The sequence below is a fragment of the Paenibacillus sp. T2-29 genome, from assembly GCF_052921365.1.
On record NZ_JBREVE010000016.1, the window covers coordinates 57,672 to 99,372 of the forward strand.

Annotated in this window: 14 protein-coding genes and 1 pseudogene (1 of these 15 running past the window's edge); 13 read left to right on the plus strand and 2 right to left on the minus strand. The window is 47.5% G+C overall.

The features are described from left to right. The 10 genes and pseudogenes from ACU1JV_RS26450 to ACU1JV_RS26495 form a co-directional block, all read left to right on the plus strand. Positions 1-827: the final stretch of an RICIN domain-containing protein gene (locus ACU1JV_RS26450; RefSeq protein WP_413986148.1), read on the plus strand. Its footprint begins 847 nt before the window's first position; only the last 827 of its 1,674 coding nucleotides appear in the window; its start codon lies beyond the left edge, outside the window; the stop codon is at positions 825-827. A 355-nt stretch (positions 828-1,182) separates the two neighbouring features. After that, positions 1,183-2,262 carry an NAD(P)H-dependent flavin oxidoreductase gene (locus tag ACU1JV_RS26455; protein WP_413986149.1) on the plus strand — a complete coding sequence of 360 codons (1,080 nt, stop codon included), beginning with the start codon at positions 1,183-1,185 and terminating at the stop codon, positions 2,260-2,262. Between the two features lie 284 nt (positions 2,263-2,546). Beyond that, positions 2,547-3,350, plus strand: coding sequence for an AAA family ATPase (locus ACU1JV_RS26460; RefSeq protein ID WP_413986150.1), 804 nt, complete (start codon positions 2,547-2,549; stop codon positions 3,348-3,350). Positions 3,351-3,837: 487 nt separating this feature from the next. After that, positions 3,838-3,960: a hypothetical protein gene (locus tag ACU1JV_RS26465; protein WP_413987567.1), complete on the plus strand. Its 123-nt coding sequence runs from the start codon at positions 3,838-3,840 to the stop codon at positions 3,958-3,960. Positions 3,961-3,990: 30 nt separating this feature from the next. Continuing rightward, a complete protein-coding gene (gene rpsN / locus ACU1JV_RS26470) occupies positions 3,991-4,260 on the plus strand; it encodes a 30S ribosomal protein S14 (protein WP_025678316.1) in 270 nt (89 codons plus the stop codon). A gap of 441 nt (positions 4,261-4,701) precedes the next feature. After that, positions 4,702-5,718, plus strand: coding sequence for a CobW family GTP-binding protein (locus ACU1JV_RS26475; RefSeq protein WP_413986151.1), 1,017 nt, complete (start codon positions 4,702-4,704; stop codon positions 5,716-5,718). A 28-nt stretch (positions 5,719-5,746) separates the two neighbouring features. Next, positions 5,747-6,540, plus strand: a pseudogene (locus ACU1JV_RS26480) (GTP cyclohydrolase, FolE2/MptA family). Positions 6,541-6,770: 230 nt separating this feature from the next. Next, entirely contained in the window at positions 6,771-7,178 is a 408-nt protein-coding gene (locus tag ACU1JV_RS26485) for a MarR family winged helix-turn-helix transcriptional regulator (protein ID WP_013371190.1), read from the plus strand. A 79-nt stretch (positions 7,179-7,257) separates the two neighbouring features. Continuing rightward, positions 7,258-9,027 carry an ABC transporter ATP-binding protein gene (locus tag ACU1JV_RS26490; protein WP_413986152.1) on the plus strand — a complete coding sequence of 590 codons (1,770 nt, stop codon included), beginning with the start codon at positions 7,258-7,260 and terminating at the stop codon, positions 9,025-9,027. Then, positions 9,014-10,864, plus strand: coding sequence for an ABC transporter ATP-binding protein (locus ACU1JV_RS26495; protein ID WP_446724707.1), 1,851 nt, complete (start codon positions 9,014-9,016; stop codon positions 10,862-10,864). The genes ACU1JV_RS26490 and ACU1JV_RS26495 overlap by 14 nt, the downstream gene beginning before the upstream one ends. Before the next feature lie 382 nt (positions 10,865-11,246). On the opposite strand, the gene ACU1JV_RS26500 is transcribed toward ACU1JV_RS26495, so the two are convergent. Then, positions 11,247-11,705: a MarR family winged helix-turn-helix transcriptional regulator gene (locus ACU1JV_RS26500; RefSeq protein ID WP_413986154.1), complete on the minus strand. Its 459-nt coding sequence runs from the start codon at positions 11,703-11,705 to the stop codon at positions 11,247-11,249. An 805-nt stretch (positions 11,706-12,510) separates the two neighbouring features. On the opposite strand from ACU1JV_RS26500, the gene ACU1JV_RS26505 reads away from it, so the two are divergent. Both ACU1JV_RS26505 and ACU1JV_RS26510 read left to right on the plus strand, forming a co-directional pair. Continuing rightward, positions 12,511-13,038: a sigma-70 family RNA polymerase sigma factor gene (locus ACU1JV_RS26505; RefSeq protein ID WP_413986155.1), complete on the plus strand. Its 528-nt coding sequence runs from the start codon at positions 12,511-12,513 to the stop codon at positions 13,036-13,038. Continuing rightward, positions 13,025-14,500, plus strand: coding sequence for a DUF4179 domain-containing protein (locus ACU1JV_RS26510; RefSeq protein ID WP_413986156.1), 1,476 nt, complete (start codon positions 13,025-13,027; stop codon positions 14,498-14,500). Before ACU1JV_RS26505 ends, ACU1JV_RS26510 begins: the two co-directional genes overlap by 14 nt. 362 nt (positions 14,501-14,862) lie before the next feature. On the opposite strand, the gene ACU1JV_RS26515 is transcribed toward ACU1JV_RS26510, so the two are convergent. Then, positions 14,863-15,625 (minus strand): IS5 family transposase gene (locus ACU1JV_RS26515; protein WP_413986157.1). Its coding sequence is split into 2 segments (ribosomal slippage): positions 14,863-15,283 and positions 15,282-15,625, totalling 765 coding nucleotides; the frame shifts between segments, so codons are not numbered across the junction. A gap of 1,866 nt (positions 15,626-17,491) precedes the next feature. On the opposite strand from ACU1JV_RS26515, the gene ACU1JV_RS26520 reads away from it, so the two are divergent. Continuing rightward, positions 17,492-41,701, plus strand: a 24,210-nt coding sequence (locus ACU1JV_RS26520) for a non-ribosomal peptide synthase/polyketide synthase (protein ID WP_446724708.1), incomplete at its 3' end; no start/stop codon positions are given.

The following is a 41,701-nucleotide window of genomic DNA, read 5'->3' on the forward strand; positions in this document are numbered from 1 at the left end:
TTGCTGAAATGGCGTGGAATCAGGGAGATGACCTTTATGGATGGGCGGACAATCGTTTCCTGCGTGCTGCTGAATATGTTGCCAAGTACAACAATGGCGAGGATGTGCCATTTACAACTTATGAATGGGGATCAGGTAGAAACGGCGCGATAAATAGTCAATCCGGAATATCGCCTGCCAGTCGTAATGAAATGCGGCCCATCTGGGCAATGATTTATAATCACTATGTCAATCGAAAAGGTCTGTCTGCACCCAATATTGCTGCCCGAATGGCTCTGGAAGGTACCGAAGGTGGTCCGAATTTGAAATATCCATCAACGTTTGACCAACTTGGTTTCGGAACTCTTCTCTATACCCGGCCAGCTGGCAGCGGAGATAAAGCAAGCATTCCTGATGGAAATGTTTCTAATGGTATTTATCGTTTCATCGTGCGTTTGGACGGCAAGGTCATGGAAGCCGATCATACGATAGAAGGTGCAAATGTAATTAAATCAACCTATGCAGGTGAAGAAAATCAGCAATGGAGTGTTACGCATCTAGGTGGCGGTCAATACAATATCAAGAATGTGCAGAGTGGACGTTCACTCGAGGTAACAAATGGCTCTCTGGATCATGGCGCTAAATTCCAACTGGCTGCTAGTACTGACCAAGATCAACAAAAATTTGCTTTTATCTCTACAGGAGATGGTTACTATCGCATCACTCCTGTAATTTCCAATAAGCCAGCTGATGTCACAGGCCTATCAACTGCAGAGGGAGTTCCTATCCAGCAATGGCGGTATACATCCAATTATAATCAACAATGGAAGCTTGAATCTATTGAATAGCACTGATCAGTAATTTGCCTAAAAGCATCAATCTAACATCGTTTATTCAATCGGTTGAATCTCATTCAGCATTTCCTTAGTCAAGCCACTATATTGGGAAAAGCTGTGCGGTAAAAACTGGTGTCGATATTCCGTCGGCGCCAGTTTTTTATTTTGGTACTTGAAAGATATATTACGCCAAGACAATAGTCCGTCTGGTCATAAGCGCCTCCATAGTGCTTCATTTTTGCCTAGACAACATGTATAAAAAATTGTTGAAAATAAGGAGAGCAGCCTATCGCGTCTTCTTGCCACTTTGTTGCTTGTTGAACTACCAATAGATCTTCAAATTTTCAACTAAAAGGAGGATTTAAAAGTGTTTGAGACTGAATTGACGCGTACTCTAAAAATTCGATACCCGCTTTTTCAAGCGCCGATGGCAGGTGGCGTTTCGACGTCTGAATTAGTAGCGGCTGTTTCAAACGCTGGTGGGCTAGGCAACCTAGGAGGCGGATACTTAACGCCGGAACAACTCCGCAGCGAGATCCAAAAAATCAAGCAACAAACGGATCAGCCATTCGGAGTAAACTTGTTTGTGCCTGAGCAATTTGAAGAGTCGGAAGAAGCTATCTACCGGATGACAGATTATCTCAATAAATATCGTATCGAACTTGGCACTGCTCAAAATCCATTGATTTTGAAGTCTGCAGAATCGTTTGAGGAACAGGTACAGGTATTATTGGAGGAACGTGTGCCCATATTTAGTTTCACGTTTGGCATACCATCTCCAAACGTGATTCAAACCATGAAACAGCATGGAATATTCGTCATTGGAACTGCAACAACCGTTGATGAAGCCAAGCAATTGGAAGCAGGGGGTGTAGATGCTATTGTGGCTCAGGGGAGCGAAGCAGGCGGGCATAGAGGGACCTTTCTGAAAGACGCCTCCCATGATGCTTTGATAGGCACCATGGCTATTGTTCCGCAGATCGTTGACCATGTGTCGATTCCGGTCATCGCAGCGGGGGGAATCATGGATGGGCGGGGACTTGCAGCAAGCCTTTTATTAGGAGCTTCTGCAGTACAGATGGGCACTGCGTTTTTAGCCTGTCCTGAGAGCGGTGCCCACGAAAAGTACAAGCAGAAAATCCTCTCGACAAATGAAGACTCCACTCAAATTACACGTGCTTACTCCGGCAAAGCTGCAAGAGGCATTCAAACAAAATTTATGATTGACATGTATCAGTACTCCGGTACAATCCCTGCTTACCCTATTCAAAACGCGATGACCCGGGACATTCGTCAGGCGGCTTCAAAAGCAAACAACCCTGAGTATATGTCACTTTGGGCTGGCCAGGGGCTTCGGTTAGCCAACGACCAACCTGCTGCTTCAATTGTAAAACAAACCATTGATGAAGCCAGTATTCTTGTCCAAAGACTTTTGGTGTCGAGATAATTTTAGATACCAACATACTTGAGAAAATAAATGCGTGAAGACAAAGTCTATGGACTTCTGGAAAGAGAAGCAAAATAGAATTATTTACTCTCCCATGAGTACGAAATAGATGGTACCTAGTCACTTGGCTGGGTATTTTTTTATTGAATAATAGAAAAAACATTCTAGATAATGAAAGGATAAACATACCAGCAAACTATTTGAACTGTTTGGTGGAAATCATAACCTGATTTTGATACACTTCTAATCGTAAATATTACTATTTAAAGGGGCAGGTAAAAACCGTGAACAATAAAAACAAAAGCAATGCTGCTGTGCGGCTCCCGCGTGCCAAAGGCATTGATATGGCGACCATATATACACCAAAGGAGTGCGCCCGCAAGGTCAAACGAATCGTACTAGCCGAGAAAAACCAGACAATTGTGGATGAGTTTATTACGATTTTGGGAATGAAAGAAAAGTTTGAGGAGCAGGATGTGCCCATGCCTAACAAGATCGTAATGTTTGGTCCACCAGGAACTGGAAAAACACTAACGGCTTTTTATTTGGCGCAGCGCTTGGATCTGCCGCTTATATTAGTGAGGCTTGACGCGATTATCCATAGTCATTTGGGGGAAACAGCGAGCAATGTGCGCAAGATCTTTGACTATGCAAATGGGATGCCTTGTGTTCTGTTTCTTGATGAATTTGATGCTCTGGGGCGTATGAGGGATTCAAATGATGAAGTGAAAGAGATGGCACGAGTGGTGAACACGCTGCTACAATGTCTAGACGAGTTCGGCGGAGAGAGTGTTTTTGTCGCAGCCACCAACCTTGAGGACGAACTGGATACAGCGATATGGCGCCGTTTTGACACGAAAATGACGTATACATTGCCAACGCATGCGGATCGGATTCAATACATTGAACTGCTGATCGGGGAGAGCCTTGCTGGACAGGCTGCAGATTTGCTTGCCGGATGCAGCTTTGCTGATATTGAGCAGATTGTGTTAAAAGCAAAACGAAAAGCGATTATAGAGAACCGAGCACTTAATTTTGAAAACATAGAAAATGCACTGTCGGAGTATAATCCTCGCATGAAGGTATAGAAAGAGAAAAATTCAAAAATACCCAGACGCCTATTAGCTGATTTGGGTACTCACTGGGTATTGTCATTATGGAGCCAATTTTTGATTGGGTCTCATATGTATTTATGTATATGCTATGTAAATAATCTTGGGCGTCGATAATTGTTTAGTGTGAAACAAATGTGGGAAGTAGATTTATAAACGACATGTTGTATTGACATGTGGACAAAACAGGATTATAGTTTTTGTTAATCGTAATTATTACTATTTAAATAATTCATCCTACAATCATGCAGGGTGAATACAATGATGTAAAAAAGGTTCATGAGAAACGACACCCCATATCTTGATCTGTGAAACTAATTCTAGAAGGAGTGCATGAAGTGATTTTATCTGACCGCACGCTGCGAACGCAGATCAGGCAAAAAAGGATGACCGTATCTCCGCTGACAGAGGAACAGATTGCTTCCATGATAGTGAAGAGACCTTGATTCCACCGTTATCCTTTATGCTCGCAACCACGATTGAAACAATTCGGCTGCCGGGTTATATTACGGCTTTTGTCGAAGGGCGGATTTCAATTGGACGTATGAGCTTATTTATGAAGCGTTCCGATCCGACATGCATTTAATCTAATCACTAAAAGGAGCTAGAAAAATCAATGGCCAAAAAATCAAAAGTAGTACGTGAGAAGAAACGTCAGGAGACCGTAGCCAAATATGCAGAGCTGCGCCGTCAGCTGAAAGAAAGAGGGGACTATGAAGCATTGCAGAAGTTACCACGTAATGCATCCCCTACTAGACTGAAAAACCGTTGTGAACTGACGGGACGCCCGAGAGGATATTTGCGTAAGTTTAAAGTATCACGGATTGTTTTCCGTGAACTGGCTCATAAAGGACAAATTCCTGGTGTTACCAAGTCGAGTTGGTGAACAGAACAGAAGTCCAAGATGAAGCAATTGCTATTTTGACCGCATGTCTTGTTGCATTACCTACCGTGCATAAGGAAATGGGGAACATTCGCCGCACAGTTCACGAGCAGACAACTGCTAACCTCTGTGGGGGGGGGGTTCTCATGGCCTGCTTCATAGAAGATGTATAAAAATCTGCATTGAAGGGTTTTATCCAGTGAGGGGTATTTTTGCTTTTTATTAATCGTAATTGTTACGGAATGAAGAAGAACCGTTGGAGAAACGGCATCAATGGGACAAGGTGGATATTGCGCGATTTCACTGGAAGAGAATCTATGGAATATTTTATGCCAGAGACGAGCAGTGAAGGGGTTTGAGCATAGAATAAACATGTGAAAAGTCTGATTGGGAGTTTGCAAGGAATGTACAGTTTAGAATTAGGACCTTAAGGGGGGGACTTACATGGAAACGGAACAAGATCCACGCATTCCGGTAACGATAATTACGGGATTTTTAGGAGCTGGTAAAACAACGCTGCTTAATCATATATTGAAGGCAGATCATGGTTATAAAATCGCTGTTATTGTGAATGAATTTGGAGAAGTGGGCATCGATAATGAACTAATTGTGGAATCTGGCGAAGAAATTATTGAAATGAACAATGGCTGCATCTGCTGCACAGTACGAAGTGATCTGGTGGATATTATGAAAAGTTTGTTGCATCGCAAATTTGCAGAGACTCCTACACCTGTCGAATATGATCGGATTGTTGTTGAAACTACGGGTTTGGCTGATCCGGGACCGGTCATTCAGACTTTTCTTGCGGAGCCACTGATTTCAAACTTTTTCAAAATTGATGCTGTTATAACCGTAGTAGACGCTAAACATGCTGAACATCATCTAGATAACGGACATGAGGCAAAGGAACAAGTCGCTTTTGCCGATGTCATATTATTAAACAAAATAGATCTTGTCGAAAAGGATGATATTGCTCGCTTGGAATCCCGGTTGAAAAAGATGAACTCACATGCCCGATTGACGCATACACATCAATCCTTAATTAATTTGGATCAGATTCTTGGAGTTAATACATTTGATCTTGATCACAAACTCGAAGTCGATCCACATTTTCTGGAAGAACATCATCACCATCACCATCATCATGATGACGATGTTTTCTCCATTGTTCTCACTGAAACGAGACCTTTGGATCTGGATAAAGTGAATAAGTTTATAAACGATTGGTTGGTGGAGCATTCAGCTGATACGTATCGATACAAAGGAATTCTTAATGTACAGAAAACAAATAAAAGGGTCGTATTTCAGGGAGTTCACATGATATTTGGGGTGGATACTGATAGGGAATGGAATGTGGATGAAGACAGAACAAGCCGCATCGTTGTAATTGGAAAAGATTTGGATGAGGACTGGTTAAGAGCACGATTTAGCGAATGTGCGGTTGCCGACGGAGGCGTCTGACAAGGAGCAGGATAACGTGAGTAAGAGTGTGACACATTCATTTGTACTGCCTGACAAGGCTGAAAGGCTTCGGCTATTCGGTTCAGTTGATCCAATTCAGGGAGACAAACCTGTTCTCAAAGAAGAGATGCAAGATTTGCAAAATAGCAAAAATGATTTTCTGTTTGAGTTACAGCAAGTAGGCATCGAAAATTTGAAGTATCCTATCGATGTTATTTCGGTAAAAAGTCCTGTAAAGGTGTCCAGCATTGGCAATTTTCGACTGACTACCTCACTGGAGCGGGAATTTAAAGGCATTAATATGAGCCTATTGGCAGAACAGCTTCAGCATAGTCGCAATGAGGGACTGAGTGACCAAATTACAGATTTACTTAGACTGACGCAGCGAATTGCCGAACAGATGAATCAACAGAAATCACAACGTTATGTCCTTGTTCTAAAGAAATAAGTGAATATAGTGCACACAATCAGCGTGGTATGCTACGAATTCGGGTACAGGGCAACCCTGGAGAATTATTGCCAAGTGATTGGAAGGAAAATCTGTTGGATGCCGCTGAATCCAATGCAAGCAGTTGCCTTCATCCCGTATTAAAAAGGCCTGACGAGAAACAGGTTACAGAACATGCGTACGAGAATCCTCGATTTGTTGAAGACGTAGTGCGGTTGGTGGCTGCTGATTTGTATGAAAAGCATTGGGGAAGTAAATTCAAGGTGGATTGCAGTAATGAAGAGTCCATTCATCAGCATGATGCGATTGCACGCATTGTGTATGATAAGTCCAGAGGGCATGAATGTGCTGATGATTACTTTACTTTAATCTAGATCATCAGAAGATGATAAACATCAGAGTGAACTGCACCCCAATTTTTAGACGCGATCTAACTTTGGAGGTGCAGTTTTTTGTGTCAAGTTGCAATGAAGTATTCCTCTTCGCATTCAGGTCGTGAGTGGTCATGAAACTTCAACCATTACATATTTTCCCGAATTGACTTTATGTCCGGATATCATTATTATCTTACAGTATAAGATAAATGCAGAAGGTGGTACTGCCAATGGACTATAAAGCGTCAGCAACAGAACTATTCGAGTGTATCGTCAAATCGCGCAAACCGGTGTTAGAGGAACGAGCGCATTTCTCTCGTGGTGAAATGGGGATTCTCATCGCTTTGAGTCATCAGGATGGGGTTACTTCGGGCCATTTAAGCGAATACTTGTCCGTCAGTACGGGACGGATCGCAACGGCACTGAAAAGTTTGGAGAAGAAAGGGTTGGTTGTACGACGTACGGATGCCAACGACAAACGTAAGGTGATTGTATTCATTACGGATTCAGGCAAGCAATTTATGATGGACAGGTATAACGAAGGAGTCGCATGGAGCGAGAAAATTCTTCGAAAGCTGGACGAACAGGATGCCAAAGAGTTTATCCGACTCATCAAGCTTATTGTCTCTAAAAGCTGAATTCCTATGTAGAGAACGTATGCAGGATACGTTAATTGCACCAAACACCTAAGATTTTCAGATAAAGGAGAAGAATAGAATGCTGAAGATATTCAAATATCTCAAGAAAAATGAATGGATGTTCGTGCTTTGCAGCTTGGCCTTCATCGTTGTGCAGGTGTGGCTGGATTTGAAGCTGCCTGATTATATGGCCGAAATTACAACCAAGCTGCAAACCGCAGGAACGCCGATGTCGGAACTGCTAATTCCCGGTATTTATATGCTGTTATGTGCTGTCGGCAGTATGATTGCATCTATTATTGTCGGCTATTTTGCGGCAAAGGTCGCGGCAGGGCTGGCCATGCGTCTGCGTGCGATGGTCTTTGACAAGGCCTTATCTTTTTCCATGGAAGAGATGAACAGCTTTTCAACAGCCAGCCTTATCACCCGCTCCACGAACGATGTTACCCAAATTCAAACGGTGGTTGCGCTGGGGCTGCAGGTGATCATCAAGGCGCCGATTCTGGCCGTGTGGGCCATTGCAAAGATTGCGGATAAAAACTGGCAGTGGACCGCCTCTACAGGAGTGGCTGTGGCTGTCCTGATCCTGATGCTGAGTGTCATTGTTATTTTCGCTCTTCCGAGTTTCCAAAAAATCCAACGTCTCACCGATAATCTGAACAGGGTAACACGTGAGCATCTGACCGGGCTTCGGGTGGTGCGCGCTTATAATGCAGATCAGTATCTGGAGGAGAAGTTCGGACAGGCCAATGCAGAATTGACAAATACAAACCTGTTTGCGAACCGGTTAATGGCAATGGTTGGTCCGGGGATGACCTTTATTATGTCCGGTCTGAGTGTCTCGATCTATTGGATTGGCACATACCTGATTAACGGAGCGGCCGTGCCGGACCGCATTACGCTATTCTCTAATATGGTCGTATTCTCCTCATATGCGGTGCAGGTGGTCATGGCCTTTATGATGGTAAGTATGATATTCTTCCTGATGCCTCGAGCTTCGATTTCTGCCAAACGGATTATGGAGGTATTGAATACCGAATCTCGCATCATCGACGGACATGAGACCGCTGGAGAAGAGGGCGTTATGGGTCAGGTGGAATTTCGTAATGTCAGCTTCAAATATCCGGATGCCGAGGAGCCTGTGCTTCGCAACATTAGCTTTACGGCAAAACAGGGCGAGACGGTTGCCTTTATTGGTGCAACAGGCAGCGGCAAAACCAGTGTGATCAATCTGATTTCCCGTTTCTACGATGTGACTGAGGGTGAGGTACTTGTGGATGGCGTGAATGTCAGAAATTATAAGCAGCAGACACTCCATAACAAAATCGGGTATGTCCCACAGAGAGCCGTGCTTTTCAGCGGTACAGTGGCTTCCAACGTTTCGTATGGCGATAACGGCAGAGCAGAAGTTTCGGAGAAACTCGTCAAAGCCGCTGTGGAGATTGCCCAGGGTACGGAGTTTGTCGAAAAAATGGACGGTCAATATCAAGGACGGATTTCACAAGGTGGAGCGAACGTGTCAGGTGGTCAAAAGCAGCGTCTGTCCATTGCGCGTGCCATCTACCGTCAGCCAGAGATTTACATCTTCGATGATTCCTTCTCGGCACTCGACTACAGAACAGACCGGGTCCTGCGCTCTGCGCTTAAACAAGAAACCGGCCATGCTACGACACTCATTGTGGCTCAGCGCATAGGCACCATTAAGGACGCTGACCGGATTATTGTTCTCGACCAGGGCGAGATTGTAGGGAACGGCACACATGAAGAGCTGATGGCGAATTGCAGCACCTATCAGGAAATCGCTTATTCGCAGCTTTCGAAGGAGGAACTCGTACATGGACAAGAATGAACACACCGTCGGCAGTAAGCATATCAAAATGAAACAGCAAGGTCCCATGGGTAAAGGTCCTACGGAAGGGAGGGGGACTGGTAAAAAAGCGAATGATTTTAGAAAAAACTCACGCCAGCTCTTATCCTACATCAAGGCCTATGCGCCTATGATTATCCTCTCTATGGTGCTGGCACTGGCCGGTTCCGTCTTCAATGTGATTGTTCCGGATAAGCTCAGCGATATTGCCAACCTGATCCAGGAAGGAATTGTAACAGGGATTGATATAAATGCTATTCAGAAGATTGTTCTTGTACTGGTAGTTTTGTATGGTCTCGGCCTTATCTTTAATTATTTTCAAGGATTCATTACGGTAACTGTGTCACAGCGCCTTACAAAGAAGATGCGGACAGAACTGTCCCAAAAAATCAATCATATGCCTTTGAAGTATTTTGATGCTACGAGCTATGGTAATGTGCTCAGCCGTGTGACTAACGATGTCGATACCATCGGACAAACGTTAAACAACAGTCTCGGCACACTTGTCAGCGCACTGGCAACCTTTGTGGGTGCATTGATTATGATGCTGTATACGAACTGGATCATGACCATTTCCGGGATTGTAGCTACGCTGATTGGTTTTTCACTGATGACCGTAATTATGAAGCATTCACAAAAATATTTTGTAGCACAGCAAGCGGAGCTTGGCCAGATCAACGGTCATATTGAAGAAACCTATGCTGGTCATAACGTAGTCAAGGTATATAACGGAGAAAAAGCAGCCAAGGAAGTGTTCCATGGCATTAATGGCCGCTTGTATACAAATGCATGGAAATCCCAGTTCATGTCTGGCCTGATGATGCCGGTTATGATGTTCATCGGGAATTTTGGTTATGTAGCGGTCTGTATCGTGGGCGCTTTGCTGGTGAACCAACATGTTATAACGATCGGAACTATTGTGGCCTTTATGGTGTATATTCGTCTATTTACACAGCCCTTGTCACAGTTGGCGCAGGCTGCAACCAATTTGCAATCGGCGGCTGCTGCCAGTGAACGTGTATTCGAATTTCTGGATGAAGAAGAATTGAAAGATGAAAGTGACAAGACCATGAAGCTGGATAACGCCAAAGGGGATGTTGAATTCAAACATGTTCGTTTCGGTTATAACGAAGACCATATGATTATCAAAGACTTCTCTATGAAAGCTGAAGCTGGTCAGAAAGTCGCTATTGTTGGCCCGACAGGTGCTGGTAAGACGACGCTCGTGAATTTGCTCATGCGGTTCTATGAGCTGAACGGAGGGGAAATTTATATTGATGGAACTCCGATCAGCCAATTAACACGTGAGAATGTTCATAAATTATTCTGTATGGTACTGCAGGATACATGGCTGTTTGAAGGAACGATTCGTGAGAATATCGTCTTTTCCCAAGACCATGTTACCGATGAACAGGTAGAAGCCGCATGTAGAGCAGTGGGTCTGCACAGCTTCCTTAAAACTCTGCCGCAGGGCTATGATACAGTACTAGACGACAAAGCCAATCTCTCTGCTGGCCAAAAGCAATTGATTACCATTGCAAGAGCCATGATTGAAGATGCGCCTATGCTCATACTGGACGAAGCCACAAGTTCGGTCGATACGCGTACGGAGTTGCTGATTCAACAAGCGATGGACCGACTTACTGTAGGGAAAACCTCTTTTGTGATTGCCCACCGTCTCTCAACGATTAAGAACGCCGATCTGATTCTGGTCATGAAGGACGGTAACATTATCGAAACGGGTAATCATGGAGAATTGCTGGGTAAAGGCGGATTCTATGCCGATTTATATAACAGCCAGTTTGAAAATGCATCCTGAAGAATACAGTTGTAGGAAAACACAATAGCAACAACATGGAACTGGACAAGTGTTTAAGGCAAGAACACTGAACCAATAAAAAGTCGCTACATAGCGGCTTTTTTGTTTTATTGAACAAGTTCTTATGCATTAATGGTCTTACTGAACATGTCCTGAAAGGACAAAGGAAACTCGTTGATTATTCTATTTTTTTGTGGGTATTCGTAGTTTCAATTTTGAATAACTTTCCTCTCATCATGAAGAAAATACTTGCACTTGTTGGAAGCTTCAAAGGAACCAGAGGTGAGGATGGTTTATAAAGTTCATAAACAATCCATCTTCGATTAATATCGCTCCATCATGGCTGAATACCTTGTGTTCTATTTGTTTCGTGGAGAGAGCATCATTCAGTATACCGCTGCATTACGTTGTAAAAAGCCTTGATTTCTTTACTACTGAAACTTTCGTGTAACGTTTTGTTGGCCCACATGAGTTCTTTAATATCGTATAATTTGTGCGCTTTGCTCAGTGCCTCTCCTTTTTCTGTAGCGTAAAGGTTCAGGTTTTTAGCATTACCGTTTTCTTTTTTTCGAAGGATGAATCCGCGTTGCTCCAGCCTTTTTAGAATCTGAGAAGTCGCACTTTTTGTATGGTTCCACTCCAATGACAGCTTGGCAGCAGTGATCCCTCGATTCTCTTCAATCATCGTCAGGTTGTGCACTTCGACCATGTTGATCTCTTCGCCAGTACCGTAGTCCCGAATGGCTTTAATATAGTCGCTATATGTCATGACAAATTTAAATATGATACTGGCCTTATTATCTAATTCATGATATTTGTCGTCTTGTTCATGGAATTCCATCAATTGCACCTTGTCTTTCATTGAGTATTTAATTGTATCGCACCACATGCTTCAAGCAGGTACATAATCCATGGAGAAACATTACAGTTGACTTTCATCAACCTAGGTTCAGTATTTTCAACGGTACATATCCCATGAGGGAAAGCAGAACCGAGCTAATAAAACTGGCTGCAAAAGTCTTTAAGACCATTCGACGAAAGGTACATATATCCACCTTGAGATCAAGGTCTGCCATGGCCATAACAATGAGTAAAAAGTGATGTCCCGCTTACAAGGTACCTATAGTGATCCCATAGACGGCAAAGCAAAGGTTATCTTTGATTTGCACTAGCTATAAAACCTTTCTAAATCAGTTTGAAGGTGATGAGATGTTTCACATATTAGTCCATATAAAATGAGAAAAATCTCGGGATGTATACACTTAAATAGATGCATTTATCCATACTTGTCTAGATGATAATTCAACCAAGTATATTCAGAACCTCTTACATGCTAGATTGCTTCGATTTAGTTATATAAATAAAACTAATCTCAATGCAAAGGAGTATATAAGAAATCGTAGATACTCAGAAATACGGGGAGATGTATTTGAGTTATATCAAGCTTGGGAAGTCACCTTAATCGGCTGCGGCTTTGTGTAGTGGGAAAGGATAGTGGTATCTACCATATTAAACGGTTTCTATATAGGACCGTATTTTATACATTTTGTTTAAAAGAGAAATTTTTTTAATTTCTTGTGAACCAAATCAAATCCTTGATGATCTAATTTATAGATAAACTTTAAAAGGAAAGGGGGAACCATTGCATGGATTTAACAGAGAAAGCAGAGCTTGCAACACAAGGAGACAAGGAAGCTTTTGTGGATGTTATACGAGCTGTCCAACAAAGCCTATATGTAATAGCAAGATCAATCGTTAAAAACGAAGAAGATTGTGCAGATGCTATACAGGAGACCATTGCCAAAGCTTTTTCAAATGTACATAGACTGAAAGAGCCTGCTTATTTTAAAACATGGATCATTCGGATTTTGATCAACGAGTGTAATCGGATTATCAGGAAAAAGAAGAGAGTATCCCCTGTCCCTTATGATATAAGAAAGTCATCATATAAGGGTGATTATGAACAAATCGAGCTGTTTGAGGTAATTGATGGACTGGATGAACAACTTCAAACTACGGTGACGCTTTTTTATATTGAGGATTTATCGGTCAAAGAGATATCCAAAGTGCTTAATGTATCCGAAGGGACAGTAAAATCACGCTTATTTAGGGCCAGACAGCAATTATCCGAGTTAGCCCTTGGGGAGGGAGAAGCCAAGTATGAACTATCATGATCCGGTTGACCCTATGCTTAAACAATTTCTAAAGTCCAGAGCACAAGACCTGGTCATTCCTAATACAGTAGAGAACGCGTTGGGATACGCCCTTTCATCACTTTCTGATCAGAATATGAAAAAGAGATCCTTCCTTAAAAGATGGAGATGGGCAGCAGCGACCGTTGCTTTCTTTTTCGTTCTGGGTGCAGTTTCTATCCTTACCGTTCCTACATTTGCCGAAGTATTCAGGTCTTTATTTGCCAAGGACAACCCGGATATCGGACTTATGCGTGCACAGGAATTGGGATTGGTGATTAATCCTCATATTAAGGTGAAGGACAAAGGTTACACGTTGGTGATTAATGAAGCTGTTGCTGATCCTACCCGAGTGACCATTGCACTTCAACTTTTTGATGAAAATGGAAAGCATGATCGCCACAAACTGGCCATTGGCGAAGCGAATAAAATTACGATCAAAGATGATAAAGGAAACGTAGTGGGCAGTATGTACGATATGGGGTACACGAGTGATTTTTATTATATGGTTGATTTCTTTAGTGAACCGCTGAAAACAGACAAGATTACGATAGAAGGGAGTATTGGATCGCTTGGACAAAGGAGCGAAACCTTAATAAAAGGAAATTGGGACTTTAGCTTTGACATTGATATGAAAAAGGCAAACAAGCAGAACAAAATAGAGGAGCTGGAAGGTAGTTACACAACGTCGCACGGAATGACGGTTACATTAAAAAGAATAACGAGAATGGTGCAAGGAGTACGTTTCGAACTGGAGACCGAACTTGATGATGCGGCAATGACAAGATCCCCCGGTGATTTATGGAGAAAGCAGATGTTAAGCTTTCATTTCGAGACAACAGATGGGCAAGAGATTCACTCGGTGAATCCAAGAAAAAAGAATTACAGGGACAGCTTAATGACATCTGATCATAGAGTTATTGGAAACGGAAAAATGCATTGGAGTTATACCTTCAAGTACCTGCCTGAGGATAAACCATACCGCTTTGTTCTGGATGCATACTCGGTTGCAGAAATGGACGGAAATAAGATTTCCTTTAGACCATCGGAGCTGACTAAGCCCAAAACTTTTAAAATAATGAATGATAGACTGGAGTTGGTTAGGGCTTCACTTGAGAAATCGCAAGTCAACAAAGGCGCATATGAAACTGTCATCTCATTCTACGGGAAAATGGATAATGAAATAATGCATGAAGAGTGGAGAGCATTTGATTCAGCAGGTAAGCAGTATGACGTAAGTGCGGTGGGGGGATCATCGTTTGAAAATACGCTGACTGATCATTGGAGAGAGGGATATATCAGTATGGGGGATCGTAGGGCAAAGCAGCCTTACGAATTTCGGATTATGAAGCTAGATCCAACTCCAGAGGAGCTTACCCTGGTAAGGGAAGTAGTGGATAAACGATACAAAGACCCTAACTGGTCAGTATTGCTAGGAAAATAGAATAAACGAACTACTTAGATCTTCCATACCCAATGGATCCAAATCTTCCATATTTCTCATCATGGGTGTCTCCATTAATTCCTTCCCAGAGAGTGAATACAATTTATTTGCTAATCCCATATAGCGATTGTTCTGATCAATATAAGGGCTTTGGGGGTTGTGAACAAGACTGCTTTTTTATGAAAATCTGTCCACTTAACTTTAAGAAAAAAAGGACATTTGGATGTAGATGTAACTTTCTAAAATTTATCATGCACTAAAATCTTTATCAAAATGTCTTCTTCACCAATATAGTCAATCTTTTGGACCACATCCTTATCCATTATGATAATGTGGTCTTTTTTTAGGGCGTGTCTTCAAACTTAAGCAAGCCACACTAAAATGGATGCCAAGGTCAAAAACGCCTTGAACGTACACGCTAATTTATCATAGCGAGTCGCCAGACGACGGTAGTTTTTTACTTTATTAAAGAAACATTCTACTAAGTGACGTTCTTTGTAGATGTCCCGATCATATTTTGGGGGCACTCGGCGGTTTTTCTTACCCGGAATCACGGGGATGGCCCGCTGTTCTTCCAAAAAAGCCCGGATTGCATTCGTATCGTAAGCTCGGTCGGCCAAGACTTGCTTCATGGTCAGTTTCATGGCTTTAAGCATTTCGTATCCATGGACGGAATCATGCGCCTCGCCTCCGGTCAATTCAAAGCGAAGTGGGTTGCCTAACGCATCCACCACAGCATGAATTTTGGTGCTTAATCCGCCACGGGAACGTCCGATCGCTTGCTTGCTTTGCCCCTTTTGCGCCTGATCCATGCTGGTGAACTCGCACAATCGTGGCATCAATCATCACGCTTTCCTCATCGGAATCCAGCGAAACGTGTTTTAACACTTCATCCCAAATCCCCGCTTTCTGCCAGCGTCGAAAGCGGGTGTAGACAGATTTCCAATTGGGAAAGAAATCGGGCAAATCACGCCAAGGGGCGCCTGAACGGGCCACCCATAGCATGGCATTCAACATGATTCGATTGTCCACTGCAGGACGTCCTCCTTGTGGTTTTCGTTCAGGTGGAAAAAGATCTTGAATCTGCCGCCATTGTTGATCTTGAATTTCATATCGTGTACTCATTTAATGGTTTTAACCAATATATTTCTACTTAAACACTTTGAAGACACGCCCTAGTTCGATTTTTCATTATTAATATACTGGGTACAGCTGCCTGCATACATATAGTTGATTTCCACAAAATCACGCGTATGCAGGTTTTATCCCTTCTGATCACAGCGCAGAAGGTTTACTCGGTCGTGATGCGCTCATCAGAAAAACGATTCGATTTGTATAAAGTAATCATCACAACGACAAATATGTTCAGTACTTTTGCTGTGTCAATCTTCACTTCATTATTAAAGGATTAACTCGTCAAAACTTAAAAAATAGCAAGTTTCTTGCCACATGGAGACTTGCTATTTTATGTTTTTGGGTCAATAAGTTTCACAAAAGAAATGGTCCAAAAGTTATAAATTTTCTGAAAATCTTAAACTTTTAATGAAAAATCCAAACGTTTCTATTAATAAAAAAATAAAGTTTATAGCTCAAATGAGAGAATATTTAACCTAAATCGAAATTCTGAGAGAAAATTTAAAGAAAATTTTGCTCGGTAATTAGTTCAAAAGATCTAAAAAAATCACTATCTATTTAAAAAGTGAAGAGTTATTAATTTCGAATTAATTCAGCTCGAGCAAATAAATCCCATGATTTAGGTAGTTAAAGAATATTGCTGAAAAAGTTGAAATTTGTCGGATGGTGTCGGGATCGGTTTGTTATATTTGTGTTAATGATATGTAACGTAAAATGTGTTTTGGTACAAGGGTTTTGGGCTTCATGCAAGCACACAGTATTTTTATTTTATCGATTATAAAATCAAAAATTTTGTTCTAAATCATATTAACTTGTCGTAGTTAGTATTCAATTTAATAAAAAAGTGGAATTCTTGCATTTAAAGATATAAAAATAATAGAATAATATGGGCTGTTTATTAATTTTATGAAATCTATCAAGTTAGAACTTATGTCCCATGTTAATCGGTTTTAAAGTTTGTATATTTAAAATAGCTAGAAAGTATTGGGAGAAAAGAAGATATATAAGGATTTATTGTTATATTGTGGACGGAAAGAGGATGTGAGAAATTTGTATGGCAACTCGGTCGTCTCTTGTTTGGTTTTTAACAATTTCCGATAAATCCTTCCCACGTCTTCCGTATTCCAAAGACAACTCCAATTTTATTCAGATTAATCTTTCACCAAAGAGCTTCGTTTGATGCAGAGAACACCGGAAGAAGTACTGTAATTCATCCATGTACAAAATCAGGAAGTCATAAGCGCAGTCGTGAGTATTTTTAGCTCCTTTCAGCCTAGAATTACGCTCCTAATCACGCTGCAGCAGTTCATGCGTCTCGTAGCATCGATACCCTCAAGCCAAGATTCAGACAGCACACATCACGACACACTACGTTGTTAACATTGCGGCAACCATTCTACAACCCACCACCAAGATGCACTCACAGCATAATTCGAAAATATTCCCATTCCATGCACATATTCATACATCCAGAGTCAGAGTTTTTTCACCATGACCGCCCAACTAAAAAAAGCTTGCACTGCGAAAGTGTGAGCGATGAAAAAGAAGATGTGCTTATTTCGATTAAAATCAGCTCTTCGAAGCTCCGGGGGGCTGAAGGAAACCAGCTTTCAGATAGCAGAAGGAGAAACGGTAACGATTGTCGTCGCGTGCCGTGGCGGCAAAAGCACGATCATCAAACTGCTACAACAAGTATGCGAACTCAGATCTCAATGGTATATCAGGAGTGGTCGCTTTTGCCGACTTCCATTGGTAATTCAATGCCGGAAAAAAGGATCGCATGACCGTTTCTTGCCAAGGGCGGTCATTTTAGCAGAGTTACTTTTACACATATCTATTTTGCGAGGAGAGGTACGTATGACTCAGCACGATGTTCAATTGTTTGCATTAAGCCAGCCACAGCAACGTATTTGGTACACGGAGCTTGTGTATCCCAATCGCAACACGTCTACGATTATTACTACTGTTAAAATCAAGGGAACGGTTCGCATAGATGCATTGCAGCAGGCAATGAACCGGGTTATTGCACGAAATGATTCTTTTCGTATCAAAATCACGGTTCGGGACGGCATTCCCTATCAATATGTTGAGCCGTTTGCTACTCAAAGCATAGAAACCCTTCAGGTAACCCAGGAGGAAGCTGAGCTATGGGTTAGCCATCATAACGCACAGCCGTTCCCCTTACTGGATTCGCAGCTGTATCGGTTTGTTATTTTGCAGCTGGGGGCAGAAGATACCTGGTTTAGTTTCAAGATGCATCATATTATTTCTGACGGCGTTACCATGGAGCAGGCCATTAATGAAATTACGGGAAATTATATGAATATTGTGCATGGTACAGGTTCAGATGCGCCGGTCCCAGCGAACTCATATCTCGATTTTATTCAGACAGAGCAAAGCTATGAGCAATCAGAACGCTATCAAAAGGATAAGATGTACTGGACGGAGAAATTTGCCAATTTGCCGGAGGTTACAGGTTTAAAATTGTACAATCCGCTCACAGTAAGCACGGCTGCACGCCGGGAGACCTATACACTGGAGCACGAATTATATCGTGGTGTCACGGCTTTTTGCGAGGCGCATAACATCAGTATTTTTACATTTTTTCTGGCTGCTCTGTATATTTATTTACATAAAACGACAGGTGAACAAGATTTAACGGTTGGTACATTGTATGCTAACCGTACGTTGAAGAAGGAAAAAAATACAATGGGCATGTTCGTTAGCACTGTGGCTACACGTTTGCAAGTTGAGCCGGAATCCGAGCTGCTTACTTTCCTACAGGGTGTTGGCAAGGAGCAGTCGTCCATTTTGCGGCATCAGCGTTATCCGTATAACAAAATCATACAGGATTTGCGTGAACAACAAAGCGGCACGGATATTGGCCGCCTGTTTGGCGTTACCATTCAGTACCGTACGCTGAGCTTCTCTCGTTTTGATGAAGCTGTTCAGCAGGTGCATACCGATTTCTGCGGAGATACGGTGAGTGACTTTGATATTGCCATGATTGACATGCTGGATGACGATAAACTTGTATTGCAACTGGATTATCGGACCGAGCTGTTCAGCGAGCAGGAAATCGCCCGAATGATTCACCAATTTTTGAGTGTGGTAGAGCATATGGTGAAAGGGCCACAGCAGCGGATTCAGGAGTTGTCACTGATGAGTGACAAAGAGCGGGCACAAATTATGAATGTATTTAATGCGACCACAGTTCCCTTTCCAGACGATGTGGGGATTCATGAGCTATTCAAGAAACAGGCAGAATGTACACCAGATCAGACAGCGGTTATGTCTGGAAGTCAGAGTCTGACTTATCGGGAACTGAATGAACGGTCGAATTCATTGGCACGAATGCTTCAAGCACAGGGAGTAGGACCTGACAAGCTGGTCGGCCTGATGATGCAGCGCTCAGTGGAAATGATCGTAGGCTTGCTGGCTGTTCTAAAAGCAGGCGGTGCTTATGTGCCGATTGATCCCGAATTTCCGTCATCTCGTATTGAATACATGCTGGAAGACAGCAAGGCTGCAGTGCTTCTGACCAGTCGTGATTTGGCAGAAGAGCACCATTGTCAGGCCAATACCATGTTTCTTGAGGATGCAGAATTGTATCAGGGAGACAGCAGCAACCTGGAGGTGATTTCTCACCCAGAGCAGTTGGCTTACGTCATCTATACCTCTGGATCGACTGGTAATCCGAAAGGAGTTATGCTCCAGCATCGTTCGGTACTCAACTTTATTACCGGGATGCGTGAAATCATTGACTTTGAAGCTGGTAAAACCATTTTGTCACTCACGACCATTTCATTCGATATTTTCGTCTTGGAAACTATCTTACCGCTATTGGCTGGAATGACGGTTGTGCTTGGCGATCACCAGCATCAAGTGGATCCTCAGGCGCTTGGTGAGTTGATTACCCATCATTCTATTGAGATGTTGCAAATGACACCATCCCGGCTGCAGATGCTGCTGGATCATGAAGCTGGTTCCCGCGCGCTGCGGGGCGTAAAGGAAATCATGGTGGGAGGTGAAGCCCTTCCTTCCAAGCTGCTCGCAGCACTGCAAGAAATAAATGGCCCCCGTATTTATAACATGTATGGACCTACAGAAACGACGGTTTGGTCGACCGTACAGGAACTTACTCATGCTCAAGAAATTAATATAGGACGTCCCATCGCGAATACCCAAATATATATCATCAATGCGAGTGGGGAATTGCAGCCAGTCGGTGTGCCGGGCGAGTTATGTATAGCAGGGGAAGGCTTGGCCCGTGGGTATTGGAATCTGGAAGATCTGACGGCAGAGAAATTTGTAAATAATCCGTTTGCCGGAGATAAAGCAGGTTATGAACGGATGTACCGTACAGGCGATTTGGCGAGATGGACACTGGACGGCAACATTGAATATTTGGGACGGATGGATCACCAGGTGAAAATCCGGGGCTACCGGATCGAACTGGGCGAGATCGAATCGCAGCTATTGCAGGTGGAGTCGGTACGAGAAGCGGCCGTCGTGGCTCGTGTGGACGAAACAACGGGCCAAAAACAAATGGTGGCATACTATGTGGCCAGTCAAGCAATGGAAGCCAGTAAACTGAGAAGTGAGCTGGGGCGGGAGCTACCAAGCTATATGGTGCCGTCGTATTTCATTCAGTTGGAGCAGATGCCGCTGACACCGAACGGTAAAATCGACCGCAAATCTCTGCCAGCACCGGAAGGCAGTCAGCAAAGCGGAGCGGATTATGAAGCGCCCCATACCGCGCCGGAACAGGCACTCGTAACGATCTGGCAGTCCGTTCTGGGCGTGCCAACCGTCGGTATTTTGGACAATTTCTTTGACCTGGGCGGCGATTCGATCAAGGCGATTCAAATCGTATCCCGTGCGTTCCAGGCAGGCTACAAGCTGGATATGAAGGATCTGCTTCGGTGTCCAACCATCGCAGCATTGGCACCACTTATGACAAGTCGTATGGCAGATCAGGGAGAAGTGAGCGGGGAAACGGCATTGCTTCCGATCCATCATTGGTTCTTTGAACAGGAGCAAGTGGACGCGCATCACTTTAATCAGGCGGTTATGCTGCACCGGGAGCAGGGCTTTGACGAAGCTGCTTTGCATCAAGCGCTAATCCAGTTGACGGAGCACCACGATGCACTGCGGATGGTGTTCAGGAAGACCGAGCAAGGCTACCAAGCGTGGAATCGCGGAATACAGGAAGGCGAGCTGTATCATCTGGACGTGCTGGACTTTAGGGATTTGACGGATGAAGTCACCCTGAGCACGAAGATTGAAACGAAAGCAACTGAAATTCAAAACAACATAAACTTGTCTGAAGGACCGCTGGTAAAGCTCGCTCTGTTCCGTTGTACTTATGGAGACCATTTGTTGGTGACAATCCACCATTTGGTGGTCGACAGCGTATCATGGCGTATTTTGCTGGAGGATCTGGCATCCGGCTATGAGCAGGCTTTACGGGGCGAGTCTGTCCGCTTGCCGAATAAGACGGATTCTTTCCGCCTGTGGGCTGATCAGCTGTCAGCTTATGCGAACAGCGCCGCGTTGGAGAAGGAACGTGCGCATTGGGAGCAGGTGGAGCGAGCTGGTGCTGCTCAAGAGGCATTGCCTAAGGATTACACTCGTAAATCTCAGGCCAAGCCACAGCTTCGTGATGATCGAACACTGACCGTAGCGTGGACGGTCGAAGAAACGGAACAATTCTTGAAACAAGCTCATCGGGCCTACAATACAGAAGCAAACGACCTGCTGCTGACAGCTCTGGGCATCGCCATTCAGGAGTGGGCAGGCATCCGTCAGGTGCTTGTAAACTTGGAGGGTCACGGACGGGAAGCCATTTTGCCGGATATGGATATTACGCGCACAGTCGGTTGGTTTACCAGCCAATTCCCAGTTGTCCTGGATATGGGCGAGGACCGGAATGTGGGACAGCGTGTCAAGAACGTCAAGGAAGGGCTGCGCCGTTTGCCGCATAAAGGGATTGGATACGGGATTTTGAGATATCTTGCTGACGGAGAAGGGAAAGCAGCTTTTGTTGCCGAGCCGGAAATCAGCTTTAACTATCTTGGACAATTTGATCAGGATTTGAAAAATAATGCTTTCCGCATGTCACCTTATTCCATCGGAGCTTCCATGAGTGACACGTTGACCAAGCGGTATGCGCTGGATATCAACGGTATGATCACGGACGGTGCACTGGAACTGGCGATCACCTACAGCAACAATATGTTCATGAAAAAATCAATCAAAAAGCTGGCTGATCTGCTTCAGGAGAGTTTACGTGAGGTATTGGCTGACTGTGTGGGCAAAGAGCTGCCGGAGCTGACCCCAAGCGACTTGTCCTTCCGAGGACTGACGGCTGTAGAGCTGGATCATATTGTAGAGCAGACGGCTGCTGCGGGAGAACTGGAAAACATTTATTCGTTAACACCCATGCAAAAAGGCATCCTGTTCCACGGCTTAATGGAGCCGCAATCCGGAGCATATTTTGAGCAGGCGACATTTGATCTACAAGGCAGCTTTCAAGTGGAGGCTTTTGCCGAAAGCCTCAATCAACTGGTGGAGCGCCATCAAATATTCAGAACGAATTTTTATAGCGGCTGGAATGAACAGCCTTTACAGGTGGTGTACCGACACAAACATGCGGGGTTCCGTTTTGAAGATATACGCTTGATGGGACAAGAAGAGCAGGACGCATACATTGCTGATTTTGCTGAGCGCGACAAAGCCGAAGGCTTTCATTTCAGCTCCGGCGAGCTGATGCGGGTGTCTATTTTACGTACAGGCGAGGAGTCGTACCGTTTTGTATGGAGCTTCCATCATATTTTGATGGACGGCTGGTGCTTGTTCCTGGTTGTAGGGGAAGCATTTAATACGTACTTTGCTATCCTCGAAGACCGCAATCCGGAGCTTGCCCCGGTAACACCATACAGCGAATACATTGAATGGCTGGATCGGCAGGACAAGACGGAGGCTGAACGGTTCTGGCGTGATTATTTTGCGGGCTTTGAGCAGCAGACGGTATTGCCGCAGGTCAAACAGCTGGATGGTCACGCTAAAGCATATGAAGCGGACAAGCTTTCGTTTACACTGGGCCGTGAAGTGACGGAGCGGATGAACAAGCTGGTTAAGCAGAAGCAAGTGACGGTCAACACACTTTTGCAAGCAGCGTGGGGCGTTGTGCTGCAGCGGTATAACAACAGCCGGGATGTGGTATTTGGCAGTGTCGTATCTGGTAGATCAGCAGATATTCCGGGCATAGACAAAATGATTGGGTTGTTCATTAATACGGTTCCTGTACGGATTCACAGTGAGAAAGATATGACATTTGCTGGGCTGATGAAGCAGATACAAGAGCAGGCACTGGCTTCCCGTGCCTACGAAACCTATCCGTTGTATGACATTCAGGCCCTGACCGAGCAGAAACAGGATCTAGTGAATCATATTATGGTGTTTGAAAACTACCCGGTGGAACAGCGTATGGAGCAGATGGGTAGCCGTGGCGCGAATGGCTTTACGATTGCCAATGCTTCCATGTCAGAGCAAACGAACTATGATTTCAACATTACGGTTGTGCCGGGTGATGAAATTCATTTCCATTTGGAGTACAACGCGAAGGTGTTGGAACGTGCAGCTGTAGAGCAAATCCGTGAGCATTTGCTGCATATGATTGAAGAAGCGATTCACAGACCAGATGCACGGGTGGATGAGCTTCAATTGGTGACTGCTGCGGAAAAAGCAAAAATCATCAATGGTTTTGGATCAGTAGGCGTAGCTGCGTGGACTGATGAAAAAGAATCTAATTTGTTGTTCCACGCCTATGTGGAAGAACAGGCACAGCTTGTGCCGGATCACGTGGCCGTTGTATACGAGGAACGGCAGTTTACGTACCGCGAGCTGAACGAGCGTGGAAACCAGCTTGCTCGCAGATTGCGGAATGAGGGCATTGGACGCGAGTCCATTGTGGGTATTTTGAGCGAACGCTCGGTAGACATGCTGGTCGGCGTATTGGCGGTCTGGAAAGCAGGAGGCGCATATGTGCCGCTGGATGCGGATTATCCGTCCGAACGGATTCGCTTTATGCTCGAGGACAGTGGTGCGACGGTGCTGCTAACGCAAACCGGTTTGCAAGAGCGTGCACAGGGTTGGCTGGAGGCAAGTCGGCAGGCCTTGGTCGGAGGGCAGACTGAGGGTGAATGGGAAACGGCGGCTGGCGCTGAAACGATGGAAAGAGACAGCCTGAGTGAAGGCGTAAGCTTGAAATTAGATTCGAAGTCTGACAGCGAAGAAGCATCCAAACCAGCAACAGGGCTGCGTCTGCATACCGTATTGGCATTGGACGATGAGTCGCTGTACACCGGGGATGCCACGGATGTTGAACCTATCAATGAACCACACGATTTGGCATATGTGATCTATACGTCCGGTACAACCGGACGTCCGAAAGGCGTCATGATCGAACATCGCAGCCTGGTAAATACGGCTGCGGCGTATCGCCGGGATTACCGTCTGAACCAGTTCCCAGTACGACTGCTGCAACTGGCGAGCTTCTCTTTCGACGTGTTCGTTGGCGATATTGCGCGGACGCTCTATAACGGCGGCACGATGGTCATCTGTCCGAAAGACGACCGCATTGATCCAAGCCGTTTGTACGGATGGATTCGTGATTACCAGATTACCGTGTTCGAATCGACTCCGGCCTTGATCGTACCGTTTATGCAGCATGTGCATGAACAGGGACTGGACATGAGCAGCATGGAACTGCTGATCACCAGCTCGGATAGCTGCAGCGTGACGGACTACCGGGTGCTGCAAGAACGGTTTGGCGCAGATATCCGCATCATCAACAGCTACGGCGTCACGGAAGCGGCGATTGACTCCAGCTTCTACGACGAAGAGCTGTCGAAGTTGCCAAGCAGTGGCCATGTGCCGATTGGCCAGGCATGGCTGAACGCACGCTTCTACATCGTGGACAGCCAGCTGAATCCGGTGCCGATCGGTGTACTGGGTGAGCTGTGCATTGGCGGTGCTGGCGTGGCACGGGGGTACCTGAACCGTGCGGACCTGACCGCCGAGAAATTCGTAGCGAACCCGTACGTACCGGGGGAACGTTTGTATCGCACAGGCGATTTGGCGCGATGGATGCCGGACGGTAATGTGGACTTTATCGGCCGGATGGACTACCAGGTCAAAATCCGGGGATACCGGATTGAGCTGGGCGAGATTGAAACGGCGATCCAGCGGGTGCCAGGTGTGCGTCAAGCCGTAGTCATCGACCGGACGGACGAGCGTGGACACAAGTATTTGTGTGGATACATCACGGGGGAAGCCGAGCTGCGGATGGAGGAAGTACAGACCGAGCTGGAAGCCGGACTGCCAGCACACATGGTGCCTGCGCGCCTGATGCGACTGGAGACCATCCCGCTGACCAGCAACGGCAAAATCGACCGCAAGGCCTTGCCGGAGCCGGAAGGCAGCATCTATACGGGAGCAGCCTATGTAGCCCCGCGTACCACAGTGGAGCAAGTACTGGCTGCGGTATGGGCTGGAGTACTGGGCGTGGAAGCCGTAGGCACGCAGGATAACTTCTTTGAGCTGGGTGGCGATTCGATCAAAGCCTTGCAAGTCTCGTCCCGATTGCTGCAAGCAGGTTATCGATTGAACATGAAGGATCTCTTCAGTAATCCGACGGTAGCGGCACTCAGTCCTTTGCTTCGTACAGATGGCAAGATGGCCAGTCAGGAAGAGGCAGTAGGCCCGGTGGAACTGACACCTATTCAGCGATGGTTCTTCGAGCAGCAGCCGGCTGACCTGCACCACAGCAACCAGGCGATGATGCTGTACCGAGCAGGGCGCTTTGATATCGACGCGCTGCGCCGTACGATGGACCGTATGGTCCAGCATCATGACGCATTGCGCACGGTATTCCGTGAGACGGAGCAGGGCTACGTCGCTTGGAACCGCAGTGTAGCGGAAGGCGAGCTATACACGCTGGATATTGTAGATTTCAGCAGAGTGGAAGATGAAACCACCGCTGTTAAAGCCAAGGCGAGTGAAATTCAAGCCAGCATTCATTTGAGTGAGGGTCCACTTGTGAAGCTCGGTCTGTTCCACTGCGCTGAGGGCGACCATTTATTAATCGTCATTCATCATTTGGTTGTGGACGGTGTATCGTGGCGCATTTTACTGGAGGATTTGGCATCCGGTTACGAGCAGGCTGTTGCAGGTCAAACTGGCACAGCCATCCGACTGCCGCATAAAACAGATTCATTCCAGGTATGGGCCAAACAGCTGTCAGCCTATGCCAGCAGTGCGACGATGGAGCGGGAGCATGCTTACTGGCAGCATATCGAACAAGCAGAAGCTAGCCTTGCGAAGCCTTTGCCGAAGGATTTTGCAAATGACAATGCTCTGCTTAGAGACAGTGAGGTTGTGACGGTCCGCTGGACGAAGCAGGAAACCGAGCAGCTGCTCAAACAAGCTCATCGCGCGTACAACACGGAAATGAATGACCTGTTGCTGGCTGCGCTCGGAAAAGCAGTCTATGACTGGTCTGGTTCCGAACGGGTGCTGGTCAATCTGGAGGGCCATGGACGGGAAGCCATTGTACCGGATGTGGATATTACACGCACGGTCGGCTGGTTTACGAGCCAGTTCCCGGTTGTACTGGATGGAAGTTTGGGACAAGGGGGACATACCGCTCGTCTGATCAAAAAGATCAAGGAAGGGCTGCGTCATATTCCGCAAAAAGGCATCGGCTACGGTATTTTACGATACCTGTCAGATATGAATATGCTGGAGAAAGCAGGCGTGCGGTTACAGGCTCAGCCTGAGATCAGTTTTAACTATTTGGGCCAATTCGATCAGGATTATAAAGGCAATGATCTACAGCCTTCCGCCTATTCTATCGGTGTGCCTGTCAGCACGAACGCGACTATGGATTTTGCGCTGGATATCAATGGAGTAATCGAAGATGGCGAGCTGATGTTCACGATTCGTTACGGCACAACGCAGTTCCGTCATGAAACGATTGCACGGCTGGGAGAGCTGCTGGCATCTAGCTTGCGTGAGGTGATTAGCCATTGTATTGCCCAAGAAAGAACAGTGCTGACCCCAAGTGATGTCCTGTTAAACCATGTCACGCTGGACGAGCTGGAGCAATTGGTGGAAGATACGCGAGATCTGGGCGAGCTGGAAAATGTGTATGCTTTGACACCGATGCAAAAGGGTATGCTCTTTTTCAGCCTGATGGATGAGAATTCGGCGGCTTATTTTGAGCAGGCATCCTTTGAGTTGAATGGGCGCTTCGATGTGGTTACTTTCGGCAAGAGCTTGGATCTACTCGTGCAGCGTCATGAGGCCCTGCGGACGAACTTTATCAACTCATGGAAGGACGAGCCCGTACAGGTCGTTTTCCGCCATCGCAGCGGAGAGTTGTTCTATGAAGACCTGCGCGGACTAGAAAAAGAGGAACGAGAAGCTCGGGTGGAAGCTTTTGTTATCGAGGATAAAGCAAAAGGATTCAACCTCGCAGAGGATGCACTCCTTCGTATCTCCATCCTGCAAACCGGGGATGAAACGTATCACTTTATTTGGAGCTTCCATCACATTTTGATGGATGGCTGGTGCTTGTCCTTTATGACCCAGGAGGTATTCGGCAGCTATCTGGCACTGCGCGCGGGTCATGAGCCAGCGCTGGAGCCTGTCACGCCGTTCAGTCGCTTTATCGAATGGCTGGAACGTCAGGACCGTGAGGCAGCCTTGCAATACTGGCGTGGGTATCTGGCGGACTATGAGCAGCAAATTACGCTTCCGCAGCAAAAAGCACAGCCGAAATCGATGCACACCGGGGAATATGTCGCTGAAGATCTGGATTGCGAATTCCAGCCAGAGTTGGTTGCGCAGATCGAACGGGTGGCAAAACAAAATCAGGTCACGATCAATACGCTGATTCAGACGGTATGGGGCGTTCTGTTGCAAAAATATAACAATAGTTCGGATGTCGTGTTCGGCAGCGTTGTGTCTGGTCGCCCAGGGGATATTCCAGGTGTAGAGCACATGATCGGGCTATTTATTAATACCATTCCAGTGCGTGTGCAGTCTGAACAAGGCGAAACCTTTGTCGAGCTGATGAAACGAACCCAGCAGCAGGCGCTGGCTTCCAATGCCTACGATGCGTTCCCGCTGTATGAAATTCAGGCGCTGGCCGAGCAGAAACAGGATCTAATCAATCATATTATGATTTTTGAAAATTATCCGGTGGAGCAACAGGTAGAGCAGTTGGGCAGTGAAGGACAGGAGCCCTTCACAATTTCGAATGTGGTGTCTACAGAGGAAACCAACTACGATCTGAACGTCGTCGTTATGCCGGGAGAAGGCATTAAAATTCGTTTTATGTATAACACGCTCAGCTTTGATCAAGCAGGTATTGAGCGTCTATATGGGCATTTCGCACGTCTGCTGGAGCAAATTTCGCTCAACCCGCATGTTCGGGTTGAAGAGCTGGAACTACTCACAGCAGCGGAAAAACAACAGATTACAACGGCATTTAATGACACCGCTTGTGCATTCCCATGCAAACAGACGATCCATCAGCTGTTCGAGGAGCAGGTAGAATATACGCCAGATCAGGTGGCATTGGTGTTTGGACATCAGAGTCTGACTTATCGGGAACTGAATGAACGGGCCAACTCATTGGCACGCATACTTCAAGCACAGGGAGTAGGACCTGACAAACTGGTCGGCCTGATGGTGCATCGCTCAGTGGAAATGATCGTAGGTCTGCTGGCCGTTCTAAAAGCAGGTGGTGCTTATGTGCCAATTGATCCCGAATTTCCGTCCTCTCGTATTGCATACATGCTGGAAGATAGCGAGGCGACAGTGCTTCTGACCAGTCGTGATCTGTTGGAAGAGCATCATTGCCACGCCAATGCAATATTTCTTGAAGATAAAGAATTGTATCAGGGAGAGAACGGCAACCTGGAGACAATTGCCCAGCCAGAACATTTGGCATACGTCATCTATACGTCTGGTTCGACTGGAAATCCGAAAGGAGTTATGCTCCAGCATCGCTCGGTCCTCAATTTTATTACAGGGATGCGCGAAGTCATTGACTTTGAAGCCAGCCAAACCATTTTGTCACTGACGACCATTTCATTCGATATTTTTGTCTTGGAAACCATCTTGCCTCTGCTGGGTGGCATGACGGTCGTGCTTGGCGACAGCCAGCATCAGGTGAATCCTCAGGCACTAGGTGATTTGATTGCTCATCATCATATTGAGATGTTGCAAATGACACCATCCCGGGTGCAAATGCTGCTGGGTCATGAAGCAGGCTCCCGCGCGCTGCAAGGCGTGAAGGCAATTATGGTCGGGGGCGAAGCCCTTCCGTCCAAGCTGCTCGCAGCACTGCAAGAAATAAACGGTCCCCGTATTTACAATATGTACGGACCTACAGAAACGACAGTTTGGTCGACTGTGCAGGAACTGACCCATGCTCAACAAATTAACATTGGACGCCCTATCGCGAATACCCAAATATTTATCATGAATGCGAATGGGGAGTTGCAGCCAGTCGGTGTGCCGGGTGAGTTATGTATTGCCGGGGAAGGATTGGCCCGTGGGTATTGGAAACGTGAAGAACTGACGGCCGAGAAATTTGTAAATAATCCGTTTGCTGGTGACAAGGCAGACCATGAGCGGATGTATCGTACAGGCGATTTGGCAAGATGGATGCCGGATGGCAACATTGAATATTTGGGTCGGATGGACCATCAAGTGAAAATCAGAGGCTACCGGATCGAACTGGGCGAGATCGAATCGCAGCTGTTGCAGGTGGAGTCCGTACAAGAAGCGGTCATCATGGCCCGCACGGACGAAACGGGTCAAACCCAGCTAGTGGCGTACTACGTGGCGAGTCAAGAGCTTGGAGCTAATGAGCTGAGGCAGGAGCTGGGACAAGAGCTGCCAAGCTATATGATGCCGTCGTATTTCATCTGGTTGGAGCAGATGCCGCTGACACCGAACGGTAAAATCGACCGCAAGGCACTGCCTGCACCGGAAGGCAGTCTGCACAGCGGTGCAGATTATGCAGTGCCACGCACTGTAACGGAACGAGCACTCGTAGCGATCTGGCAGTCCGTCCTGGGCGTGCCAACTGTAGGTACTTTGGACAATTTCTTTGACCTGGGCGGCGATTCCATCAAGGCGATTAAAATCGTGTCGCGTGCGTTCCAGGCAGGCTACAAGCTGGACATGAAGGATTTGTTCCGCTATCCCATCGTCGCAACACTTGCACTGCATATGCATGAGGTAAGCCGCATGGTAGATCAAGGAGAAGTGAGCGGGCAAACGGCATTGCTTCCGATCCAGCACGGGTTCTTTGCACAGGAGCAAGTAGACGCGCATCACTTTAATCAGGCGGTTATGCTGCACCGGGAGCAGGGGTTTGATGAGTCTGCTCTGCGTCAGGCACTTGGCAAACTAGCAGCGCACCATGATGCACTGCGGATGGTGTTCAGCAAGACCGAGCAAGGCTACCAAGCATGGAACCGTGGAATACAGGAAGGCGAGCTGTACCACCTGGATGTGCTGGACTTTAGCAATTTGACGGATGAAGTCATGCTCAACACGGCAATTGAGACGAAAGCCAGTGAAATTCAAAGCAATATTCAACTGCAAGAAGGGCCGCTGTTAAAGGCTGGCTTGTTCCACTGTGCAGATGGGGATCATCTCCTGATGGCGATTCACCATTTGGTCATGGACGGGGTATCATGGCGTATTTTATTCGAGGATTTGGCTGTAGCTTATGAACAGGCCATCCGTGAAGAGGCGCTCCAGTTACCAGACAAAACGGAATCATTCCGTTCCTGGTCACAAAAACTTTCCACCTATGCGAATAGCGCAGCCATGGAAAGTGAACACGCCTACTGGGAAGAATGGAATGCAGCCGCTTTGTTAGACCAAGTACGTTTGCCTGAGGATCAAGGGCAGGCTGAACCGTTTACCCTAGCTGACACGGATACAGTGGTCTTCCAGCTTACGGAGGAAGAGACAGAAAAACTATTGAAGCAAGCACATCGCGCGTATAACACGGAAGTGAACGATCTGCTGCTGACCGCATTGGGCATGACGCTGTACACGTGGACGGGTCATGAACGCAGTCTGATTCATTTAGAGGGACACGGACGTGAGAACATTTTGCCGGATACGGACCTTTCTCGTACAGTAGGCTGGTTTACGAGTCAATATCCGGTATGGCTTGACATCGGCCGTGATCACGCTTTGTCGGAATGCATCAAACAGGTCAAAGAGAGTCTACGTCATATTCCTAATAAAGGAATTGGCTATGGAATTTGGAGATATCTGAATGAATCTGGTCAAGCCGTTGGTCAACATCAAGCTTTTGCCGAGCCACAAGTAAGCTTTAACTATCTCGGACAGTTTGATCAGGACTTGCAAAACAGCGATATCCGTATGTCTCCTTACTCGATGGGATCGGTCATTAGTGACCGTACGAAGATGAAATATGCGCTCGAAGTGAGCGGAATCGTAACGAACGGCATCCTGGAACTGGAGATTCGGTATAACGGAAAAGCCTTCCGTAAGGACACCGTGCAGATGCTGGCTGATCTGTTGAAATCCAATCTGCTTGAAATGATCGAGCATTGTGTCACACGGGAGCGGACCGAATTGACTCCAAGTGATGTACTGTTTAAAGGTCTGACCCTGGAGCAATTAGATACGATTAAGGAGCAGACAAAGACGCTTGGGGAATTGGAAAATGTGTACCCGCTAACGCCAATGCAAAAGGGTATGCTGTTCCACAGTTTGATGAATGCAGAAACAGGCGTGTATTTTGAGCAGGCGACCTTTGATCTTGAGGGCTACTTTGCACCGTCTATATTCGAGGAAAGCTTGAAGCTGCTGGTTGGTCGACATGCGATATTACGGACGAATTTCTATAGTGGCTGGCATGGTCAACCGTTGCAGATTGTCTATCGTCATAAAAATCCGAGCTTCTTTTATGAGGATGTCAGAGGGTGTGAACAGGCTGTAGCTGAATTTGTGGCCCAGGACAAAGCTCGAGGCTTTGATTTAAGCAAGGATGCGCTCATGCGCGTAGCTGTCTTCCGCACGGGTGATCGCTCATACCGTTTTGTATGGAGCTTCCATCATATTGTGATGGACGGCTGGTGCCTGTCCCTGATGACGGACGAAGTGTTTGGTGCATATGTTGCCTTGCTGGAGAATAAGCAGCCAGAGCTCGCACCTGTCAAGCCGTATAGTGACTATATCGAATGGTTGGAACATCAAGATGCACGGGAAGCGACCCGTTATTGGAGTGACTATTTGGCAGGTTTTGAGCAGCAAACATTGTTGCCTAGTGAGAACGTGCAAGCTTCTGTAGTAGAACGCGATGAAGATACAGACAGAAGCGGTGGAAGTTCAAATTCCGGTTATGTTTCGGAAAAGCTGCCATTTATGTTGGGTAAAGAACGGAGTGCCACATTAAACCGAATTGCCAAGCAACAACATGTAACGATTAACACATTGCTGCAGAGCGTTTGGGGCGTTATTTTACAGAAATACAATAATAATCAGGATGTTGTGTTTGGTAGTGTTGTATCCGGTCGTCCGGCAGAAATTGCAGGCGTAGAGAACATGATCGGTTTGTTTATCAACACGATTCCGGTACGGATATGCAGTGCACCGGATGCTACATTTGCTGAAGTATTGCAGCGTACACAGGAACAGGCTTTGGCCTCCAGTGTCTATGACACGTTCCCGCTGTACGACATTCAGGCACTGACTGAACAAAAACAAGACCTAATTCATCACATCATGGTCTTTGAAAACTACCCAATCGGGCAGCAGATGAAGCAGATGGGCGGTTCCGGCGAGACGAAGGCACAAACAGGCTTCTCTATTGCCAATGTGGCACTTGCAGAGCAAACCAACTACGATTTTAATTTGATTGTCGTACCTGATGAGGATATCTCTATCCTGTTTGAATACAATGCGCTGGTGTATAACCGGTCTGCAGTGGAGCGTATCTATGGTCATATTAACCACGTCATCGGACAAATCGTGGACAATCCGCATATCCATGTGAATGAGCTGGAATTGGTGACACCGGAAGAGCAGACACAGATCGTTCAGGTGTGGGGAGATACGGCGGCAGCCTATCCGCAGGATCAAACGCTAAGCGCATTATTCGAGCAGCAGGCAGCGAACACGCCGGAGCAAGTGGCGGTGTTGTGCGGAGCGGAATCGTTGACCTACGCAGAGCTGAATGAGCGAGCCAACCGTCTCGCACGCACCTTGCGTGCCGAAGGGGTTGAACCGGATCAGCCGGTAGGCATTCTGGTCCACCGTTCACTGGACATGATCGTAGGCATCTATGCGATCCTGAAGGCAGGCGGAGCCTATGTGCCGATTGATCCGGAATATCCGGCCGACCGCATCCGCTTTATGCTGGAGGACTCAGGCGCGAAGCTGGTGCTGACGCAATCGCATCTGGCGGAGCAAGCATCGCTGAGTTTCGACGGCCAGGTGCTGATACTGGATCACGAGGACATCTATCACGAAGTTGGCTCGAATCTGGAGCCACTGGCTGGATCGTACCATGTCGCCTATGTCATTTATACCTCTGGCTCCACGGGAAAACCGAAGGGCGTGATGGTGGAACACTATTCCGTGCTGAACCGGATTTTGTGGATGCATGATCGGTACGGCTTGAGTGCGGAAGATACGATCCTGCAAAAGACCGCCTTCACCTTCGACGTGTCGGTGTGGGAGCTGTTCTGGTGGTCGATGGTCGGCTCGAAGGTAAGCCTGCTGTCCGTGGGCGGGGAAAAGAACCCGGAAGATATCGTCGAAACGATTGCCCGCGATGGCGTGAGCACGATGCACTTTGTTCCAGCCATGCTGCATGCGTTCCTGGAGTACGTTGAGCAGCAGCCACGGGAAGTGATGCAAGCGAAGCTGGGCACACTGCGCCATGTCTTTGCCAGTGGTGAAGCGTTGCCGCCACAGCATGTGGCCAGGTTCCAGCGGCTCGTATCGAGCCTGACCGGAGCGAAGCTGATCAACCTGTACGGCCCAACCGAAGCGACGGTGGACGTATCGTACTTTGATTGCGAGCCGGATGAGGAATATACAGTTATCCCGATCGGGAAACCGATTCAAAATATCCGTCTGTATATCGTGAAGGAAGGCACGGAGCAATTGCAGCCGATTGGTGTGGCAGGGGAACTGTGCATCGGCGGTGTCGGCGTAGCCAGAGGTTACCTGAACCGTCCGGAGCTGACGGCCGAGAAATTTGTAGAGAACCCGTTTGCCGGAGGCAAAGCAGGCTATGAACGGATGTACCGCACCGGCGATTTGGCGAGATGGATGCCGGACGGCAACATTGAATATCTGGGCCGGATCGATCATCAGGTGAAAATCAGGGGTTATCGGATTGAGCTGGGCGAGGTCGAATCGCAGCTGCTCCAGGTGGAATCGGTACGCGAAGCGGTCGTCGTGGCCCGTATGGACGAAATGGGCCAAAACCACATGGTGGCCTACTATGTCGCGGGACAAGAAGTCGAGGCCAGCAAGCTAAGAAGTGAGCTGGGACGGGAGTTGCCAGGCTACATGGTGCCATCCTACTTTGTACAACTGGAACAGCTGCCACTGACACCGAATGGCAAAATCGACCGCAAGGCCTTGCCTGCACCAGAGGGCGGCCTGCAAACCGGAGTCGATTATGCCGAGCCGCGTACGGCGCAAGAACGCGCTTTGGTAGCCGTCTGGGAGTCGGTACTGGGGCTGCAGACGGTCGGTATTCTGGACAATTTCTTCGACCTGGGCGGTGATTCGATCAAGGCGATCCAAATCGCCTCCCGTGCGTTCCAGGCCGGCTATAAGCTGGACATGAAGGATTTGTTCCAGTATCCAACCGTTGAAGCCCTGGCACCGCATATGCAAGAGGTCCGTCGTATGGCTGATCAGGAAGAAGTCAGCGGGGAAACGGCGCTACTTCCGATCCAGCATTGGTTCTTTGCGCAGGAGCGCGAGCGTCCACAGCACTTTAATCAAGCGGTCATGCTCTATCGCGTGGAGGGCTTTGAGGAGATGGCAATTCGCCAAGCCATGGATCACCTCGTGAAGCATCATGATGCGCTGCGTACGGTATTCCATCAGACTTCCGCTGGTTATACGGCTTGGACCCGCCATGTAGAGGAAGGCACGTTATATACACTGGAAACTTTGGATTACCGTGAACGGGCCGCTTATGCGGAAGAGTTGGAAGCGAAGGCAACGGAAATCCAAAGCAGCATGGACCTGTTCGCAGGACCTTTGGTGAAACTCGGATGGTTCCGCACAGCAGAGGGCGACCATCTGCTGATCGCTATTCACCACTTGGTGGTGGACGGGGTGTCGTGGCGGATTCTGTTTGAAGATTTCTCGACAGGCTACGAGCAGGCGATCCAGGGCAAGCCTGTACGATTGCCATATAAAACAGATTCCTTCCAAACGTGGGCACGGGAGTTATCCTCTTATGCTAACCGTCCTGAGGCTGCATCGGATGAAGTCTATTGGAAGCAGCTGGAACAGGTCAAAGCTGAAGCTGCACCGCTACCTAAGGATTTTGCCTACGAGGGCTCCGTGAATGCAGACAGCGAAGTGCTAACGGTGGAGTGGACTGAAGCTGAAACCCAGCAACTGCTGAAGCAGGCCCATCGCGCCTATAACACCGAGGTTAATGATTTGCTGCTGACCGCGCTGGGACTCGCGGTGCACCACTGGACAGGTGCAGGCCATGTACTGGTGAACCTGGAGGGACACGGTCGGGAAGCGATCTTGCCAGAGGTGGATATTACACGTACAGTAGGCTGGTTTACGAGCTTGTATCCAGTGCTGCTGGAGACCAGCAAGGAAATGACACTGGCAGAGCGGATTAAAGAAACGAAGGAAGGCCTGCGGCGTATTCCGCATAAAGGCCTGACCTATGGCACTTGGCGTTACCTGTCCTCTGCGTTGCCTGCAGATGAAGTGGGCACGATCGCAGCAGAACCGGAAATCAGCTTTAACTATTTGGGTCAGGTCGATCAAGATCTGCAAAACAGTGGAATCACGTTGTCCTCCTACCGTGCAGGGGAAACAGAGGATGCCCATTCACCGTTACTGTACACGCTGGATTTGAACGCAATGATCTCGGAAGGCACGCTGCGTTTGACGATCGCTTACAGCCGTAAGCAGTATCGCAAGGAAACGCTGGAACGGGTGGCGAGTCTGCTGCAATCCGCTTTGCAAGAGGTCATTACGCATTGCGTCGCTCAGGAGCGGCCAGAGCTTACCCCAAGTGATGTATCCTTCAAAGGTCTGACGACGGGAGAGCTGGAACAGATCGCGGAACAGGCGGCATGTATCGGTGAGCTGGAAAATGTATACGCACTGACGCCGATGCAGAAGGGCATGCTCTTTTACAATCTGATGGATTCGCAATCGGGCGCGTATTTTGAACAGGCCTCCTTTGATCTGCGAGGACAGTTTAATATCGCTGCCTTTGCGGCCAGTTTGGATGTTTTGGTGCAGCGGCATACAGTACTGCGTACGAACTTCTACAGCGGCTGGAAGGATGAACCGCTTCAGGTCGTGTACCGGAATAAGCGCAGTGAATTGTATGTTGAGGACCTGCGGGACATGGAGGACGAGCAGCAAAACGAGTACATCCTCGAATTTACGCGCCAAGACAAGCAAAGAGGCTTTGATCTGGCGCAGGATGTTTTGATGCGTGTGGCTGTGTTGCGCACAGGTGAGGAATCGTACCGTTTTGTATGGAGCTTCCATCATATCGTGATGGACGGCTGGTGCTTGTCGCTGGTGACCAACGAAGTGTTTGCGAGTTATTTTGCGATACTGGCTCATAAACAGCCGGAACTGGCCCCTGTAACGCCGTACAGTCAATATATCGAATGGCTGGAGCAGCAGGATCGTCAGGCCGCATCGAGCTACTGGAGCAAGGTTCTGGATGGATATGAGGAGCAGTCCCGCTTGCCACAGGCAAAAATTCAGGGTAAGACGGGGTATCAGTCGGAGCGTTTGGATTTTGATCTGGGCGCAGATCTCACAGCTGGTATTCAGCGCATAGCCAAGCGTTATCAGGTCACCATCAATACGTTGATGCAAACCGTATGGGGCCTTTTACTGCAAAAATATAATGGCACCGATGATGTCGTGTTTGGCAGTGTAGTATCTGGACGTCCGGCAGACATTCCGAATGTGGAGCATATCATTGGTCTGTTTATCAATACGATTCCGGTGCGTATCCGCAGTCAGGTGGACAGCGTATTCTCCGACGTGATGAAGCACATCCAGGAGCAATCGATTGCTTCCCATGTGTATGATACGTATCCGTTGTATGAAATTCAGGGGTTGTCGGAGCTTAAGCAAGATTTGATCAATCATATTCTTATTTTTGAAAACTATCCGGTAGAGGAACAAATAGAGCAATTAGGTAGTAGTGAGGCGTCCAGCTTCACCATCACAGGAGCCGAGTCTGTCGAGCAGACCAACTATGACTTTAACGTGGTAGTACTGCCGGGGAACACCATTCACATGAGCTTTGGCTATAATGCCTTGGCCTTTGAACGGGAAAGTGTCGAGCAAATTCGAGGTCATCTGGTGCAGCTACTGGAGCAGGTGACAGCGAATCCGAACATTCGTGTACATGAACTGGACATGGTTACGATGCAGGAGCGTAAGCAAATCGTTGAGGTGTGGGGCAATACAGCGGCAGCCTATGCAAGCGAGCAAACGATTCACGGCTTGTTCGAGGCGCAAACCGCGCAGACGCCCGAGCAGACAGCCTTGTTCTTTGAAGGAGAGCAGCTGACTTATCGCGAGCTGAATGAACGCGCCAATCGATTGGCTCGTACCTTGCGCAGTCAAGGCGTGACGAAGGATCGGCTGGTGGGTCTGATGACCGAGCGTTCGGTGGATATGATCGTGGGCATCTTCGGGATTTTGAAAGCTGGAGGCGCATATGTCCCTATTGATCCGACGTATCCGGAGGAACGTATCCGCTATATGCTGGACGACTCGGGTGCGAAGCTGCTGTTAACACAAAGTCATCTGATGGACAAAGCAGTTATCGATGGTCAAGTACTGGTATTGGATGGAGCACAAACCGTGTACCACGCGGATGGTTCCAATCTGGAACCGTGGTCTGGTCCGAACGATTTGGCGTATGTAATCTATACGTCGGGTACAACCGGGCAGCCGAAGGGCGTTATGCTGGAGCATCACGGGCTGTGCAATCTGAAAACGTATTTTGATCAGACACTTCAGATCCGTACGTCGGATCATGCGTTGCTGTTCGCCAGCTATTCGTTTGATGCAGCTTGCTGGGAAATCTTCCAAGCGCTGTTCTGCGGGGCTACGTTATACGTGCCAACAACAGAGACGATTTTGAACTACGAGCGGTTTGAGCAATATATGGCGGATCACCACATTACGGTGGCCGCTTTGCCACCGACCTATGCGGTGTATCTGGAGCCGCAGCGGATGCCAAGCCTGCGTATTCTGTTCACTGCGGGTTCAGCCTCTTCCACAGAGCTGGTATACAAGTGGAAGGATCAGGTGGCGTATTACAATGGCTATGGTCCAACCGAAAACTCGGTGGCAACATCCATTTGGCCGGTATCCGAGGATGAGCGGGCAGGACAACTCATTTCCATCGGACGTCCTGTGCCGAATCACCGGGTATACATGGTGGATGTGCATGGACATTTGGCACCGGTCGGCGTAGCAGGTGAACTGTGCGTGTCCGGTCCGGGTCTGGCGCGTGGTTATCTGGATCGCCCAGAGCTGACGGCGGAGAAATTTGTAGCGAACCCGTTTGCGGCGGGTGAAGCCGGCTATGAACGAATGTACCGTACGGGGGACTTGGCGAGATGGATGCCAGACGGCAACATTGAATATTTGGGCCGGATCGACCATCAGGTAAAAATCCGGGGCTACCGGATCGAACTGGGTGAAGTCGAGGCACAAATCTTGAAAGTGGAAGACGTGCAAGAGGTCATCGTACTGGCCCAAGCGGACGAGCAGGGGCAAAACCAACTGGTGGCGTACTATGTCGCTGAAAGAGACGTAAGCGCTGGGGAGCTGCGCAGCTTCCTGGGTGAGGAGCTGCCAAACTACATGGTGCCTTCATATTTCATTCAGTTGGAGCAGATGCCGCTGACACCCAACGGTAAAATCGACCGTAAGGCCCTGCCGGCACCGGAAGGCAGTCTGCAAAGCGGAGCGGATTATGTAGAGCCGCGCACAGCACTGGAGCAGACGTTGGTTTCGATTTGGCAGTCTGTATTAGGAACGAAGAACATCGGGATTTTGGATAATTTCTTTGATCTGGGCGGCGATTCGATCAAAGCAATCCAGGTATCCTCCCGCTTGCTGCAAGCGGGCTACAAGCTGGACATGAAGGATTTGTTCCAATATCCGTCCATTTCGCTGCTGAGCGGTCATGTACACCCAGTTAGTCGTACGGCCGATCAGGGCGAGGTTTCGGGCAGCGTCAAGCTGACCCCGATCCAGCAGTGGTTCTTTGGACAAGCATCAGCAGAGCCACACTATTTCAACCAGTCGGTGATGCTGCATCGAGCAGAAGGCTTCGACATAGGCGCATTGCATCGCACGGTGACCCAGGTGACGGAGCATCATGATGCGTTGCGTATAGTCTTCCGTCAGACCGAACAGGGCTATGAAGCGTGGAATCGCGGTGTGAACGAAGGCGAGCTGTACAGTCTGGACGTTGTAGATTTGACGAAGGTGCAAAACATGGCAGAGGTGGCAGCCGCAATTGAGATGAAAGCCAATGCCATCCAAAGCTCCATTTGTCTGGATGAAGGACCGCTGGTGAAGCTGGGACTTTTCCGCTGCATGGATGGAGATCATTTACTGATTGCCATTCACCATTTGGTCATAGACGGGATCTCATGGCGGATTGTGTTTGAAGATTTTGCGACTGGATATGAACAGGCCGTTCGGGGAGAAGCGATTCGCTTGCCTTATAAAACGGATTCGTTCTCCGCTTGGGCAGAGCGGTTGTCTCAATATGCCAATAGTCCGGCCATCGACAACGAACGCGAATACTGGCAGCGTCTTGCCCACATGGCAGTCGCATCGCTACCTAAGGATCAAGACAAAGCAGCAGGACAGCCTTTTTGGGTCAGAGATAGTGAGACGGTGACCGTGGCTTGGAACGAACAGGAAACCCGGTTGCTGCTTCAGGAATCACATCGTGCGTACCATACAGAGGTCAATGATCTGCTGTTAACCGCACTCGGCAGCGCATTGTACAACTGGAGCGGGCAGAAGCGTGTGCTGGTCAATCTGGAGGGACATGGCCGGGAAGCTATTGTTCCAGATGTGGATATTTCACGTACCGTGGGCTGGTTTACGAGTCAGTATCCGGTGCTACTGGATGTGGATGGAAAGGCAGAAGTAGGGCAGCGCATCAAGCGGGTCAAAGAGGACCTGCGTCATGTGCCACATAAGGGCATTGGCTACGGTATTTTGAAGTATATGTCTTCGGATAATGCCGATCCTTCCTTGAATCTGCAGCCTGAGATCAGCTTTAACTATTTGGGACAATTTGATCAGGATTTGGAACAGAGTGACATCGTGCTGTCTTCGCATACGGACGGAGAGCCGATGAGTGGTTATACCGTGCTGGAGCAGCCGCTGAATGTGAACGGCATGATTACAGCAGGCGTGCTGACCTTGGAAATTCGTTATGACAGCCAAGTATATCATCAGCAAAATGTAGAGAAGTTTGCCCGGCTGCTACGGGAAAGCTTGCAGGAAGTAATCAAGCATTGTGCCTCCCAAGAGCGGAGCGAACTAACGCCAAGCGATGTCTTGTTCAAAGGCTTGTCCTTGGAACAACTGGAGCAATTGACGGAGCAAACGGCTACTGTAGGCGAACTGGAAAATGTGTATGCTCTTTCTCCGATGCAGAAGGGGATGCTGTTCCATAGCTTGATGGAGCCGGACTCAGGCGCATACTTCCAGCAAGCGTCGTTTGATCAAAAAGGCAGCTTCGATGTTGCTGTTTTCCGCAAGAGCCTAGATCTGCTGACACAGCGTCATGAAGCGCTGCGGACGAATTTCCATCGGTTTGAGACCGGACACGGTCAGGAGCCATTGCAACTGGTGTTCCGTCACAAAGATAGCGACCTTTCCTTTAAGGATGTACGCGGAATGCGGAAAGCAGAACAACAGGTGTATATCCAGGCGTTGAAGCAGGAGGATCAGGCTCGGGGCTTTGATCTCGGTACGGATGCACTCATGCGCGTACAGGTATGGCAGACCGATGAAGAAACGTATCACTGGGTCTGGAGCTTCCATCACATTATCATGGACGGCTGGTGCTTATCGCTCGTTACCGGGGAAGTGTTTGGTACGTACTTTGCGCTGCTGGAGCAGAAACAGCCGGAGCTTGCTCCAATCACACCGTATGGCCAATATATCGAATGGCTGGAGCATCAGGACGAACGTGCGGCAAAAGAGTATTGGAGCAACTATTTGGCGGGCTTTGAACAGCAGACGTTGCTGCCTGGATCGGATACTGCATCGAAAGACCAAGTAGCAGACAGCAGGGAAAGTGTTCTGTCCACGACAACAAGCGATACCAGTGAATATGTTTCTGAAAAAATAACGGTGGAGCTGGATCCAACGTGGAGCGAAGCCATGTACCGGATTGCCAAGCAGCAGCAGGTCACGATCAATACGCTGATGCAGAGCGTGTGGGGCGTTATTTTGCAGCAATATAATAACAATGAAGATGTTGTATTCGGCAGTGTCGTATCTGGACGTCCGACGGATATTGCTGGCGTAGAAAATATGATCGGTTTGTTCATTAATACGATTCCGGTTCGGATTCAAAGTGAGCGGAATGCCACGTTTGTGGACATCATGCGGAACACGCAGGAGCAAGCGCTGGCTTCGGGAGTATATGACAGCTTCCCGCTATATGAAATTCAGGCGCTGACCGAGCAGAAG

Bases quoted from the DNA above. Each gene is read 5' to 3' on its own strand.
- ACU1JV_RS26465 (WP_413987567.1), top strand. From the start codon at position 3,838: ATGCTCGCAACCACGATTGAAACAATTCGGCTGCCGGGTTATATTACG.
- rpsN (WP_025678316.1), top strand. From the start codon at position 3,991: ATGGCCAAAAAATCAAAAGTAGTACGTGAGAAGAAACGTCAGGAGACC.
- ACU1JV_RS26475 (WP_413986151.1), top strand. From the start codon at position 4,702: ATGGAAACGGAACAAGATCCACGCATTCCGGTAACGATAATTACGGGA.
- ACU1JV_RS26485 (WP_013371190.1), top strand. From the start codon at position 6,771: ATGGACTATAAAGCGTCAGCAACAGAACTATTCGAGTGTATCGTCAAA.
- ACU1JV_RS26490 (WP_413986152.1), top strand. From the start codon at position 7,258: ATGCTGAAGATATTCAAATATCTCAAGAAAAATGAATGGATGTTCGTG.
- ACU1JV_RS26495 (WP_446724707.1), top strand. From the start codon at position 9,014: ATGGACAAGAATGAACACACCGTCGGCAGTAAGCATATCAAAATGAAA.
- ACU1JV_RS26500 (WP_413986154.1), bottom strand. From the start codon at position 11,705: ATGGAATTCCATGAACAAGACGACAAATATCATGAATTAGATAATAAG.
- ACU1JV_RS26505 (WP_413986155.1), top strand. From the start codon at position 12,511: ATGGATTTAACAGAGAAAGCAGAGCTTGCAACACAAGGAGACAAGGAA.
- ACU1JV_RS26510 (WP_413986156.1), top strand. From the start codon at position 13,025: ATGAACTATCATGATCCGGTTGACCCTATGCTTAAACAATTTCTAAAG.